52 protein-coding genes (2 of these 52 running past the window's edge) are annotated in these 55,793 nt (G+C 66.7%); 20 read left to right on the forward strand and 32 right to left on the reverse strand.

The annotated features are described in order from the left end of the window. Positions 1–21, forward strand: the 3' portion of a protein-coding gene (locus ACSX1D_RS20155) for a class I SAM-dependent rRNA methyltransferase (RefSeq protein WP_439860148.1). 1,176 nt of this gene lie to the left of the window's left edge; only the last 21 of its 1,197 coding nucleotides appear in the window; the start codon falls outside the window, past its left edge; its stop codon occupies positions 19–21. Between the two features lie 55 nt (positions 22–76). Here ACSX1D_RS20155 and amaA read toward each other — a convergent pair whose 3' ends face one another. The 7 genes from amaA to ACSX1D_RS20190 form a co-directional block, all read right to left on the reverse strand. Beyond that, positions 77–1,363 (reverse strand): L-pipecolate oxidase, encoded by a 1,287-nt coding sequence (gene amaA / locus ACSX1D_RS20160; protein WP_439860149.1) that lies wholly within the window; start codon positions 1,361–1,363, stop codon positions 77–79. Positions 1,364–1,387: 24 nt separating this feature from the next. Then, complete coding sequence (locus ACSX1D_RS20165; protein WP_439862373.1) at positions 1,388–2,095, reverse strand: amino acid ABC transporter ATP-binding protein; 708 nt, start codon at positions 2,093–2,095, stop codon at positions 1,388–1,390. A 183-nt stretch (positions 2,096–2,278) separates the two neighbouring features. Beyond that, positions 2,279–3,514 (reverse strand): NAD(P)/FAD-dependent oxidoreductase, encoded by a 1,236-nt coding sequence (locus ACSX1D_RS20170; protein ID WP_439860150.1) that lies wholly within the window; start codon positions 3,512–3,514, stop codon positions 2,279–2,281. A 58-nt stretch (positions 3,515–3,572) separates the two neighbouring features. Beyond that, on the reverse strand, positions 3,573–4,286 hold the full coding sequence (locus ACSX1D_RS20175) for an ABC transporter permease (RefSeq protein WP_439860151.1): 714 nt from the start codon (positions 4,284–4,286) through the stop codon (positions 3,573–3,575). Then, positions 4,283–5,002, reverse strand: coding sequence for an ABC transporter permease (locus ACSX1D_RS20180; protein WP_439860152.1), 720 nt, complete (start codon positions 5,000–5,002; stop codon positions 4,283–4,285). The genes ACSX1D_RS20175 and ACSX1D_RS20180 overlap by 4 nt, the downstream gene beginning before the upstream one ends. Before the next feature lie 133 nt (positions 5,003–5,135). Then, positions 5,136–5,894, reverse strand: coding sequence for an ABC transporter substrate-binding protein (locus ACSX1D_RS20185; protein ID WP_439860153.1), 759 nt, complete (start codon positions 5,892–5,894; stop codon positions 5,136–5,138). Between the two features lie 9 nt (positions 5,895–5,903). Further along, the gene (locus tag ACSX1D_RS20190; RefSeq protein ID WP_439860154.1) at positions 5,904–6,797 is read right to left on the reverse strand and encodes a MurR/RpiR family transcriptional regulator; all 894 of its coding nucleotides are present in this window, start codon (positions 6,795–6,797) and stop codon (positions 5,904–5,906) included. Between the two features lie 160 nt (positions 6,798–6,957). Here ACSX1D_RS20190 and ACSX1D_RS20195 point away from each other — a divergent pair, with 160 nt between their 5' ends. The 6 genes from ACSX1D_RS20195 to ilvD all read left to right on the forward strand — a co-directional run bounded on the left by ACSX1D_RS20195 (position 6,958) and on the right by ilvD (position 14,833). After that, the gene (locus tag ACSX1D_RS20195; protein WP_439860155.1) at positions 6,958–7,986 is read left to right on the forward strand and encodes an Ldh family oxidoreductase; all 1,029 of its coding nucleotides are present in this window, start codon (positions 6,958–6,960) and stop codon (positions 7,984–7,986) included. A 373-nt stretch (positions 7,987–8,359) separates the two neighbouring features. Continuing rightward, on the forward strand, positions 8,360–9,478 hold the full coding sequence (locus ACSX1D_RS20200; RefSeq protein WP_439860156.1) for an ABC transporter ATP-binding protein: 1,119 nt from the start codon (positions 8,360–8,362) through the stop codon (positions 9,476–9,478). 30 nt (positions 9,479–9,508) lie between these two features. Continuing rightward, entirely contained in the window at positions 9,509–10,582 is a 1,074-nt protein-coding gene (locus tag ACSX1D_RS20205; protein WP_439860157.1) for an ABC transporter substrate-binding protein, read from the forward strand. A gap of 66 nt (positions 10,583–10,648) precedes the next feature. Next, positions 10,649–11,881: an ABC transporter permease gene (locus tag ACSX1D_RS20210; protein ID WP_439860158.1), complete on the forward strand. Its 1,233-nt coding sequence runs from the start codon at positions 10,649–10,651 to the stop codon at positions 11,879–11,881. A 13-nt stretch (positions 11,882–11,894) separates the two neighbouring features. After that, positions 11,895–12,752 carry an ABC transporter permease gene (locus ACSX1D_RS20215; RefSeq protein WP_208707362.1) on the forward strand — a complete coding sequence of 286 codons (858 nt, stop codon included), beginning with the start codon at positions 11,895–11,897 and terminating at the stop codon, positions 12,750–12,752. Positions 12,753–12,994: 242 nt separating this feature from the next. After that, the gene (gene ilvD / locus ACSX1D_RS20220; protein ID WP_439860159.1) at positions 12,995–14,833 is read left to right on the forward strand and encodes a dihydroxy-acid dehydratase; all 1,839 of its coding nucleotides are present in this window, start codon (positions 12,995–12,997) and stop codon (positions 14,831–14,833) included. A gap of 61 nt (positions 14,834–14,894) precedes the next feature. On the opposite strand, the gene ACSX1D_RS20225 is transcribed toward ilvD, so the two are convergent. Further along, positions 14,895–15,419 (reverse strand): dihydrofolate reductase, encoded by a 525-nt coding sequence (locus ACSX1D_RS20225; protein ID WP_439862374.1) that lies wholly within the window; start codon positions 15,417–15,419, stop codon positions 14,895–14,897. Between the two features lie 36 nt (positions 15,420–15,455). After that, positions 15,456–16,625: a diguanylate cyclase gene (locus ACSX1D_RS20230; RefSeq protein WP_439860160.1), complete on the reverse strand. Its 1,170-nt coding sequence runs from the start codon at positions 16,623–16,625 to the stop codon at positions 15,456–15,458. Positions 16,626–16,779: 154 nt separating this feature from the next. On the opposite strand from ACSX1D_RS20230, the gene ACSX1D_RS20235 reads away from it, so the two are divergent. Further along, the gene (locus tag ACSX1D_RS20235; RefSeq protein WP_439860161.1) at positions 16,780–18,174 is read left to right on the forward strand and encodes a DUF2868 domain-containing protein; all 1,395 of its coding nucleotides are present in this window, start codon (positions 16,780–16,782) and stop codon (positions 18,172–18,174) included. Further along, positions 18,167–19,567: a GTPase/DUF3482 domain-containing protein gene (locus tag ACSX1D_RS20240; RefSeq protein WP_439860162.1), complete on the forward strand. Its 1,401-nt coding sequence runs from the start codon at positions 18,167–18,169 to the stop codon at positions 19,565–19,567. The genes ACSX1D_RS20235 and ACSX1D_RS20240 overlap by 8 nt, the downstream gene beginning before the upstream one ends. Here the strand turns inward: ACSX1D_RS20240 and ACSX1D_RS20245 are convergent. From ACSX1D_RS20245 to ACSX1D_RS20260, 4 genes are all read right to left on the reverse strand, one after another. Then, positions 19,549–20,616 (reverse strand): transporter substrate-binding domain-containing protein, encoded by a 1,068-nt coding sequence (locus ACSX1D_RS20245; protein WP_439860163.1) that lies wholly within the window; start codon positions 20,614–20,616, stop codon positions 19,549–19,551. The genes ACSX1D_RS20240 and ACSX1D_RS20245 overlap by 19 nt on opposite strands. Positions 20,617–20,805: 189 nt before the next feature. After that, complete coding sequence (locus ACSX1D_RS20250; protein ID WP_439860164.1) at positions 20,806–21,600, reverse strand: thymidylate synthase; 795 nt, start codon at positions 21,598–21,600, stop codon at positions 20,806–20,808. Further along, the gene (gene lgt, locus ACSX1D_RS20255; protein ID WP_439860165.1) at positions 21,597–22,391 is read right to left on the reverse strand and encodes a prolipoprotein diacylglyceryl transferase; all 795 of its coding nucleotides are present in this window, start codon (positions 22,389–22,391) and stop codon (positions 21,597–21,599) included. The genes ACSX1D_RS20250 and lgt overlap by 4 nt, the downstream gene beginning before the upstream one ends. A 10-nt stretch (positions 22,392–22,401) precedes the next feature. After that, positions 22,402–23,184: a sulfite exporter TauE/SafE family protein gene (locus ACSX1D_RS20260; RefSeq protein ID WP_439860166.1), complete on the reverse strand. Its 783-nt coding sequence runs from the start codon at positions 23,182–23,184 to the stop codon at positions 22,402–22,404. A gap of 339 nt (positions 23,185–23,523) precedes the next feature. Between ACSX1D_RS20260 and ACSX1D_RS20265 the strand changes: the two genes are divergently transcribed. Then, positions 23,524–24,270 (forward strand): NRDE family protein, encoded by a 747-nt coding sequence (locus tag ACSX1D_RS20265; RefSeq protein WP_439860167.1) that lies wholly within the window; start codon positions 23,524–23,526, stop codon positions 24,268–24,270. A 33-nt stretch (positions 24,271–24,303) separates the two neighbouring features. On the opposite strand, the gene ptsP is transcribed toward ACSX1D_RS20265, so the two are convergent. Then, entirely contained in the window at positions 24,304–26,583 is a 2,280-nt protein-coding gene (ptsP, locus tag ACSX1D_RS20270; RefSeq protein ID WP_208707373.1) for a phosphoenolpyruvate--protein phosphotransferase, read from the reverse strand. Positions 26,584–26,602: 19 nt separating this feature from the next. Next, a complete protein-coding gene (locus tag ACSX1D_RS20275) occupies positions 26,603–27,082 on the reverse strand; it encodes an RNA pyrophosphohydrolase (RefSeq protein ID WP_208707374.1) in 480 nt (159 codons plus the stop codon). 143 nt (positions 27,083–27,225) lie between these two features. Between ACSX1D_RS20275 and ACSX1D_RS20280 the strand changes: the two genes are divergently transcribed. Then, complete coding sequence (locus ACSX1D_RS20280) at positions 27,226–27,879, forward strand: HAD family hydrolase (protein ID WP_439860168.1); 654 nt, start codon at positions 27,226–27,228, stop codon at positions 27,877–27,879. Positions 27,880–27,942: 63 nt separating this feature from the next. On the opposite strand, the gene ACSX1D_RS20285 is transcribed toward ACSX1D_RS20280, so the two are convergent. Further along, positions 27,943–28,383: a DUF2269 family protein gene (locus ACSX1D_RS20285; RefSeq protein ID WP_439860169.1), complete on the reverse strand. Its 441-nt coding sequence runs from the start codon at positions 28,381–28,383 to the stop codon at positions 27,943–27,945. Positions 28,384–28,408: 25 nt separating this feature from the next. Beyond that, positions 28,409–29,923: a threonine ammonia-lyase, biosynthetic gene (gene ilvA, locus ACSX1D_RS20290; protein WP_208707377.1), complete on the reverse strand. Its 1,515-nt coding sequence runs from the start codon at positions 29,921–29,923 to the stop codon at positions 28,409–28,411. Positions 29,924–30,065: 142 nt separating this feature from the next. On the opposite strand from ilvA, the gene rpiA reads away from it, so the two are divergent. Further along, positions 30,066–30,737, forward strand: a complete 672-nt coding sequence (rpiA, locus tag ACSX1D_RS20295) for a ribose-5-phosphate isomerase RpiA (protein WP_439860170.1) — start codon at positions 30,066–30,068, stop codon at positions 30,735–30,737. A gap of 32 nt (positions 30,738–30,769) precedes the next feature. On the opposite strand, the gene ACSX1D_RS20300 is transcribed toward rpiA, so the two are convergent. The 3 genes from ACSX1D_RS20300 to ACSX1D_RS20310 form a co-directional block, all read right to left on the reverse strand. Further along, the gene (locus ACSX1D_RS20300; protein ID WP_439860171.1) at positions 30,770–31,681 is read right to left on the reverse strand and encodes an SdiA-regulated domain-containing protein; all 912 of its coding nucleotides are present in this window, start codon (positions 31,679–31,681) and stop codon (positions 30,770–30,772) included. 106 nt (positions 31,682–31,787) lie between these two features. Further along, a complete protein-coding gene (locus ACSX1D_RS20305; RefSeq protein WP_439860172.1) occupies positions 31,788–32,453 on the reverse strand; it encodes a fumarylacetoacetate hydrolase family protein in 666 nt (221 codons plus the stop codon). Positions 32,454–32,590: 137 nt separating this feature from the next. Beyond that, on the reverse strand, positions 32,591–33,985 hold the full coding sequence (locus ACSX1D_RS20310; protein ID WP_439860173.1) for an FAD-binding oxidoreductase: 1,395 nt from the start codon (positions 33,983–33,985) through the stop codon (positions 32,591–32,593). A 183-nt stretch (positions 33,986–34,168) separates the two neighbouring features. Here ACSX1D_RS20310 and serA point away from each other — a divergent pair, with 183 nt between their 5' ends. After that, positions 34,169–35,398 carry a phosphoglycerate dehydrogenase gene (gene serA, locus ACSX1D_RS20315; RefSeq protein ID WP_208707382.1) on the forward strand — a complete coding sequence of 410 codons (1,230 nt, stop codon included), beginning with the start codon at positions 34,169–34,171 and terminating at the stop codon, positions 35,396–35,398. 44 nt (positions 35,399–35,442) lie between these two features. Here serA and ACSX1D_RS20320 read toward each other — a convergent pair whose 3' ends face one another. Further along, positions 35,443–35,955 carry a DUF523 domain-containing protein gene (locus ACSX1D_RS20320; protein WP_439860174.1) on the reverse strand — a complete coding sequence of 171 codons (513 nt, stop codon included), beginning with the start codon at positions 35,953–35,955 and terminating at the stop codon, positions 35,443–35,445. A gap of 32 nt (positions 35,956–35,987) precedes the next feature. Next, a complete protein-coding gene (locus ACSX1D_RS20325) occupies positions 35,988–36,611 on the reverse strand; it encodes a 2OG-Fe(II) oxygenase (protein WP_439860175.1) in 624 nt (207 codons plus the stop codon). 89 nt (positions 36,612–36,700) lie between these two features. Between ACSX1D_RS20325 and ACSX1D_RS20330 the strand changes: the two genes are divergently transcribed. After that, positions 36,701–37,468 carry a hypothetical protein gene (locus tag ACSX1D_RS20330; RefSeq protein ID WP_439860176.1) on the forward strand — a complete coding sequence of 256 codons (768 nt, stop codon included), beginning with the start codon at positions 36,701–36,703 and terminating at the stop codon, positions 37,466–37,468. A gap of 3 nt (positions 37,469–37,471) precedes the next feature. On the opposite strand, the gene ACSX1D_RS20335 is transcribed toward ACSX1D_RS20330, so the two are convergent. Further along, positions 37,472–38,413 (reverse strand): alpha/beta hydrolase, encoded by a 942-nt coding sequence (locus ACSX1D_RS20335; RefSeq protein WP_208707386.1) that lies wholly within the window; start codon positions 38,411–38,413, stop codon positions 37,472–37,474. A 121-nt stretch (positions 38,414–38,534) separates the two neighbouring features. Between ACSX1D_RS20335 and ACSX1D_RS20340 the strand changes: the two genes are divergently transcribed. Further along, complete coding sequence (locus ACSX1D_RS20340) at positions 38,535–39,116, forward strand: DUF6436 domain-containing protein (RefSeq protein ID WP_439860177.1); 582 nt, start codon at positions 38,535–38,537, stop codon at positions 39,114–39,116. A gap of 96 nt (positions 39,117–39,212) precedes the next feature. Here the strand turns inward: ACSX1D_RS20340 and ACSX1D_RS20345 are convergent, their stop codons facing one another. The 8 genes from ACSX1D_RS20345 to ACSX1D_RS20380 all read right to left on the reverse strand — a co-directional run bounded on the left by ACSX1D_RS20345 (position 39,213) and on the right by ACSX1D_RS20380 (position 48,420). Continuing rightward, positions 39,213–40,112: an ABC transporter permease subunit gene (locus ACSX1D_RS20345; protein WP_439860178.1), complete on the reverse strand. Its 900-nt coding sequence runs from the start codon at positions 40,110–40,112 to the stop codon at positions 39,213–39,215. Next, positions 40,109–40,990 carry an ABC transporter permease subunit gene (locus ACSX1D_RS20350; RefSeq protein WP_439862375.1) on the reverse strand — a complete coding sequence of 294 codons (882 nt, stop codon included), beginning with the start codon at positions 40,988–40,990 and terminating at the stop codon, positions 40,109–40,111. The genes ACSX1D_RS20345 and ACSX1D_RS20350 overlap by 4 nt, the downstream gene beginning before the upstream one ends. Positions 40,991–41,016: 26 nt before the next feature. After that, entirely contained in the window at positions 41,017–42,159 is a 1,143-nt protein-coding gene (gene potA / locus ACSX1D_RS20355; protein ID WP_208707389.1) for a polyamine ABC transporter ATP-binding protein, read from the reverse strand. Positions 42,160–42,211: 52 nt separating this feature from the next. Continuing rightward, positions 42,212–43,306, reverse strand: coding sequence for a polyamine ABC transporter substrate-binding protein (locus ACSX1D_RS20360; RefSeq protein ID WP_439860179.1), 1,095 nt, complete (start codon positions 43,304–43,306; stop codon positions 42,212–42,214). Between the two features lie 267 nt (positions 43,307–43,573). Further along, positions 43,574–44,668 carry a polyamine ABC transporter substrate-binding protein gene (locus ACSX1D_RS20365; RefSeq protein ID WP_439860180.1) on the reverse strand — a complete coding sequence of 365 codons (1,095 nt, stop codon included), beginning with the start codon at positions 44,666–44,668 and terminating at the stop codon, positions 43,574–43,576. Positions 44,669–44,830: 162 nt separating this feature from the next. Next, positions 44,831–46,204, reverse strand: coding sequence for an aspartate aminotransferase family protein (locus tag ACSX1D_RS20370; protein ID WP_439860181.1), 1,374 nt, complete (start codon positions 46,202–46,204; stop codon positions 44,831–44,833). A 61-nt stretch (positions 46,205–46,265) separates the two neighbouring features. Further along, positions 46,266–47,624: a glutamine synthetase family protein gene (locus tag ACSX1D_RS20375; protein ID WP_439860182.1), complete on the reverse strand. Its 1,359-nt coding sequence runs from the start codon at positions 47,622–47,624 to the stop codon at positions 46,266–46,268. Between the two features lie 43 nt (positions 47,625–47,667). Further along, complete coding sequence (locus tag ACSX1D_RS20380; protein ID WP_439860183.1) at positions 47,668–48,420, reverse strand: gamma-glutamyl-gamma-aminobutyrate hydrolase family protein; 753 nt, start codon at positions 48,418–48,420, stop codon at positions 47,668–47,670. 276 nt (positions 48,421–48,696) lie between these two features. On the opposite strand from ACSX1D_RS20380, the gene ACSX1D_RS20385 reads away from it, so the two are divergent. The 5 genes from ACSX1D_RS20385 to aguA all read left to right on the forward strand — a co-directional run bounded on the left by ACSX1D_RS20385 (position 48,697) and on the right by aguA (position 54,336). Beyond that, complete coding sequence (locus tag ACSX1D_RS20385; RefSeq protein WP_439860184.1) at positions 48,697–50,076, forward strand: glutamine synthetase family protein; 1,380 nt, start codon at positions 48,697–48,699, stop codon at positions 50,074–50,076. A gap of 138 nt (positions 50,077–50,214) precedes the next feature. Further along, positions 50,215–51,273, forward strand: coding sequence for an extracellular solute-binding protein (locus tag ACSX1D_RS20390; protein WP_439860185.1), 1,059 nt, complete (start codon positions 50,215–50,217; stop codon positions 51,271–51,273). A gap of 81 nt (positions 51,274–51,354) precedes the next feature. Continuing rightward, a complete protein-coding gene (locus ACSX1D_RS20395; RefSeq protein ID WP_439860186.1) occupies positions 51,355–52,002 on the forward strand; it encodes a TetR/AcrR family transcriptional regulator in 648 nt (215 codons plus the stop codon). 248 nt (positions 52,003–52,250) lie between these two features. Further along, positions 52,251–53,129, forward strand: coding sequence for an N-carbamoylputrescine amidase (gene aguB / locus ACSX1D_RS20400; protein WP_439860187.1), 879 nt, complete (start codon positions 52,251–52,253; stop codon positions 53,127–53,129). 100 nt (positions 53,130–53,229) lie between these two features. Beyond that, positions 53,230–54,336 (forward strand): agmatine deiminase, encoded by a 1,107-nt coding sequence (gene aguA, locus ACSX1D_RS20405; protein WP_439860188.1) that lies wholly within the window; start codon positions 53,230–53,232, stop codon positions 54,334–54,336. 26 nt (positions 54,337–54,362) lie between these two features. Here the strand turns inward: aguA and ACSX1D_RS20410 are convergent, their stop codons facing one another. Next, positions 54,363–55,793, reverse strand: the 3' portion of a protein-coding gene (locus ACSX1D_RS20410; RefSeq protein ID WP_439860189.1) for a SulP family inorganic anion transporter. 294 nt of this gene lie beyond the right edge of the window; only the last 1,431 of its 1,725 coding nucleotides appear in the window; its start codon lies beyond the right edge, outside the window; its stop codon occupies positions 54,363–54,365.

Genomic DNA, 55,793 nt, shown 5'->3' on the forward strand with positions numbered 1-55,793 from the left:
CGCCTGCTGCCCAACAGCTGAGCCCGCCACGAGCAGCCGCCCGCCGCCGCGGGCCCTGCTCGTCCCTCGCGCCCCGCTACAGGATCACCCGCAGACACTGGCCGGCGTGGTACAGCGAGAAGCCCGCCTCGTAGCACGCACTCCTCAGGCCCGCCGAAACCAGCCGCCGCATGGGCGAGAACGGCAGCGGCAGACGGGCGGGGTCATCGTGCAGGAGGAACTCGGCCAGGGCCTTGCCGATGGCCGTGCCCGTGGTGTTGCCCCGGCCGTTGTAGCCGGTCACCGCGACCAGTCCCGGGGCCGGCTCGAACAGGCGCATCAGGTGGTCCGGGGTGAAGTCGATGCACCCGGTCCAGTGCAGCTGCCACTGCACCCGGCCCAGTTCGGGGAAGTAATGCCCTTGGATGCGGTCGGCCCAGCGGCTGATCAACCAGGCCGGCTTGTTGTCTGCCCGGCCCAGGCTGCCAAGCAGCAGGCGGCCTTCGCCATCGCGGCGGATGCTGCTCAGCACCGTGCGGGTATCCCAGGCACCCTGGCCATGCTCGAGGATGCGGGCCGCCGCCGCGCCGCTGAGCGGCTGCGAGGCCACCTGATAGTAATAACCACGGAAATGATTGCGCCTGACTTGGTCCCACTCCCCTTCCGTGTAGGCCCCCGTGGCGAGGATGACTCTGTCCGCCAGAACCGCGCCGCCCGGCGTGCTCACCTCCCACGCGCCGCCCTGGCGGCGCAGACCGCTGACCGGGGAATGCTGATACAGCGTGCCGCCCAGACCCTGTACCGCCGTGGCCAGCCCCAGGGTATAGGCCATGGGATTGATGGTACCGGCACGGTGGTCGAGCAGGGCGGCGCTGATCTTCGCGGTGCCGCAATAGGCGGCGCAGGCCGCGCCGGTCAGCAGTTCGACATCGGCCCCGCGCCGGCACCATTGCTCGCGACGAGCCTCCAGGTCCGCCACGCCCGCGGCGTTGTGGGCCATGTGCAGGGTACCGGTGCGACGCGCCTGGCAGTCGATGCCGTAGCGCTCGATCAGCGCGAACACCTGGGTCGGCGCCTGGCCCAGGAGCTGGTTCAGGCGGCGGCCCGCCTGCTCGCCGAGGGCCGCCTCGACATCGTCGGGCCTGATCCAGGTGCCGGCATTGACCAGCCCCACGTTGCGCCCGGAGCCGCCGTGACCGACCCCATGAGCCTCCAGCACGCAGACCCGCTTGCCCTGCTCCAGCAGGTGCAGCGCCGCCGCCAGGCCGGTGATGCCGCCGCCGATAATGCAGACATCGGCGCTGCGCCGCTCCGCCAGTACCACTGTTTCGCTCCGCCTGGGCGTGACCTGCTCCCAGAGGCAACCTTGCTGCAATTGCGCCATGTGCGCCACTCCTCGAGCCCCGGCTCAGTGCAGTATCTGGGTCAGGAACGCCTGCGCCCGCGGGCTCTTGGGCGCCGTGAAAAAGGTCTCCGGCGGACTGTCCTCGACTATCCGTCCAGCATCGAGAAACAGCACGCGTTGCGCCACCTGACGGGCGAAGCCCATCTCGTGGGTGACGCAGAGCATGGTCATGCCGCTGTCGGCCAGCTTGACCATGACGTCCAGCACCTCGCTGACCATCTCCGGGTCGAGGGCCGAGGTTGGCTCGTCGAACAGCATGATCCGCGGCTCCATGCACAACGCCCGGGCGATGGCCACGCGCTGCTGCTGGCCCCCGGAGAGCTGGCAGGGGTACTTGTCCGCCTGGTTTTCGATGCCGACCTTGGCCAGGTAGTGCCGGGCCCGCTCCACCGCCACCGAGCGGCTGAGGCCATGCACGCTGATCGGCGCCAGGGTGCAGTTGTCCAGCACGCTCATATGCGGGAACAGGTTGAAATGCTGGAACACCATGCCGATCTCCCGACGCACCTTGGTCGCCTGGGCCGAGGCTTGGGCGAGGTCGCTGCCCTCCACCAGAATCCGCCCCTCTTCGGCGACTTCCAGCCGGTTGATGCAGCGGATCAGCGTCGACTTGCCCGACCCCGAGGGCCCGCAGAGCACGATGCGTTCGCCCGGCTGCACCCTGAGGTCGATATCGTGCAGCACCTGAAAACTGCCGTACCACTTGCTCATGCCCTGAATCTCAACGGCCGGCCGGCTACACGCCGCCTCGATCACGCCCGGGGTTGGCGCCAAGGCGCCGGTCTGGCTGCTAGTCGCAAGCATCTGAGTCCTCTCCCATCGCAGCCCGCCGGGCGCCGGCCTCCCGAGGAGAGAGCGGCGCTGGAGCGGCGCTTGTTGTTGTGGTGTTCGGGTTTAAGAGAAGCGTTCGGCGCTGTACGGCGCCGGGTCGGTCAAGGGTGGTTCGCCGGTCATCATCTCGGCCAGCAGGCGACCGCTGACCGGCCCCAGGGTCAGGCCGTGGTGGGCATGACCGAAGTTCAGCCAAAGCCCCCGATGCCGGGGCGCAGGCCCTATGACCGGGAGCATGTCCGGCAGGCAGGGGCGCTTGCCCAGCCAGGGTTGCGGGTCGAGCCGCTCACCGAGGGGAAAGACCTGGCGGGCCAGCGCCTCGGCGCGGCGCAACTGGGTCTCGTTGATCGGCGCATCGGCGGCGGCGAACTCGATCCCGGTGGTCAGGCGTATTCCTTGGGTCATCGGCGCCAGTACGTAGCCGCCCTGGGTGTCGCAGACCGAATGCTTGAGTTCCTGGGTGGCGGCGTAGTGCATGTGATAACCGCGCTTGACCGCCAGTGGCAGCCGATAGCCCAAGGGTGAGAGCAGCTCGTTGGATTCCGGCCCCAGGGCCACCACCGCCTCTTTCGCACTCAGCGGTCCTTGCTCGGTGCGCACTCGCCACCCTTCGGCCTGCGGCTCCAGGGAGCGGGCATCGCCCTTGAGCAACTGCCCACCGCGCTGCACGAACAGCGCCGCGTAGCCTTTGGTCAGGCTACCCGGATCGCTGACCGTCTTCGGGTCCAGCCAGTGCACCCCGCCACACACCTCAGACGACAGATTGGCTTCGCGGGCATGCAACTGCGCGGCATCCAGCAGTTCGAAATGCAGGCCATAGGCGCTCATGGCCTGCGCCTGCTGCTGGGCGCGGCGCAGGGCGCGCGGGCAGCGGTAGATCTCGATCCAGCCATTGGCGCGAATCAGGTGCTGCAGTCCGGCCTGCTCGACCAGCGCGTCATGCTCCACCACGCAGCGCTCGATCAATGGGCGCATGGCCCGGGTCGCCTGCGCCAGGGGCGCGGGCGCCGAATGCCGCCAGAAGCTCAGCAACCAGGGTGCGAGCTTGGGCAGATAGCAGGGGCTGTAGCGCACGTCCGGCTCACGGTTCAGCCCGTAGCGCAGCAGGCGCAGGAACTCACGGGGAAAGGCATAGGGCACCACGCTGGAGCGCTCGATCAAACCGGCATTGCCATGACTGGTGCCCTCGCCTGGGTCCTTGAGGTCGACCAGCGCCACCTGGCGACCGCGCGCCTGCAGATGCAGGGCGGTACACACGCCGACGATGCCGGCGCCGAGAACAATAGTGTCGCAACTCATTGGTCTTTCCTTAAGCCGCACCCGACCTGGGCGCGACGGTTAGCGAAAACAGTCCGGTTCAGTTGTCCTGGTGCCGGCCCAGGCGCGCCTCGACACGCCGCAGCAGGCGGCGGATGACCTCGACGATCAGCAGGTAGAGCACTGCGGCCCACAGATAGAGCTGGAAGTCGAAGGTGCGCGAGAAGGCCAGCTTGGTGATGCCCATCAGGTCATAGATGGTGACCAGGGAGGCGATCGCGCTGGCCTTGACCATCAGGATCAACTCATTGCCCAGGGGGCCGACGGCCAGCAGCAGCGATTGCGGCAGGATCACCTTGAAGAAGGTGGTACGCCGGCTCAGCCCCAACGCCGCGGCGGCTTCGTGCTGCCCGCGGGCCACCGCCTGCAGGCTGCCCCGCAGGATCTCCGCCTGGTAGGCCGCCGTATTCAGGGTGAACGCCAGCAGCGCGCAATACCAGGCGTCGCGGAAGAACCACCACAGACCCAGGTCCTGCCACAACTCGCGAAACGAGCCCAGGCCGTAATAGAGCATGAACAGCTGCGCCAGCAACGGCGAGCCGCGGAAGAAGTAGATATAGGCGCCGGTCGCCCCGCGCAGCACGGCGTTGCGCGACAGGCGCCCGAGCGCCAGCAGCAGCCCGAGCGCCAGCCCCAGACTGAAGGAGATGGCCACCAGCTTGGCGGTCACCAGCAAACCGTCGAGCATCCGTGCGCCGTAACGCTCGAACAGCTCCGGGTCGAAGAACAGCTGCAAGATTTCCGTGGCACTCATGCCTGCGCGCTCCTGTGACCGAGGCTGTAGCGCTTCTCGGCAAAGCTGAACACCCGGCCGGACAGCGCCGAGAAGAACAGGTACAGCAGACAGGCGGCGAAGTAGAACAGCATCGGCTCCTTGGTGGCACTGACTGCCAGGTTGGTCTGGCGCATCAGGTCGACCAGGGAGATGGTCGAGACCAGCGAGGTGTCCTTGAGCAGGGTCAGCCAGTTGTTCGACAGCCCCGGCAGGGCGACCCGCACCAACTGCGGCAGTATCACCTTGCGAAAGGTCTGCCAGCGCGACAGGCCCAGCACGCTCGCCGCCTCGTACTGGCCCTTGCCCAGGGTCTTGAAGGCAGCCAGCCAGACCTGGCTGGAAAACGCGGCGAACACCAGGCCGAAGGCGATCATCGCGGCGACGAAGGCATTGATGCTGACCTCTGTGCTGTAGCCCCAATAGGCCAGCAGTTTTTGCACGGCGATCTGACAGCCGTAGTAGACGATCAGCAGGGTGAGCAGCTCCGGCAGACCGCGGAACACCGTGGCGAACAGCGTGGACAGCGCCCGCGGCAGGCGCTTCTTCGAACGCGCCGCCACCGCCACCGCCAGACCCAGCGGCAGGCCCAGCGGCAGGCAGCACAGCGCCAGGGAGATGGTCACCAGGGCGCCGGCCAGCAGGGCCAGGCCCCAGCCACCGTCGCCGAATAGTAGTAGGGAGAAGGATTCCGGCATCTTGGTAACCTCTGAATGTCCTGCCTAGGCAGGCAGGTCACGAAACCGCGGGGCGCGCTCGCCCGCGACCGCCAAGGGTCACGAACGGACGAGCCACGCTGGGTTCATACGAGCGCCTGACGGCAACGCTCTTTCAATAGATGTCGAAGGGGAAATACTGGCTGACGATCCGCGCATAGGTGCCGTTGGCGCGAATCTCCGCCAGGGCCTTGTTCAGCTGCTCGCGCAGCGCCCGATCGTCCTTGCGCACGGCGATGGCCACATCATCGTCACTGCCCTGGATGTCGCCGAGCAGCTTGCAACAGTCCTTGCCGCTCTTGCCCAACCAGTCGAGCAGCGGAAACTTGTCGTTGACCACCGCATCCAGGCGGCCGTTGGCCAGGTCGTTGTTGGCGTCGTCCTGGGTCGGATAGAGCTTGACCTCGGCGCCCGCAGCGCCATAGACGTCCTCGGCGTAGATGCTCTGGGTCGAGGACGACTGGGCGCCGACTATCTTGCCGTCCAGCGAAGCCGGCGTGGTATCGGCCAGCGCGGAGTCCTCGGGCACCGCCACAGCCAGGCGGGTGCGGTAATAGCGATCGGTAAAGCTGATCTGCTTCTGCCGCTCCTCGGTCACCACCATGGACGCCACCACAGCGTCGTACTTCTTGGCCATCAGCGCCGGGATGATGCCGTCCCAGTCCTGCGCCACCAGGGTGCATTCCACCTTCATCTGGCTGCACAGCGCCTTGGCGATATCCACATCGAAGCCATGCAGCTCATTGTTCGAGTCGACATAGTTGAAGGGCGGATAGGCACCTTCGGTGGCGATACGCAACGGCTCTGCCTGGGCGGCTCCCAGGGCGCCGAAGGTCAGTGCACATGCGGCTGCTAAACCCATGACTCGATTCATGCTTCACCTCTACTTGTTGTTATGGCTTTTCTTGCTGAATCCCGGCGACGTGGTGTAGCCGACAAACTCGTTATGCAGTGCGGCGGTGGCCTCCAAGCGTGCCTCGACGCCAGGGCCCAGATTGCGGAACACCTCGTTGACCAGCAGATGGACCAGCGACAGCATCGCCGCCGTCGACTCCCAGAACAGGTTCATTTCGGTGGGCACGCGAAACACCTCGTCGGCATGCGCGTCCGCCCACTCGCAATAGGGGTCGGTCACCAGGGTCACCTTGATGCCCGCCTCGCGCGCCTTGCGGCAAAGCAACTGGGCGTGCTGCGAATAGCGGCGGGCCTCGAACACCAGCAGCGCGGTCTGCCCCGGCTGGCTGAGCAACACTTCGCCGAAGTGCCCGGATGCGCCATCGACCAGCTGCACCCCGTCGCGCAGGTACTGCAACAGGTGCACGGCCGACACGGCGATACCGCGCTCGGTCTGGAAGCCGGCGACAAATACCCGCGAGGCGCCCGCCAGGCGCTGCGCCACGGCCTGCCACTGGGGGCTGCGGCTGTGCTCGTAGACCTGCACCAACGACGCGATTTCCAGCTCGAGACTGCGCGAGGCGTTCTGCGCATCCTGGCCGCTGTGCTGCTGGAATTCCTTGAGCCGATCACCGATCAACCAGGGGCTATCGCCCAGGTCCTCCTTGAGGTCGTTCTTCAACGCCTTGAAGTGGCTGTAGCCAAGGGCCCGGCAGAAGCGCCCGACCGTGGACTCGCTCACCCCGAGCCGGTCGGCGATGGCCGCGGATGTCTGGAATGGCAGCTCGTTGAGATTGGCCAGCATGTAGTTGGCAATCGTCCGCCCCGAGGCGGTCGACTGCTCCAGGCTGCTCTCGAGACGTTGTTTGACCGATTGCTTCATGAATGACCCTCCGTTGCCATCTAACCTGAATGTTTTCTGTCATTCAGTCAAGCATTGACAGCAAACTTGCACGAACGGATAGTGAGCCGCCGCTGTGCGCTCACGCCAGGCCACTGCGCCGGCACAACCCACCTCTTCCCAACGCTCCAGGAGTAGCCCCATGCCCCCCGCCGTCCAGCTGGAAACCATCGGCTTCGCCGAGCTGAGCACCCTGCTCGCCGCCATCTTCGAGCGTCACGGCACCTCGCCCCACGTCGCTCGCTGCCTGGCAGACAACTGCGCCAGCGCGCAACGCGACGGCTCCGACAGCCACGGCATCTTCCGCATCCCCGGCTACCTGTCGAGCCTGGCCAGCGGCTGGGTCGACGGCCGGGCCGAGCCAGTGGTGGAAGACCTGGCGCCGGCCTTCGTCAGCGTCGACGCCGCTGGCGGCTTCGCCCAACCGGCCCTGGCCGCCGCTCGCCCGTTGCTGGAAGAAAAAGCCAGAGCGGCGGGTATCGCCCTGCTGGCCATCCGCAACTCGCACCACTTCGCCGCGCTCTGGCCGGACGTCGAACCCTTCGCCCAGCAGGGCCTGGTCGCCCTGTCCTTCGTCAACAGCTTCGCCTGCGTGGTGCCCCACGGCGGCCATAGCGCACTGTTCGGCACCAACCCGATTGCCTTCGCCGCCCCCCGCGCGCAGGGCCAACCGCTGGTCTTCGACCTGGCCACCAGCGCCATCGCCAATGGCGACGTGCAGATCGCCGCCCGCGCCGGTCACCGGCTGCCCGAGGGTTATGGCGTCGACCACCACGGCCAGCCCACCCGCGAGCCCCAGGCGATTCTCGACGGTGGCGCCCTGCTGCCGTTCGGCGGCTACAAGGGTTCGGCCCTGTCGATGATGGTCGAACTGCTGGCCGCCGCCCTGACCGGCGGGCACTTCTCCTTCGAGTTCGACTGGTCGGGCCATCCCGGCGCGCAGACGCCCTGGACCGGACAGCTGCTGATCGTCATCGACCCCAGCCACGGCGCCGGCAACAACTTCGCCGCCCGCTGCGAACAGCTGATCGCCCGCATGCACGGGGCCGGACAGCAGCGCCAACCTGGTGATCGCCGCTATCAACAACGCCTCCGGAGCGAACGGCATGGCATCAACCTGCCTGCGGACGAAGTGAACAGGTTGCGCCGGCTGGCCTTCGGTGACGCCTGAGCCACTCGCGCTCCATCCGCCCGGGGCGCGGCCATGGCACTACACCGCGCCCCTTCTGCGCACCTGTCCCCCCCAACAGCGCCCGGTTCCGCTCACAAGGTGCCCGGCACCGCTGCGGTGCGTGTCGTCGGGTGCCTTGCCCAAGATTGATTGTTACCGCCCTGCACATCGCCCTCACGCTCGCGCCAAGCTGAACTAGGCTTAGCAACAGCGGCAGCGCCGTCGCACGCCGCCGGGTGGGACTGGCGTACTTATTGCTTTTGGTTATGTCCATCACGACTGTTCGTAACAATCGAGAGCGGTTGGTCGAATCATTGAGTCGGGCCAAGGCCAAGAGCCGGAAGCCTGTTTTGATCGGAGGCTAGGGAGGGATATGGCGGACCAGGCTGGGCAAAAAGCGTTCCTGCAATTCACCAATGTGAAGAAGACCTACGACCACAAGACCCTGGTGGTCAAGGACTTCAACCTGGACGTGGCCAAGGGCGAGTTCATCACCCTGCTCGGCCCTTCCGGCTCGGGCAAGACCACCTGCCTGATGATGCTCGCCGGCTTCGAAGACGTGACCAGCGGCGAAATCCTGATCAACGGCCGTTCGGTCACCAGCATCGCCCCCTATCAGCGCAACATCGGCATGGTGTTCCAGCAGTACGCGCTGTTCCCGCACATGACCCTGCGCGAGAACCTCGCCTACCCGCTGAAGATCCGCAAACGGCCCAAGGAGGAGATCCGCGCCAAGGTCGACGAATACCTGGCCCTGGTCGAACTGCAGGACTTCGGCGGGCGCTACCCCGGCCAGCTGTCCGGCGGCCAGCGCCAGCGCGTGGCCCTGGCCCGGGCGCTGATCTTCGCCCCGGACATCGTGCTGATGGACGAACCCCTCGGCGCCCTGGACAAGAAACTGCGCGAGCAGATGCAGTTCGAGATCAAGCGCCTGCACGAGCAACTCGGCTTCACGGTGATCTACGTCACCCACGACCAGACCGAAGCCCTGACCATGAGTGACCGCATCGCCGTGTTCAACAACGGCATCGTTCAGCAATGCGCCGCGCCCGACGTGCTCTACGAGCGCCCGGCCAACCTGTTCGTGGCCGACTTCATCGGCGAGAGCAACAAGCTCAAGGGCACCATCGAAGCGGTCGGCGACGAGACCGTCAGCGTGCGCCTGGAAGACGGTGCCCAGGTCAACACCCTGAAGGCCAACTGCACCGAAGTCGGCCTGCCGACCATGGTGTCGGTGCGTCCGGAGAAACTCACCTTCACCGACCGCCTCGGCAGCGCCGGCAATCAGGTCAAGGCACGCTTCGTCACCCGCCACTACGTCGGCGAATACATCCGCTACCACTTCGAGACCGCCGACGGCACCGAGCTGGTGGTAAAGAACCTGAACGACAGTTCAGCCCCGCAACTCAGCGCCCAGGACGAGGTTGCCCTGGCCTGGCTGCCGCAGGACAGCCAGGCCCTGGACCGCCCCGCCGTTCCGACGGCGTCGTGATAACACAACAACAGGCAATGGAGCACAGCAATGGCTAGATCACTGACTACCAGCTTTTCCGCATTCGCCCTGGCTGCGGCGTTGGGCACGGCGTCCTTCGCCGCCAGCGCCGAGGAAAGCCTGACCGTGGTGTCCTGGGGCGGCGCCTACGGCGCGGCGCAGAAGAACCACATGATCGACCCGTTCCAGAAGGACACCGGGATCAAGGTGCTGTTCGAGGACTATTCCGGCGGCGTGGCGGAAATGAAGGCCCAGGTCGAGTCCGGCAACATCCAGTGGGACGTGGTCGACGTCGAGGTGATCGACCTCGAGCGGGCCTGCTCCGAGGGCCTGCTGGAAACCATTCCGCGCGACATCCTGCCGGCCGGCGCCGATGGCACCCCGGCTGAGAAGGACTTCATCCCCGAAGCCCTGGCCAGTGAGTGCGCCATCGGCAACATCGTCTGGTCGGTGGTCTTCGCTTACAACAAGGACACCATCGGTGGCACCCCCGCCGCCTCCATCGAGGACTTCTTCGACACCAAGAAGATTCCCGGCAAGCGCGCCATGCGCAAGCGCCCGCAGGTCAACATGGAATGGGCCCTGCTGGCCGATGGCGTAGCGCCTGAAGAGGTCTACGAGGTGCTGGCCACCCCGGAAGGCCAGCAACGCGCCCTCGACAAGCTGGCCACCATCAAGAACGACATCGTCTGGTTCGACTCCTGGTCGCAGGCTCCGCAACTGCTCAACGACGGCGGCGCGGTGCTGGTGCAGTCGGCCAACGGACGTTTCTATGACGCCATCCGCCAGGAAGGCAAACCCTTCGAGATCGTCTGGGATGGCCACGTCTATGACCTCGACGCCTGGTCGGTGCTCAAGGGCTCGCCGAAGAAGGACCTGGCCTTCAAGTTCATCGCCTACGCGACCCAGTCCAAGCCGCTGGCCGGCATGTCGGACGTGGCCTACGGCCCGACCCGCAAGTCCTCCGCGCCGATGATGGACCCAGCCGCCGCCCCGCACCTGCCGACCGCTCACCTGGATGTCGGCCTCCAGGCCGGCTCGGAGTTCTGGGCCGACTACGGCGAGTCCCTCGGCGAGAAGTTCAACGAGTGGCTGCTCAAGTAACACTCCCAGGCCCTCATCCCCGCCCCGGGGATGAGGGCCGCCACCGCGTCGTTTAGGAGTCGCCGCTTGTCTTCCCTGACCACCACCGAAGCCGGCCAGGCCGCCAGCGCCCGACGCAAGAAGCGCATCACCGCCTTCCTGTTCGTCGTACCACTGCTCGCCTTCATCCTGCTGACCTTCGTCGCCCCGATCGGCACCATGCTCTGGCGCAGCGTGCACCACCCGACCGTGGCCGAACTGATCCCCCAGACCCTGGCCGAACTCGAGCGCTGGGACGGCAAGACCACCCCCGACCCGCAGACCTTCACCGTGTTCGCCACGGAACTGCAGGGCCTGGCCGAACAACGCCTGTCCGGCAAGCTGGCCGAAGAGTTCAACCGCGCCTATGCCGGCATGTCCAGCGTGGTCAAGTCCACCGCGCGCAAGGTGCGCCGGCTCGATGCCGAGCAACTGGCCAGCCAGGGCGCCGAGACCGTGCTCGAGGCCCATCGCAACTGGCAGAAACCGGCGCTGTGGTTCGCCATCCAACGCGCCGGCCAGGCCTACACCTACGACTACTACCTCACCGCCCTCGACCTGGAACTGCACCCCGAGCAGGGCATCCAGATGCGTGAGGACACGCAGATCTATGTCCAGCTGTACACCAAGACCCTGAACATGGCGCTGGTCATCACCCTGCTCTGCGCCCTGCTCGGTTATCCGCTGGCCTACTACCTTGCCGGCCTGCCGGAGAACCGCGCCAACCTGTTGCTGGTGCTGGTATTGCTGCCCTTCTGGACCTCGCTGCTGGTGCGCACCACGGCCTGGATCGCCCTGTTGCAGACCAACGGTGTGATCAACTCCTTCCTGCTCGGCACCGGCCTGATCGGCGCACCCTTCGAGATGCTCTACACCTCGTTCGCCACCGTGGTGGCGATGACCCACATCCTCCTGCCGTTCATGATCCTGCCGCTGTACAGCGTCATGCGCGGCATCGACCCGAGCTACCTGCGCGCCGCCATGTCGCTCGGTGCCCGGCCGATTCCGGCCTTCGTCCGCATCTACTTCCCGATGACCCTGCCGGGGCTCAGCGCCGGGGCGCTGCTGGTGTTCATCATCTCGGTCGGCTACTACATCACCCCGGCGCTGGTCGGTGGTACCGATGGCCAGATGATCAGCAACATCATCGCCTTCCACATGCAGCGCTCGAACAACTGGGAACTGGCCGCCGCCCTCGGCTCGCTGCTGCTGGGACTGATCCTGGTGCTGTACTGGCTGTACGACCGTTTCGTCGGCGCCAGCAATATCAAGCTGGGCTAGGAGCAGACAAACGATGAGCAAGATTCCCGCCTACTTCGGCTTCTGGCACCGCTTCGGTGCCTGGCTGCTGCAGACCAGTTCCTGGCTGGTGCTGCTGTTCCTGATCCTGCCGATCCTGGTGATAGTGCCGCTGTCGTTCAACGTCGAGCCGTTCTTCAGCTTCACCGAGGGCATGCTGCGCCTGCAGCCCGAGGCCTACTCGCTGCGCTGGTACGAGCAGATCTTCAAGGACCCGAAATGGATCCTGGCGATCCAGAACAGCTTCTTCATCGGCTTCTTCGCCACCCTGATCGCCACCGCCCTAGGCACCTGCGCCGCGGTCGGCCTGTCGCGCGACGACATGCCCCAACGCCGGCTGATCACCGCCCTGCTGCTGTCACCGATGATCGTGCCGCTGATCATCACCGCCGCCGGCATGTTCTTCTTCTATGCCGACCTGGGCCTGGCCGGCAGCTACCTGGGGGTGATCCTGGCGCACGCGGCGCTGGGCACGCCCTTCGTGATCATCACCGTCACCGCCACCCTGACCGGCTTCGACTACTCCCTGGTGCGCGCGGCGATCAACCTGGGCGCCACCCCGCTGCGGGTGTTCTTCGACATCATCATGCCGCTGATCCGGCCCGGGGTGATCTCCGGCGCGCTGTTCGCCTTCATCACCTCCTTCGACGAGGTGGTGGTGATCCTGTTCATGGCCGGCCCCCAGCAGCGCACCATCCCGCGGCAGATGTTCTCGGGCCTGCGCGAGCAGATCAACCCGAGCATCCTGGCCATCGCCACGTTGCTGATCCTGGTGTCCATTGCCCTGCTGGTGACCATCGAGTTGCTGCGTCGGCGCGCCGAGCGCCTGCGCGGCATCGAGCTGATCGAGTAGCCCCGACGTCGGACCACGCTTTCACCCGCGCGCCGCCTGGGATTAGAATCCCTCTACCCTGCCCCAACCCAGGCGGACTCCTGAGCCCAGGCCGAGCGAGCGGTGATCCCGTCCAGCCATTCGGCCCCGCCCCCTCGCAGACGCTCACTGGTGTTTGCCAGCGGCGCGCATCGCGCTCAACATACGTACTACCAGCGGGACTCGAACCCGTGACCTGAACAGCCTCCCCAGGATTGACCGCCATGCCCGATTACCGCTCGAAAACCTCCACCCACGGCCGCAACATGGCCGGCGCCCGCGCCCTCTGGCGCGCCACCGGGATGAAGGACGAGGACTTCAAGAAGCCCATCATCGCCGTCGCCAACTCCTTCACCCAGTTCGTCCCCGGCCACGTGCACCTGAAGGACATGGGCCAGCTGGTCGCCCGCGAGATCGAGAAGGCCGGCGGCGTGGCCAAGGAATTCAATACCATCGCCGTCGACGACGGCATCGCCATGGGCCATGACGGCATGCTCTATTCCCTGCCGAGCCGCGAGATCATCGCCGACTCCGTGGAATACATGGTCAACGCCCACTGCGCCGACGCCATCGTCTGCATCAGTAACTGCGACAAGATCACCCCCGGCATGCTGATGGCCGCCCTGCGTCTGAACATCCCGGTGGTGTTCGTCTCCGGCGGGCCGATGGAAGCCGGCAAGACCAAGCTGGCCAGCCACGGCCTGGACCTGGTCGACGCCATGGTGGTGGCGGCCGACGACACCGCCAGCGACGAGAAGGTCGCCGAGTACGAGCGCAGCGCCTGCCCGACCTGCGGCAGCTGCTCCGGCATGTTCACCGCCAACTCGATGAACTGCCTGACCGAGGCCCTGGGCCTTTCCCTGCCGGGCAACGGTTCGACCCTGGCCACCCACAGCGACCGCGAGCAGCTGTTCCTGCGCGCCGGCCGCCTGGTGGTCGAACTGTGCCAGCGCTACTACGGCGAAGGCGACGAGGGCGTGTTGCCGCGCAATATCGCCAACTTCAAGGCCTTCGAGAACGCCATGATGCTGGACATCGCCATGGGCGGTTCGACCAACACCATCCTGCACCTGCTGGCCGCCGCCCAGGAAGGCGAGGTGGACTTCGACCTGAAGGACATCGACCGCCTGTCGCGCCAGGTGCCGCAGCTGTGCAAGGTGGCGCCGAACATCCAGAAGTACCATATGGAAGACGTCCATCGCGCCGGCGGCGTGTTCGGCATCCTCGGCGAACTGGCCCGCGGCGGCCTGCTGCACACCGACGTGGCTACCGTGCACAGCCCCAGCATGGCCGACGCCATCGCCGACTGGGACATCACCCAGACCCAGGACGAGGCCGTGCACACCTTCTTCAAGGCGGGCCCGGCCGGCATCCCGACCCAGACCGCGTTCAGCCAGAGCACCCGCTGGGACAGCCTGGACGACGACCGCGAGAACGGCTGTATCCGCAGCGTCGAGCACGCCTATTCGCAGGAAGGCGGCCTGGCCGTGCTCTACGGCAACATCGCCCTGGACGGCTGCGTGGTGAAGACCGCCGGGGTCGACGAATCGATCCTCGAGTTCGAGGGCACGGCGAAGATCTACGAGAGCCAGGACAGCGCCGTGCGCGGCATCCTCGCCGACGAGGTCAAAGCCGGCGACATCGTGATCATCCGCTACGAAGGGCCGAAAGGCGGCCCGGGCATGCAGGAGATGCTCTACCCCACCAGCTACCTGAAGTCCAAGGGCCTGGGCAAGGCCTGCGCCCTGCTCACCGACGGCCGCTTCTCCGGCGGCACCTCGGGCCTGTCCATCGGCCATGCCTCGCCGGAGGCCGCCGCCGGCGGCGCCATCGGCCTGGTACAGGAAGGCGACAAGGTGAAGATCGACATCCACAACCGCAGCATCAACCTGCTGGTCAGCGATGAAGAACTGTCCCACCGCCGCCACGCCCAGGACAAGAAGGGCTGGAAGCCGGTCGAGGCCCGCCCGCGCAAGGTCACCACCGCGCTCAAGGCCTATGCCCTGCTCGCCACCAGCGCCGACAAGGGCGCGGTTCGCGACAAGAGCCTGCTGGACGGCTAAATGCCGAGTCCATGAAAAAGCCCGGCCAATGGCCGGGCTTTTTTCTGCCTGGGCGCGAAGTCTAGCGTCTGCTCCAGGTCTCGAAGGCGTGGGCCGGCGCGGCGTCCTGCGCCACCTGTTCGCTGCTCGAGTCCAGCTGCCAGTCGCGCTCGCTGAACTCGGGGAAGAAGGCGTCGCCCTCGGGGCTGAGGCGCACGCGGGTCAGATACAGGCGATCGGCGCGTTCCAGGCCCTGGGCATAGAGCTGCGCGCCGCCGATCAGCATCAGCTCCTCGGCGCCGGTTTCGCGGGCCCAGGCCTCGGCCCGCTGCAACGCCCCATCGAGGCAGGCGAACACCTCGGCACCCTGCAGCTGCAACCCCGGCTGGCGGCTGACCACCAGATTGAGGCGGCCCGGCAGCGGCCTGCCGAGGGAGTCCCAGGTCTTGCGACCCATGATGATCGGCTTGCCCAGGGTCAGCGCCTTGAAGTGCTTGAGGTCGGCCGGCAGGTGCCAGGGCAGTTGATTGTCGCGGCCGATCACCCGGTTATCGGCGAGGGCGGCGATCAGACAGAGAGGCAGGGAAGTTTTCATGGCCGCGAGGATACCCACTCGGCGCCGATGATTGAAGCCTCGGCGCCGTCAGGGCTTCTTGCACACCACCCGGTTGCGCCCCTGTTCCTTGGCCAGGTACAGGGCCTCGTCGGCCACGCGCAGAGCGTCCTCCAGGCTCTGGCGTGGCTGCGGGATCAGGTAGGCCAGGCCGATGCTGAGGGTGACCACGGCGGCCGCATCCGACTGCCCATGGGGCAGGCCCAGGGCCTCGGTGGTGCTGCGGATCTTCTCCAGAATCAGCAGCATCTGCTCTTCGCCCAGGTCGTACCAGCAGCCGACGAACTCTTCGCCACCGTAGCGGGCGGTGCAGTCCAGCGGACGCCTGACGTGCTCGCCTATCACCCTGGCGACCTGGCGCAGCGCCTCGTCACCGGCGGCATGGCCGTAGTGGTCGTTGTAGCGTTTGAAGAAATCCACATCCATCATCACCAGCCCCAAGGCGCGCCCCTCGCGCTGGGCCTGCCGCCAGCTGCGCTCGGCGCGCTCGGTGAAGGCGCGGCGATTGAACAGGCCGGTGAGAAAGTCCTTGTCCGCCAGGTCCTGGAGCAAGCCAAGGGCGAGAAAATTCAGCCGTGTGGCGTACTCCAGGAAATAACAGCCGACCGAGCCGATGACGTTGGCCAACGCAAGGAACAATAAATTGTTGAGCAGCACTTCCGTCACTGTATCGAAGGTCAGTTCCACCGCCAGGTAAGCAAAAAATATCAACCAGCCGCACAACACCGCGGTGGTGAATCGCAGACCGATTAGAAAATAGAAGAAGACGGTGACCAGGATGATGCCCTCATAGGGCAAGGAGAAAGCATGGTGGCGAGCGACGCCGATAATGCCCACCCCCGCCAACCCGCACAGCAAGGCCACGGTGCCGCCGATTATCTGCAGATAATCACGCAGCTCACGGCGGTAGGTGGCCAACCAGGCGAGCGTCAGCATTGGCTGAATCACCCCCAGGCGCAGACTGAGGAGCCGGTCGTTCAGCTGCTCCGGCAGAGTTATGAAATCCAGCACGGCAAACAGCAGTGCCAGCACCATGGCCACCAACAGCGCCCAGCGCATCCGCACCAGAAAGGCATTGGCGTGATAACGCCGGAACGCCGGCTCCAGCTCGTCCGTAAAGCTTAGGGTACGGAAGCCCTGATGATGCTGACGCAGGTAGGGGGAGTCCTGATTGACCCAATCCAGATGCGGTAACTTCACGGCGGCACTCGCATTATTGTTCGGTTGGACAGTCGGCACCGGGCGACCCGCCGCCTGGCCAAGCGGCCTGGCTGGGGAAGTATAGCGGCGTGGCCGTGCCATGGCTGCGACCGTGCGGTTATGCTCTGTTTTCCACCCGCCACTGGAACGTCGCGTGAGCCCAACCGAGAAGCCGAGCCTCAATCTACTGCAACGCCTGTGGCTGAGCGAAGCGATTCGCCTGCGCGAGGAGCAGGCCGGCCCGCTGGAGGATGGCGAAGCCAACCGCCGAGCCCGTGCCGCGGGGGGCAACCTGGCCGCACGCATCCAGGCCCGCGCGCTGCTGCTCGCCGAACGTGACGGCCTGTTGCTGGCGCTGCGGCACTGGCAGCAGGGTGCCCGCCTCGCCCTGGCCACCCTGCTGCTGCTGGCTCTGCTCAGTGGCGGCGGACTGGCCGTGGCCGCCCTGGGCGACGGCCAGCGCCCGGTCAACGTGTTCTGGGCCCTGGGCAGCCTGCTGGGCCTCGACTTGCTGCTGCTACTCGGCTGGGGCCTCGGTCTGCTGCTGGGCGGCGACAACGCCAGCGCCCTCGGCCGCCTGTGGCTGTGGCTCAGCGACAAGCTCGCCCGCGATGCCCGCTCCGCGCAGCTGGCCCCGGCGCTGCTCCTGCTGCTGCAACGCGCCCGCCTGGGCCGCTGGGGACTCGGCGTGCTGGTGCACGGCCTGTGGCTGCTGGCCTTGCTCGCCGCCCTGCTGAGCCTGCTGGCCCTGCTCGCCACCCGCCGCTATGGCTTCATCTGGGAGAGCACGATTCTCGGCGGCGACACCTTCATCGCCCTGACCCAGGCCCTGGGCGCTCTGCCGGGGCTGCTCGGCTTCGCCCTGCCGGACGCCGAGCTGATCCGCGCCAGCGGCGCCGGTGCCCTGACCAGCGAGGCGGCGCGCCACGGCTGGGCGGCCTGGCTGCTCGGCGTGCTGCTGGTCTATGGCCTGCTGCCGCGCCTGCTGCTGATGCTGCTGTGCCTGTGGCGCTGGCGCCGCGGCGGTGCGCGCCTGGTCCTGGACACAAGGCTGCCCGGTTACGACCTGCTGCGCGAGCGCCTGCTGCCGGGCAGCGAGCGCCTCGGCGTGTGCGACGCGGCGCCCGCTGCCACAACCCAGGAGCCGGCAGCGGCGGGCCCGCAGGGCAGCGAGGGGGCATTGCTGGTGGCCGTCGAGCTGGACGAGCGCCGCCTCTGGCCGCCGAGCCTGCCCGCGGGCGTCGGCGACGCCGGGGTGATCGACAGCCGCGAACAGCGCCAGCGCCTGCTCGAACAGCTCAGCCGCTTTCCGCCGGCGCGCCTGCTGGTGGCCTGCGACCCACGCCGCTCGCCGGACCGCGGCAGCCTGGCGCTGCTTGGCGAGCTGGCGCGCAGCGCCGGCGCCACGCGCATCTGGCTGCTGCCGGCGCCGCCCGGGGAAGCCCTGGACGCCGCGCGCCTGGCCGACTGGCACGACGCCCTGGCGCTGCTGCAATTGCCCCACGGCGACGCGGCGCCCCTGACCTGGCTGGAGACGGGCCATGACTAGCCCCCTGAGACTGGCCGTGGTCGGCCACACCAATGTCGGCAAGACCTCGCTGCTGCGCACCCTGACCCGCGACGTCGGTTTCGGCGAGGTGTCGCCCAGGGCCAGCACCACCCGTCACGTCGAGGGCGCACGGCTGTCGGTGGACGGCGAGGCGCTGCTGGAGCTGTACGACACCCCCGGCCTGGAAGACGCCATCGCCCTGCTCGACTACCTGGAGCGCCAGGACCGACCCGGCGAACGCCTCGACGGGCCGGCGCGCCTGGCCCGCTTCCTCGACGGCAGCGAAGCGCGCCAGCGTTTCGAGCAGGAGGCCAAGGTGCTACGCCAGCTGCTGGCTTCCGACGCCGGGCTCTACGTGATCGACGCCCGCGAGCCGGTGCTGGCCAAGTACCGCGACGAACTGGCGGTGTTGAGCATGACCGGCCGCCCGCTGCTGCCGGTCCTCAACTTCGTCGCCAGCGGCGCGCATCGCGAAGCGGACTGGGCCACGGTCCTGGCCCGCCTGGGCCTGCATGCCCGGGTCGCCTTCGACACGGTGGCGCCACCCGAAGACGGCGAGCGACGCCTGTACCAGAGCCTGGCGCTGCTGCTGGACAAGGCCCAGGCGCCACTGCAGCGCTTGATCGACGATCACCAGGCGCAACGCACAAGCCGCCGACACGCCGGCGCCCGGCTGATCGCCGAACTGCTGATCGACTGCGCCGCCTGCCGCCGCAGCGTCGCCGCGCAGGCCGAGCCGGAGCGCCAGGCGATCGAACAGCTACGCGAGGCCATCCGTGAGCGCGAACAGCGCTGTGTCGAGGCCCTGCTGCGGCTCTACGCCTTCCGCCCGGAAGATGCCCGGGCCGGCGAGCTGCCGCTGCTCGACGGCCGCTGGGGCGATGACCTGTTCAACCCGGAAACCCTTCGGCAGCTCGGCCTCAAGGTCGGCGGCGGCATGGCCGCCGGCGCGGCAACCGGCGCCGGCATCGACCTGCTGGTCGGCGGCATCACCCTCGGCGCCGCCGCGCTGATCGGCGCCCTGGCCGGCGGCGGACTGCAGACCGCGCGCAACTACGGCACCCGCCTGCTCGGCAAGTTTCGCGGCGAGCATGAACTGACGGTGGACGATGCGGTGCTGCGTCTGCTGGCCCTGCGCCAGTGCCAGCTGCTGGACGCCCTGGCGGCCCGCGGCCACGCGGCCACCACGACCCTGCGCCTGGAATCGCCGGCCGACGTGGATTGGCGCGACGAGCCGCTGCCCGAGCCGCTGCGCAGAGCCCGCGCCCACCCGCGCTGGTCGAGTCTGCAGCCACGCCACTGGCGCGACTCCGAGGAACGGCGCGAAGCGGTCGAGCAGCTCGCTCATCAGCTGCTCACCGGCGTTGCCCAGACTCAGGGCCGACCCAGGTAGAGCTCCTTGGTCTTGCGCCAGTCATCGCTGCCGGTGACTCGCAGGATCGCCTGGCTGAGCTGCTCGCGGTAGGGGCTGCCGCTGGCCAGGGCGAAGGCGTAGGACTGGTTCTCGAAGGTACCGGGCAGCACCCGCAGCCCCCCCTGGCCCAGCTCACCATTGCGGTACTGCAGGATCGGCAGGTCGTAGACCACCGCGTCGGCCTCGCCCTGTTGCACCGCGCGCATGGCGCTCAGCAGGTTCGGGTAGTCGCTGTGGCGGATACGCTGATTCTCCAGGTAGCGTGCGCTGACCGTCTTGTCGATGGTCGCGACATGGGCCCGGCGCAGGTCATCGGTGCCCTGGATGCCGCCCTGCAGGTTGCCCACCGTCAGGGTGCTGGTCACCGCCGCGGTGAAGGTCGACACCATGATCAGGCCGGCGAACATCCACACCAGGCCGATCAGGCGCCCGCCGAGGGTCACCGGGGCCTTGTCGCCATAGCCGACCGTGGTCATGGTCACCGCCGCCCACCAGAAGCTGGAGCCCAGGCCCTGGGCCGGGCTGCCGCCGAACTGCTCCTGATTGCGCCGCCGCTCGAACAGCCAGACCAGGGCGCCGACCAGCAGCAACAGGGCCGCCAGCCCCAGCACCAGGCTGAGGAACTGCCAGGACAACAGCGCCCTCAGGGCATGCCAGCCGCCGCCCTCGCCCTCGCGCGGCACCGCGATGGCCAGGCCGGTCTGGTAGAAGGGGTGGGTGAAGTCGAAGCGCGCCTCGCGCTCGGCGGTCATGGTCAGGGCGCCGACCACCACGTCGAGTTTGTCGGCCTCGAGGCTCGGCAGCAGCTCCTGGAACGCCATCGGCTGCAACTCGAAGCGATAACCGGCCTGGGCGGCGATTTCCTGCCACAGGTCGATGCTGATACCGCGCCACTGGCCGTTCTCCTCCTGGATGACGAAAGGCGGCACTTCGCTGATACCCACGCGCAATAGCGGCCCGGACGGCTCGGCCGCCCAGCTCGGCAGAACCAGCCAGAACAGCAGCACGGCGCTCAGAATCCTCGGCATAAACAGCTTCCTCCCCAACACACAAAGCCGTCAGGGTAACAAATGCTTCGCCGCCGCCCACCCGCCAATGACCGAAGCGGGGCCTGGTCGGAGGCCGAACCGCCATGCCCAGGTGATACCGCCCAGTCCCGCGCCCCGACAAAAAGCCTGCGGGGCTCGGCGCTGAGCATCAGGCCGCCCGGAAGGCGGTCATACCGCGACCGGCGCCTTGATATGCGGATGGGACTGGTAACCGACCAGCTCGAAGTCCTCGTAGCGGAAGGCGAACAGGTCCTGCACCGCCGGATTGAGCTTCATCGTCGGCAGCGGCAGCGGCTCGCGGCTCAGCTGCAGGTCGGCCTGTTCGAGGTGGTTGGCGTACAGGTGGCAGTCGCCGCCGGTCCAGACGAACTCGCCGGGCTGCAGGTCGCAGACCTGGGCGACCATCAGGGTCAGCAGTGCGTAGCTGGCAATGTTGAAGGGTACGCCGAGGAAGATGTCCGCCGAACGCTGGTACAGCTGGCAGCTCAGCCGGCCCTCGGCGACGTAGAACTGGAACAGCGCGTGGCACGGTGGCAAGGCCATCTGCTCGATCAGCGCCGGGTTCCAGGCCGAGACGATCAGCCGCCGCGAATCCGGGTTGCGCTTGATCATCTCGATCAGCTGGCTGATCTGGTCGATCGACTCGCCGTTCGGCGCCGGCCAGTTGCGCCACTGGTACCCGTACACCGGCCCGAGGTCGCCGTTCTCGTCGGCCCACTCGTCCCAGATGCTGACGCCGTGGTCCTTCAGGTACTTGATGTTGGTGTCGCCCTTCAGGAACCACAGCAGCTCGTGGATGATGGACTTGACGTGGCACTTCTTGGTGGTGACCAGGGGAAAGCCCTCGGCCAGGTCGAAGCGCATCTGCTGGGCGAACAGGCTGTAGGTGCCGGTGCCGGTGCGGTCGCTCTTGAAGGTGCCGGTCTCGCGCACCCGGCGCATCAGGTCGAGATACTGTTTCATCGGGTGGCTCCCTGACGGTGGTAGGCGAAGGCGATCAGACCGAGGCCGCCGAGGATCATCGGCAGGCTCAGCACCTGGCCCATGGTCAACCAGCCCCAGGCCAGGTAGCCGAGCTGGGCGTCCGGCACCCGGACGAACTCGACGATGAAGCGGAAGATGCCGTAGCACAGGGCGAACATGCCCGAGACCGCCATGGTCGGCCGGGGCTTGCGCGAGTAGAACCAGAGGATGGCGAACAGCGCCACGCCCTCCAGGGCGAACTGGTACAGCTGCGAGGGATGACGGGCCAGCTGCTGCGGATCTGTGGGGAAGACCATGGCCCAGGGCAGGTCGGTGGCCTTGCCCCACAACTCGGCATTGATGAAGTTGCCGATCCTGCCCGCGCCCAAGCCGATGGGGACGAGCGGTGCCATAAAGTCCATCAGCTGGAAGAAGCCCTTGTCGTTGCGGCTGCCGAACCACCAGGTGGCCAGCAGCACGCCGATAAAGCCGCCGTGGAACGACATGCCACCCTTCCACACCTGGAGGATCAGGCTCGGTTGCTCGAGGTAGGCGGCCAGGTCGTAGAACAGCACATAGCCCAGGCGGCCGCCGAGGATCACGCCCATGGCTACCCAGAACACCAGGTCGGAAAGCTTCTCCTTGTTCCAGCGCGGTTCGAAGGCTTGCAGCCGGCGCGAAGCCAGCCACCAGGCGCCGCCGATGCCGATCAGGTACATCAGGCCGTACCAATGGATCTTCAGCGGTCCCAGGGCTATGGCCACCGGGTCAATCTGCGGGTAAGGCAGCATGCAACACTCCTCAAATCAGGAAATTCAGGCCCACGCCGAACAGCAGCAGGGCGAACAGACGCTTGAGCACGCGCGGCGACAAGCGGTGCGCCAGGCGCGCACCGAAGCGCGCGAAGAACATGCTGGTACAGGCCACCCCAGCCAGTGCCGGCAAATACACGTAGCCCAGACTCCAGGCCGGCAGCTCGGCATTGTCCCAGCCCAGCCACATGAAACTCAGCGCTCCGACCGCGGCGATCGGCAGACCGCAGGCAGCCGAGGTGGCCACCGCCTGCTGCATCGACAGGCTGCGCCAGACCAGAAAAGGCACGCTGAGCGAGCCACCGCCGATGCCGAAGATCGCCGAGGCCCAGCCGATCAGGCCGCCGGCGGCGCCCAGGCCGACCTTGCCCGGCACCGTGCTGCCGGCCTTGGGGCGCAGGTCCAGGGCCATCTGAATCGACACGCAGATCGCGAACATGCCGATGATCCGCTGCAGCATCGGTCCCTGGATAGCGGCGGCGGTGAGCGAGCCCAGGCCGGCGCCGAGGACAATGCCGAGGGTCATCCAGGCGAACACCGGCCAACGCACCGCGCCCTTGCGGTGGTGTTCGACGACCGAGTTGATCGAGGTGAAGACGATGGTCGCCAGGGAGGTGCCGACCGCCAGGTGGGTCAGCACCAGCGGATCGAAACCCTGGGCGCTGAAACTCAGCACCAGCACCGGCACGATGATCATCCCGCCGCCGACCCCGAACAGGCCCGCCAGCACCCCCGCGGCCGCTCCCAGCAGCAAATACAGCAACAGCTCCATCGAGGCCCCCGCAAGCAAAGCGGCATGGTAACGGAAGCGGGCATCCGCACTCCACCGCCGCAGACCGCAGGCGGGTCGCCTGCCGCCGCGCCCGGCCGCAACATCGCGCCTTCAGCCACGAGAGGGGGACCGTTCGACCTCGCAAATTGGCCCGTTACCCCTTCCCCTAGCCGGCCGTCAGCCCTAAGCTGTCGGGCGAATGTTGGGCGCTTCAGGAGCGAACTGTCACAACAGGAAAACGCATCTGCTGGAACTGGACTCTGGCCCGCCTGGGCCGCAGTGAGGTCACGGTCGGCTACCGAGACACACCTTCAGAGTCCCGTCACTCAAGGAGTTTCTATGTGCCTGATCGTATTCGCTTGGCGCCCCTCGCACCCCTTGCCACTGGTGCTGGCCGCCAACCGCGACGAATTCTATGACCGGCCGAGCCAGCCACTGGCCCCCTGGGAAGACGCCCCGGGCATCTACGGCGGACGGGACCTGCAAGCCGGCGGGACCTGGCTGGCGGTGGGCCCCCAGGGCCGCTACGCCGCCCTGACCAATATTCGCGACCCGCGGCAGCCGCCGTTCGGCCGCTCGCGCGGCGAGCTGCCGGTGCAATTCCTGCGCGGCGAGCTTGGCCCCGAGGCGTTCCTGGCCGAGCTGGCCGAGCGCGCCGGGGACTATTCGGCATTCAACCTGCTGGTCGGCGACGCCCGGCAACTGTGGCTGCTGAACTCCCGCGAGGGCACCCCGCAGCAGCTTTCCGAAGGCATCTACGGCCTGTCCAACGCCGCCCTGGACACGCCCTGGCCAAAGGTCGAGAAGGGCAAGGCGCTGCTCAGCGAGTGCCTGATCGAACCCCAGGCACCATCACTCCTGGACCTGCTGCACGACCCTCAGCAACCGCCGGATTCCGCGCTGCCCGACACCGGTGTCGGCCTGAATACCGAGCGCCTGCTCTCAGGTATCTTCATCGCCACGCGCAGCTACGGCACCCTCGCCAGCACGGCGCTGATGGTGCGCGCCGACGGTTCGCGGCAACTGGTCGAGCGGCGCTACGGCCCCTATGGCAAGCCGTTGGGCGAGATCGAGTTCGAATGCTGAGGAGGTCCGGCGGACCGGACGCCAAGCACGCTATCAGGCCTGAATATCCGACGCCGGATTGATCATGCGTCCCAGGCCCAGATTTCTCAGGGCCAGCTGCAGGGTACTGTGGATCAGGTGCGGGTTGTCGATGCTCATCACCTGGGCCAGCAGCTCCTTGGCCTTGCCCAGGCTGATCTGGCGCAGCAGCCACTTGACCTTGGGCAGGTTGGTGGCGTTCATCGACAGGCTGTCGAAGCCCATAGCCATCAGCAGCACCGCCGCCGCCGGGTCCCCGGCCATCTCGCCGCAGATGCTCACCGGCTTGCCTTCGGCATGGGCGTCGCTGATCACCTTGCCCAGCGCCTGCAGCACGGCCGGGTGGAAGAAATCGTAGAGGTCGGCGACCCGCGGATTGTTGCGATCCACCGCCAGCAGGTACTGGGTCAGGTCGTTGGAGCCGACCGAGAGGAAGTCCACCTGGCGCGCCAGCTCGCGGGTCTGGTAGACCGCCGCGGGAATCTCGATCATCACCCCGACCGGCGGCAGCGGCACGTCGGTGCCCTCGTCGCGCACCTCGCCCCAGGCGCGGTGAATCAGGTGCAGGGCCTCCTCCAGCTCCTGGATGCCGGAGATCATCGGCAGCAGGATGCGCAGGTTGTTCAGGCCCTCGCTGGCCTTGAGCATGGCACGGGTCTGCACCAGGAAGATCTCCGGGTGGTCGAGGGTCACGCGGATACCGCGCCAGCCGAGAAAGGGGTTTTCTTCCTTGATTGGGAAATAGCTCAGCGCCTTGTCGCCACCGATGTCCAGGCTGCGCATGGTCACCGGCAGCGGATGGAAGGCGGCCAACTGCTCGCGGTAGATGGCCAGCTGCTCCTTCTCGCTGGGAAAGCGCTCCTTGATCATAAACGGCACTTCGGTGCGGTACAGGCCGACGCCCTCAGCGCCGCGCTCCTGGGCCCGTTTCACATCGGCGAGCAGGCCGGTGTTGACCCACAGCGGCATGCGGTGGCCGTCCAGGGTCTCGCAGGGCAGGGCGCGCAGGGCATCCAGGCCCTGGGTCAGCTGGCGCTCTTCCTCGACCACATCGGCGTACTGCTTGCGCAGCAGCTCGCTGGGGTTGGTGAATACCTCGCCGTGGTAACCATCGACGATCAGCTGGATGCCGTCGATCTTCGAATAGGGCAGATCGACCGCGCCCATCACCGTGGGAATGCCCATGGCGCGGGCGAAGATCGCCACATGGGAGTTGCCCGAGCCGAGCACCGAGACCAGGCCGACCAGCTTGCCCTCGGGCACCTCGCCGAGCATGGTCGGCGACAGTTCCTCGCTGACCAGGATGCAGTTGTCCGGGTACTCCAGGGTCTGCTGGCGCGCCTGCTGCAGGTAGGCGAGCAGGCGGCGGCCGAGGTCCTTGACGTCGGAGGCGCGCTCGCGCAGGTAGGCGTCGTCCATCAGCTCGAAGCGGTTGACGTGCTCGCCGACCACCTGACGCAGAGCGCCCTGGGCCCACTGACCGGTGCGGATGACGTTGACCACCTCGTTACCCAGGGCGGCGTCTTCGAGCATCATCAGGTACACGTCGAACAGCGCGCGCTCTTCCGGGCGCAACTGGCTGGCCATCTTGCTCGAGAGGTTGCGCATGTCCGCGCGCACCCCTTCCAGGGCGGTATTGAACAGCGCCAGTTCGGCGTCTATGTCATCGATGGCCTTGTCCGGCACCACCTCCAGGTCAGCCGGCGGCAGCACCACCACCGCGGTGCCGACCGCGGCGCCGGGCGACCCGGGCACGCCGATGAACTTGGCTTCCTGGATGCCCTTGCCCTGGCGACCCAGGCCGCGAATCGAGCCGGTCGCCTCGGCATGGGCGATGACCCCAGCGAGCTGCGCGCTCATGGTCACCAGGAAGGCCTCTTCGCCCTCGTCGAACTGGCGACGCTCCTTCTGCTGGATCACCAGCACGCCCATCACCCGCCGGTGGTGGATGATCGGGGCACCGAGGAAGGAGGCGAAACGCTCCTCGCCGGTCTCGGCGAAGTAGCGGTAGCGCGGATGGGCGGCGGCGTCCTCGAGGTTCAGCGGCTCCTCGCGGGTGCCGACCAGGCCGACCAGGCCCTCGCTGGGCGACATGCTGACCTTGCCGATGGAACGCTTGTTGAGGCCTTCGGTGGCCATCAGGACGAAGCGGTTGGTTTCCGGGTCGAGCAGGTAGACCGAGCAGACCTGGCTGCCCATGGCCTCCCTGACGCGCTGCACGATGATGCCCAACGCCGCCTTGAGGTCCTTGGCGGCATTAACTTCCTGGACGATCTTGCGCAGCGTATTGAGCATGGCTCGGCTCTAGTCAGTGTCAGTCCCGCGCCAACAGGCGCGGAGCGAGTTCCTTGAGGGCGCGACGGTAGACTTCGCGCTTGAATGTGACCACCTGGCCCAATGGATACCAGTAACTGACCCAGCGCCAGCCATCGAACTCCGGCTTGCCGGTCAGGTCCATGCGCACCTTGTTCTCGTCCGACTGCAGGCGCAGCAGGAACCATTTCTGTTTCTGGCCGATACACAGCGGCTGGCTGTGGGTGCGGACCAGACGTTGAGGCAGACGATACCGCAACCAGCCACGGGTGCAGGCGAGAATTTTCACATCCTCCTGCTCCAGGCCGACTTCCTCATTCAATTCACGAAACAGCGCTTCTTCCGGCGACTCATGGTCGTTGATCCCGCCTTGCGGGAACTGCCAGGCGTCCTGGTTTATCCGACGCGCCCAGAGCACCTGGCCGACATCATTGGTCAAGATGATGCCGACATTAGGGCGAAAACCATCAGGGTCGATCACGGCGCACAACCTCGTAAACGCATGTTTCGGCATTGTTCCACAAAGCCCGCGGCAGCGGCAACGCGGCCGTCCGCTAAGTAGGAATGGCCCGGAAAAGCCGCTATTCTGGCGCCCCTCGGCTTCTGCAATAAAAGGTGATCCGCGTGCGCTTGGCCCTCTTCGACCTCGATAACACCCTGCTCGGCGGCGACAGCGACCACGCCTGGGGCGACTACCTGTGCGAGCGCGGCATCCTCGACGGCGTGGCCTACAAGGCGCGCAACGACGCCTTCTACGAGGATTACCTGGCCGGTCGCCTGGACATTCGCGACTACCTGAACTTCAGCCTGGAGATACTCGGGCGCAGCGAAATGGCCCAGCTCGAACAGTGGCACCGCGAGTTCATGCGCGACTGCATCGAGCCGATCATCCTGGCCAAGGGCGAAGCCCTGCTGGAAGAGCACCGCGCCGCCGGCGACAAGCTGCTGATCATCACCGCCACCAACCGCTTCGTCACCGCGCCGATCGCCGCACGCCTGGGCGTCGACACCCTGCTGGCCACCGAGTGCGAAATGGCCGACGGCCGCTACACCGGCCGCACCACCGACGTGCCCTGCTTCAAGGAGGGCAAGGTCACCCGCCTCAACCGCTGGCTCGCCGAAACCGGCATGAGCCTGGACGACAGCTGCTTCTACAGCGACTCGATGAACGACCTGCCGCTGCTCGAGCGGGTGACCCGGCCGGTGGCGGTCGACCCCGATGCCAAGCTGCGCGCCGAAGCGCAGAGCCGCGGCTGGCCGATCATCTCGCTACGCTAGACGCCGCCCCGCGCCAACCAAAACGCCGGCCGGATGGGCGGCGTTCTGGTTTCTCCACGGCCCTCAGGCCGGCTTGGCGCCCATCAGCCCGAGAATCAGCAACAGCACCAGCAGGATCAGTCCGGCATAGCCGGCGGCGAAGCGCAGCAACCGGGCGGGCGCCGGCGTCTCGCCCAGGGCCTGCCAGGCACTCAGCTGCCCGTTCAGCAACAGGCCGCCGATCACTAGCAAGGCGAACAGCAGGCTACTGGCCAGCAACCAGGTCTGCCCCAGCGGCCAGCTCGCCAGATCGACCAGCCACCAGCCGCTGACCGGCAGGCTCAGGGCCAGCAGCCCGAGCAGCGGCAGGCTGATCGAGCGGGTACGCGCGAGCTTGCGCTGCAGCACCTGGGCATCGCCGTCGCGCGCCGCCTTCCACAGCATCAGCACGTGGGCCAGCACCCCGAGCAGCAGCAGGATGCCAGGCAGGCTGTGGGCCAGTTTCAGCAGTTGATAGTGTTCCATTCAGCCTTCCTGCCGGCGCGCCGGCTCATCCGAGAAACAGCTTGTAGGCCGGATTGTCGCTCTCGTCCCAGTAGGGGTAGCCGATCTCGTCCAGCGCCGCCGGCACCAGGTGGCGCTCGGCCTGGGGGACCTGCAGGCCGGCGACCACCCGGCCGTCGGCCGCGCCGTGGTTGCGGTAGTGGAACATCGAGATGTTCCAGCGCCCGCCGAGGCGCTGCAGGAAGTTGAACAGCGCCCCGGGCCGCTCGGGAAACTCGAAACGCAGCACCACCTCGTCGCTGACCCGCGCGGCATGGCCGCCGACCATGTGGCGGATGTGCAGCTTGGCCAGTTCGTTGTCGGTCAGGTCGACCACCGGGAAGCCCTGCTCGCGCAGGCTCGCCACCAGCGCCGCGCGCGGGTCGGTCTCCGGGTGAGTCTGCACGCCGACGAAGATGTGCGCCTCCCTGTCGGTGTGGTAGCGGTAGTTGAACTCAGTGATCTGGCGCTTGCCGATCGCCTCACAGAATGCCTTGAAGCTGCCCGGCTGCTCGGGAATGGTCACAGCAATGATCGCCTCGCGCTTCTCGCCCAGCTCGGCGCGCTCGGCGACATGGCGCAGGCGGTCGAAGTTGACGTTGGCCCCCGAGTCGATGCCCACCAGCACCTGGTCGCGGCAGCCCTCGCGCTCGACATAGCGCTTGATCCCGGCCACGGCCAGGGCGCCGGCCGGCTCGGTGATCGAGCGGGTGTCGTCGTAGATGTCCTTGATCGCCGCGCAGATCTCGTCGGTGCTGACGGTGATCACCTCGTCGACGTGGTCCTTGCAGATGGCGAAGGTGTGCTCGCCGATCTGCGCCACCGCCACGCCGTCGGCGAACAGCCCGACCTGCGGCAGCACCACGCGCTCGCCGGCGGCCATGGCGGCCTGCAGGCAATTGGAATCGTCCGGCTCGACGCCGATGATCCTGACCTCGGGGCGCAGGTATTTGACGTAGGCGGCGATGCCGGCGATCAGCCCGCCGCCGCCCACCGGGACGAAGATGGCATCCAGCTGGCCCGGGTGCTGGCGGAGGATCTCCATGGCCACCGTGCCCTGGCCGGCGATGGTGTGCGGATCGTCGTAGGGGTGGATATAGATGTAGCCCTTCTCCTCCACCAGCTTGAGCGAATAGGCCAGCGCCTCGGGGAAGCTGTCCCCGTGCAGCACCACCTTGCCGCCACGCGAGCGCACGCCGTTGACCTTGATTTCCGGGGTGGTCTTGGGCATCACGATGGTCGCCTTGACCCCCAGCACCTTGGCCGCCAGGGCCAGGCCCTGGGCGTGGTTGCCGGCCGAGGCGGTGACCACGCCGCGGGCCTGTTCCTCGGCCGACAGCTGGGCCAACTTGTTGTAGGCGCCGCGAATCTTGAAGGAGAACACCGGCTGCAGGTCTTCGCGCTTGAGCAGAATCTGGTTGCCCAGACGCTCGGAGAGCTGGTTGGCGGCTTGCAGGGGGGTTTCCACCGCGACGTCGTAGACGCGCGAGGTGAGGATCTTCTTGACGTACTGTTCGAGCATGGCGATATCGCAGGCGGTTGCGCTAGGGGACCCCGGAGTCTACCCCAGGCCCGCGCCGAGCGACCATACGAATGGCGGGGTTTTGCCGGCGCAAACGGCTATAATTCGCGCCTCCCGACTTCAATCAGGCGCAGAAACCGCGATGACCCAGGATCAACTGAAACAGGCAGTCGCCCAGGCCGCCGTCGACTTCATCCTCCCCAAGCTCGACGCCAAGAGCGTCGTCGGGGTCGGCACCGGCTCCACCGCCAACTGCTTCATCGACGCCCTGGCCAAGCACCGGATGGAGTTTGATGGCGCCGTGGCCAGCTCGGAAGCCACCGCCGCGCGCCTCAAGGGCCACGGCATCCCGGTGTACGAGCTGAACGCGGTCAGTGACCTGGAGTTCTACGTCGACGGCGCCGACGAGAGCGACGAGCACCTCAACCTGATCAAGGGCGGCGGCGCCGCGCTGACCCGCGAGAAGATCGTCGCCGCGGTGGCCAAGACCTTCATCTGCATCGCCGATGCCAGCAAGCTGGTAGCGGTGCTCGGCGCCTTCCCGCTGCCGGTCGAGGTAATCCCCATGGCGCGCAGCCACGTCGCCCGCCAACTGGTCAAGCTGGGCGGCGACCCGGTGTACCGCGAAGGGGTGGTGACCGACAACGGCAACCAGATCCTCGACGTGCACAACCTGTCGATCGTCAACCCGAGCGAGCTGGAAGCGCAGATCAACAACATCGTCGGCGTGGTCACCAACGGCCTGTTCGCCGCACGCCCGGCCGACCTGCTGCTGCTGGGCACCGTCGAAGGGGTCAGGCGCCTCACCCGCTGAGCGCCGTCGCCGAGCACTGACTGAGCGGCGAGCTAGGCTCCGGCCCGGCGCTTGAACACGTACAGCAGGTTCGGCTCGCCGACTATGTAGATATTGCCGTCCGCGTCCATGGTCACGCCTTCGGCCTGCTCGATACCCTCGAGCAAGCCGTTGCGCCCGCCGGCCAGGCTGATGAAGCTGACCGGCTCGCCGTCCTCATCCAACTCCAGCAACAGGCGCGACTCGTCGGAGAGCACCAGGGAGTGGCCGGTGCGCACGTCGTGGGTCAGGGAGGAGATGTCGCGCACGAAGAGGTTGCCCATCGGCAGGGGCTGAAGGGTGCCCGGCGCGCCATCCTCGCCGGGAAACGGCAGGCTGAACAGGCCCATCGGACCGCGCTCCTTGCCGAGCAGCACGCGCTGCCGGCGCGAGTCCCAGGCGATGCCCTCAAAGCCCTTGTTGCCGGCGTCGGCGAAGCCCAGGTCGAAGGCCGGGTAATTGCGCGCATCGATGCTCTGCGCATCGTCGGCCAGGTGGAAGCTGGTCAGGGTGTGGCGGCGCTCGTCGATGATCGCCAGGCGTCCGTCCGCCACCAGTTCGACGCCCTCTGGATCGGCGAAGCCCTCGAGACGGATGCGCCGCAGCACCTCGCCATCCAACGATAGCTCGACCAGCTGCGGGTGCTTGCCGGTGACGGTGAACAGGGTGTCGCGGCCCGGGTGGTAGGTCAGTCCGGAGGTCTCGTCATCCTCCAGGCCGGCCAGCGGTTTGCCGCGCAGTACCGCTCGATAGTCGGGCAGCCAGATGCTTGCCTGGCGCTCGACGAGGCTGAAGCCCTGCTCCTTGATCCAGAAATAGGCGCGTTTGTGCCATTGCAGGTAGTCGAGCGCCAGCGCCAGCAGCAGGAGCAGGGACAACAGCGCCAACCGACGCGGACGCAGCAGGGGGGACGGCAATACAGGCATCGGGTACTACTCGGGAAAAGGACTCCCGTCAGACTAACGTCCTGGCGTTAAGGTTCGATTGCCGCGACGAAAGGCGCCCCGGGGCGCCCCGACCAGGCCCGGCGCCTTACAGCGCGCGACTGGCGAAGCGCGAGTGGCCGACCAGTTCCAGCGCCAGCTCGTCACCCTTGTGCAAGGGACCGACACCAACCGGCGTGCCGGTGAGGATGACATCGCCCGGCTGCAGACTGAAGTGACCGCAGATGTGCTGGATCAGCGGCAGTATGGGGTTGAGCATGTCGCGGCTGTTGCCGTCCTGGCGGATCTCGCCATTGATGCTCAGGCGGATGCCGATGTCCTCCAGCGCCTCGATGGCATCGCCCGGCACGAACGGCGCCAGCACGCAGGCGCCATCGAAGGACTTGGCGATTTCCCAGGGATAACCCTTTTCCTTCAGCTGGGCCTGCACGTCGCGCAGGGTCAGGTCCAGGCCCGGGGCAAAACCGGAAATCGCGTCGCGCACCTCTTCCGCATCGGGGCAACGCGACAGCGGCTTGCCGATCAGCACGGCGATCTCCGCCTCGTAATGCACCGCGCCACGGTCCTCGGGAATGCTGAAGCCGTCGTCCAGCGGCACCACGCAGCTGCCGGGCTTGATGAACAACAGCGGCTCGGTGGGCACCGGGTTGTTCAGTTCCCGCGCATGCTCGGCATAGTTGCGGCCGATGCACACCACCTTGCCCATGGGAAAGTGGATATGGGTGCCGTCGACATACTGGTGCTGGTAGCTCATGGGGACTCCTTGCGGCTAATGGTGGAAACGCTGCGCGGTTTTCCACCCTACAAAGCTGGGTCTGTTCAATGCTCAATCGCCCATGCTGGCCTGGCCGACATGGGCTGTCACTGCTACCAAAGGCGCAGGCGCGCCGGTCAGAGCGGGAAGATCTTGCCCGGGTTCATGATGCCGTTCGGGTCGAACACCGCCTTGATCGCCTTCATGTAGCCGATCTCCGCCGCGGAACGGCTGTAGCCCAGGTAGTCACGCTTGGTCATGCCGACGCCGTGCTCGGCGCTGATCGAGCCGCTGTACTTCTGCACCACCTCGAACACCCACTTGTTCACTGTCGCGCACTTGGCGAAGAACTCGTCCTTGCTCAGCGCGTCCGGCTTGAGGATGTTCAGGTGCAGGTTGCCGTCGCCGATATGGCCATACCAGAGCACTTCGAAGTCCGGGTAGTTGCTGTTGACCAGGTTGTCGATGTCGGCGAGGAAGGCCGGCACCTTCGACACGGTGACCGAGATGTCGTTCTTGTACGGGGTGAAGTGCGAGATGGTCTCGGAGATGTATTCGCGCAACTTCCACAGGTTCTGCAGCTGCTGATCGCTCTGGCTCATCACCCCGTCGAGCACCCAGCCCTGCTCGACGCAGTGCTCGAAGGTGGCCAGGGCCGCCTCGGCCACCTGCTCGGTGGTCGCCTCGAACTCCAGCAGGGCATAGAAGGGCGTGCGGGTCTCGAAGGGCGCCGGCACGTCGCCGCGATCGAGGATCTTGTCCAGGCAGCGGTCGGAGAAGAACTCGAAGGCGGTCAGGTCGAGCTTGCCCTGGAAGGCATGCAGCACCGGCATGATCGAGTCGAAGTCCGGGGTGCCGAGGACCATGGCGGTAAGGTTCTGCGGCGCACGATCCAGGCGCATGGTGGCTTCGACGACGAAACCGAGTGTGCCCTCCGCACCGATGAACAGCTGACGCAGGTCGTAGCCGGTGGCGTTCTTGATCAGGTCCTTGTTCAGCTCCAGCAGCTCGCCGGTGCCGGTGACGACCTTCAGACCGGCCACCCAGTTGCGGGTCATGCCGTAGCGAATCACCTTGATACCGCCGGCATTGGTGCCGATATTGCCGCCAATCTGACTGGAGCCTGCGGAGGCGAAGTCCACCGGATAGTACAGCCCCTTGTCTTCGGCGAAGTCCTGCAGCTGCTGGGTAATCACCCCCGGCTGGCAGACCACGGTGCGATCGAATTCGTTGAACTCGAGAATCTGGTTCATATAGTCGAAGGCCACCACCACCTCACCGTTGGCCGCCACCGCCGCCGCGGACAGCCCGGTGCGACCGCCGGACGGCACCAGGGCGACCTTGTGCTGGTTGGCCCAGCGCACGATGGCCTGGACCTGCTCGACGCTCTTGGGGAAGACGATGGCAGTGGGGTTGGGTGCGAAGTGCTTGGTCCAGTCCTTGCCGTAGGTGGCGAGGGAATCGGCATCGGTGAGCACCTTGCCGGGCTCGACCAGGGTCTTAAGTTCTTCGATCAGGGCAGCTGTGGTCATCAAGTGAACTCTCAAACGATTCATGGTCGCCCCGAGAACCATTCAGGTCGCAACCAAGCATGGAAAAAGGAGATCATGCTAGCATACGCACCCCGTGAATCGCGCCCCCGGCCCTTCCGCGGGCGCGATCAGCAACACAGCTGACGCTTCCCTGACACTATTTGTGGGACAACAGGTACTCCGATGAGCAAGACCTCTCTCGACAAGAGCAAGATCAAGTTCCTTCTCCTCGAAGGCGTCCACCAGAATGCCGTGGACACCTTGAAGGCCGCCGGCTACACCAACATCGAGTACCTCAAGGGCGCCCTGTCAGGCGACGAGCTGAAAGAGAAGATCGCCGAAGCCCACTTCATCGGCATCCGCTCGCGCACCCAGCTGACCGCTGAGGTGTTCGACTGCGCGAAGAAGCTGGTCGCCGTCGGCTGCTTCTGCATCGGCACCAACCAGGTCGACCTGGACGCCGCCCGCGAGCGCGGCATCGCGGTGTTCAACGCGCCCTACTCGAACACCCGCTCGGTGGCCGAACTGGTGCTGGCGCAGGCCATCCTGCTGCTGCGCGGCATTCCCGAGAAGAACGCCTCCTGCCACCGTGGCGGCTGGATCAAGAGTGCGGCCAACTCCTTCGAGATCCGCGGCAAGAAGCTCGGCATCATCGGCTACGGCTCGATCGGCACCCAGCTCTCGGTACTGGCCGAGGCCATGGGCATGCAGGTGTTCTTCTATGACGTGGTGACCAAGCTGCCACTGGGCAACGCCACGCAGATCGGCAACCTCTACGAACTGCTGGGCATGTGCGACATCGTCTCGCTGCACGTACCGGAACTGGCCTCCACCCAGTGGATGATCGGCGAGAAGGAAATCCGCGCCATGAAGAAGGGCGGCATCCTGATCAACGCCGCCCGTGGCACCGTGGTCGAGCTGGACAAGCTGGCCGAGGCGATCAAGGACGAGCACCTGATCGGCGCGGCCATCGACGTCTTCCCGGTCGAGCCCAAGTCCAACGACGAGGAATTCGAGAGCCCGCTGCGCGGCCTGGACCGGGTGATCCTGACCCCGCACATCGGCGGTTCCACCGCCGAGGCGCAGGCCAACATCGGCCTGGAAGTGGCGGAGAAGCTGGTCAAGTACAGCGACAACGGCACCTCGGTGTCCTCGGTCAACTTCCCCGAGGTGGCCCTGCCATCGCACCCGGGCAAGCACCGCCTGCTGCACATCCACGCCAACGTGCCGGGGGTGATGAGCGAGATCAACAAGGTGTTCGCCGACAACGGCATCAACATCTCCGGCCAGTTCCTGCAGACCAACGACAAGGTCGGCTACGTGGTGATCGACGTCGACGCCGAGTACTCCGACCTGGCCCTGGAGAAGCTCCAGCACGTGCACGGCACCATCCGCAGCCGCGTGCTGTTCTAAGCCCCGCCGGGCAACGAAGAAGGGAGGCCGTCGGCCTCCCTTCTTCATTCCACCGCGAATCCCGGCTCAGCGCTTTCCAGCCGGCGCAGCGCCGCTTCTGCTTCGGCCAGCTCCTCCTCGCTGAACACCTGCACCCCGGCCCGCCGCAACAGCGCCGCCGTGACCCCTTCGCCGGCGACCTTGCGGCCGCTGAAGCTGCCGTCGTAGTTCTCGCGGTTGCCACAAGAGGGGCTGCGTGCCTTGAGCACCGCCAGGCGGATCTGCTGGCGCTCGACCAGTGCCAGCGCCTGCTGCGCGCCGGCGAGAAAGGCGGCACTGAAGTCCTCGCCGTCCGCACTGCGCACCGGCAGCAGGCCGTCGAGCACCTGGGCGCCCTGGCCACCGGGGATTTCCGCCGGCGGCCGCGGCGTCGGCAAGCCACCGGCCACCTCGGGGCACAGGGCCACCACGCGCCCCTCGGCCTGCCAGCGCTCGAGCAGCCCGATGGGGCCGTGGGCGCCGCCGTCGTAGCGCACCGGATGGCCGAGCAGGCAACGGCTGACCAGCACCTTCTGCATATCCCCTCCCCTGCCGCGCTTCGGCGCAGCGCTCATGGCTGCAACGGGTCGGCGCCGCGACGGCGGAACCAACCGGTCAGCGACAGTCGCTCGCGGCTGGTCGGCAGCACCTCATGGAGCATCTCCGCCGACAGAAATGCCACTAGGCTGCCGGCCTGGGGGGCGATGTCGCGCGTCGAGCCATCGGCCAGATACAGGCGCAAGGCGCCGCCATGCTCGGGCTGCCAGTCCGGGTTGAGGTAGAGCACCACCGACACCGCACGGCGGTCGTCGTCGCGAAAGCGGTCCAGGTGCTTCTGGTAGAAGGCGCCCGGCGGGTACAACGCGAAGTGGCTCTCGTAGTCCTCGAGGCCGAGGAAGAGGCCGCGGTTGAGCGTCAGGCGCAGCTCGTCGAGCAGCGCCAGGTAGCGATCGCAGGCCGCCGACTGGCCGGGGTCCAGCCACTCGATGCGGTCGCCGCGAATGCCTTCGCGGACCTCCTGGGCCTTGCCGACGCCGGCGGGGGTCAAGGCGCCCCGGGCCGCGCGCCTGCGGCACTCTTCGGCCAACTCGAGGGTCAGAGCATTAGGCGCGAACAGCGGCTGCAACGACCAGCCCTGTTCGGCTAGGTCGTCGACGATGTTCGATAGGGGCAGGTCTTTGGCGTCGGTCGGCATGCCGGCGATTCTACAGCGTGGCAAGGCCGCGCGCCTCGACAAGCTTCGACTGGCCATTGAAAATAGCCGCCCGCTACACAGGAGTCTGTATGCGCGCCCTTTGCGTTGTCTTGTTGTTGATCTTCAGCCTGCCCAGCCTGGCCGACGTGCACCTGCAGCTGTACCAGGCCGCCGGCTGGCCACAGCAGCGCGCGCACTTCAACGACGCCCTGCGTGCCGCCCAGGAGCGCTACCGCCGCAGCCTGCCGCCGGCGGTCTACCAGGCCCTGGTGGAGAACAGCAACCGCCGCTTCGACCCGCGGGCCATCGACCAGCGTGCGCAATTCAGCCTGCGCCAGCAGCTGGCCGATCCGCTGCCGGCACTGCAGTTCTTCCAGTCGCCGCTGGGCCGCAAGATAGTCGCCGCCGAACTGCTCGCCACCAGCCGCGAGCAGCTGGCGCTGCACGCCGACGGCCTGCCGCGCAGCGAGGCCAGCGCCACCCGGCGCCTGCTGATCCGCCACCTGGCCCAGGCCCTGCCAGCCGAAGAGGCGGGTGCCGAGATCAGCCTGGCCCTGGCCGGCGTCGCCGCCGACAGCCTCAGCCAGATGCTGCCCGGCCTGCTCGGCGGCGGCGCGGCCCAGACCCTGCTCGATACCCAGCGTCAGCACCTTATCGAGCAGATTGGTGCCGACCTGGACAACACCCTGCTGCACGTCTACCGCGAGCTGTCCGATCCGGAGCTGGAGGAGTTCGTCAGTTTCGCCCAGTCGCCCGCGGGCCAGGCCTACTACCGCGCCGCCCTGACGGCGATCCGCTCCGGCCTGGCCGTGGGCCAGAGCAGCGCCGAGCTGGAGCCGGCGCCCCAGGGCATCTGAGCCTCAGGCCAGGCGCTCGCGGAGAAAGTCGAAATAGCGCTGGCGCAGCGCCGGCACCTCATTGGCCAGGTGATGGCGCGCCTCGGGCAGGCGCAGAATCTGCGGCGTGGCGAACTTGTCCTGCAGCACCTCGAGGTTGTGCTGCCAGTCCACCGTCATGTCCGCCTCGCCCTGGATGATCAGCGGGCTGTGGGCGCTGCGCGGCGCCGCCTCGATGCGCGGCACCCAGTCGCGCAGGGCAGCGAACCAGGCCGTCGGCAGGTTGCGCGGCTGCAGGGGGTCACGGTTCTGCACGAAGTCGATGAACGCGGGATCGCTGGAGTTCTCGCTGAAGCGCCGGGGTATCGCCTTGACGAAGGGGCTGAGCAGGCGATAGCTGAGCTGCGACCAGGTCCAGGCCCGCGGCCGCACCAGCGGCGCCAGGAGGATGCTCTGGCCGATCTCCGGCCGTGGCGCGCCGTTTAGCAGGTAGTCCAGCAGGATCGCGCCACCGGTGCTCTGCCCGCACAGGTGCCAGGGCTGCGGCAGGTCCAGCAGCGCCGCCTCCTCGAGCAAGCCGTGCAACACCTGCTGGTACTCGGCGAAGTCGTCGATGCTGGCCCGGGCGCCGCTGGACAGGCCGTGCCCCGGCAGGTCGCAGGCGAGCACCGCGAAGTTCATCTGCAGCGCCCAGTCGACCACATGGCGGTACAGCCCCATATGGTCGTAGTAGCCGTGCACCAGCAGCAGGGTCGCCTGCGGCTCGGGGGGCGCCCAGAGGTGCGCAGCGATCTGGTAGCCGGCGACGGAGAAGCCGCCCAGGCGACAGTCCAGACGCGCGTGGCGCTGCGCCAGATCGATGCCATAGAAGCTCCGATAGGCCTGCACCGCCGGCAACTCCAGCGTCGCCGCGGCCAGGGGGCGCAGCAAGGGACGCAGGTGCTCGGGATCGAAACGCTCTGGCATAAGGCTTTCCGTGGACTGGGTGGACATTGCGCTGGGCGCCATTGTGCCGCAGGCGCGCGCAGATGTTCAGCTGCAACGCGCGACATGGCAAGCTAGGCGCCCCTTCCGCGACCGCCATGCCATGTCCCGCCCCAGCCGCAAGACCCTGCTCGCCTGCCTGCTCACGCTGCTGCTGGTCGCCGCCCTGGCGCTGGCCCTTCGCTGGTTCGAGGAGCGCTACCTGCGCCCCTTCGACGAGCGCGCGGCGCTGTTCTCCGGCGCCGAACTGCGCCTGCCGGACCGCCTGGCCGGCCCCGGGCCGATTCGCCTGGTGCACTTCTGGGACCCCGCCTGCCCCTGCAATGTCGGCAACCAGCAGCACCTGAGCGAACTGATCGCCGAGTTCGCCCCGCGCGGCGTGGCCTTCTACGCGGTGCAGAAGCCCGGCAGCCAGGGCCGCCTGGCGGCCGGCCTGGACGACCTGCAGGCACTGACGACCCTGCCCGGCGCCGCTGGGATACCCGCCAGCCCGGCCGTGGCCATCTGGGACACCCACGGCCAGCTGGCCTATTTCGGCCCCTACAGCGAAGGCCTCACCTGCAACTCGAGCAACAGCTTCATCGAGCCGATCCTCGAAGCCCTGGCGGCAGGCCGGACGGTCGACGCCAGCAACACCCTGGCGCTGGGTTGCTTCTGCGACTGGGCGGAAACCGCCGCGCCGTGATCGCGGCAGAACAGCCGCCGCCACCCGGCAATAATCCACAGCACAAAAAAGGGGCCACCTGAGTGACCCCTTATCGTTGTGCCCAACCCCGCGCGATCAGACCACCGCAGGCTGCTGCGACGGGTCGCGGCGGCTGTCCGGACCGCGCTGCTGGCTGGCGCCGGTGGTTTCGTCCATGGCCTGCTGGATGGCGCGCTTGCGCCGCTCCTCGGCCCGGCGGGAGAGGAACCAGACCAGGAAGGTGACCAGCGACACCGCCAGCAGGATCAGGCTGGCCACGGCGTTGATCTCCGGCTTCACGCCCAGGCGCACGGCGGAGAAGATCTCCATCGGCAGGGTGGTGGAGCCGGGACCGGAGACGAAGCTGGCCAGCACCAGGTCGTCCAGCGACAGGGCGAAGGACATCATGCCGCCGGCCGCCAGGGACGGCGCGATCATCGGGATGGTGATCAGGAAGAACACCTTCCACGGCCGCGCCCCCAGGTCCATGGCCGCCTCCTCGATGGACAGGTCCAGCTCGCGCAGGCGCGAGGACACCACCACCGAGACGTAGGCGGTGCAGAAGGTGGTGTGGGCGATCCAGATGGTCAGCAGGCCGCGCTCGGCGGGCCAGCCGATCAGCTGGGCCATGGCCACGAACAGCAGCAGCAGCGACAGACCGGTGATCACCTCTGGCATCACCAGCGGCGCGGTGACCAGGCCGCCGAACATGGTGCGCCCCTTGAAGCGGGTCACCCGGGTCAGCACGAAGGCCGCCAGGGTGCCCAGGGCCACCGCGGCGATCGCCGTGTACAGGGCGATCTCCAGGGAACGCAGCACCGCGCTCATCAGCTGGGTGTTGTCGAGCAGGCCGACGTACCACTTCACCGACCAGCCGCCCCACACCGTGACCAGGCGCGAACCGTTGAACGAGTAGATCACCAGAATGACCATCGGCAGGTAGATGAACACCAGCCCGGCCCACAGCATCAGGGTGGAGAAACTTACGCGCTTCATGCCCTGCCCTCCATTTCCTTCGCCTGGTTACGGTTGAACAGGATGATCGGGATGATCAGGATCAGCAGCATCACCACCGCCAGGGCGGAGGCCACCGGCCAGTCGCGGTTGTTGAAGAACTCCTGCCACAGCACCTTGCCGATCATCAGGGTCTCCGGGCCGCCAAGCAGCTCGGGGATGACAAACTCGCCGACCACCGGGATGAACACCAGCATGCAGCCGGCGATGATGCCGTTCTTCGACAGCGGCACGGTGATCTTCCAGAAGCTGTTGAAGTTGCTCGAACCCAGGTCTGCCGCCGCCTCCAGCAGGCTCTGGTCGTGCTTGACCAGGTTGGCGTAGAGCGGCAGGACCATGAACGGCAGGTAGGAATAGACGATGCCGATGTACACCGCGACGTTGGTGTTGAGGATGCGCAGCGGCTCGTCGACCAGGCCCAGGTTCAGCAGCAGGCTGTTGAGCAGGCCGTTGCTGCTGAGGATGCCCATCCAGGCGTAGACGCGGATCAGGATCGCCGTCCAGGTCGGCATCATGATCAGCAGCAGGAACACCGTCTGCATCTCCCTCGGCGCGCGGGCGATGGCATAGGCCATCGGGTAGCCGATCAGCAGGCACAGCAGGGTGCTGATCAGGGCGATCTGCAGCGAGCCGAGGTAGGCCGACACGTACAGGTCGTCCTCGCTGAGGAAGATGTAGTTGCCCAGGTTGATCACCAGCGATAGCTGGTTGTCGGCCCAGGTGTAGATATCGGTATAGGGCGGGATGGCCAGTTCGGCTTCGGCAAAGCTGATCTTCAGCACGATGATGAAGGGCAGCAGGAAGAACAGGAACAGCCAGACGAACGGCACACCGATGACGAAGTGGCGACCCTTGGGCAGCCGGCGGCTAATGCTTCGGGAAATGTTCATGAGCGCAGCGCCACCCCGCTGTCGTCCTCCCACCAGACGAAGACCTCGTCGTCCCAGGTCGGCCGCGCATTACGCCGTTCGGCGTTGGCGACGAAGGACTGGACGATCTTGCCGCTCGGCAGCTCGACGTGGAACACCGAATGACCGCCCAGGTAGGCGATGTCGTGCACCTTGCCGCGCGACCAGTTGTGCTCGCCGCTCGGCTGCTCGGTGGTGACCAGCAGCTTCTCCGGGCGGATCGCGTAGGTGATGCTCTTGTCCTGCACCGAGGTGCTGACGCCGTGGCCGACGAAGATGTTGCGCTCCAGGTCCGGGCTGTCGATCAGCGCGTGGCCTTCCATGTCCTCGACCACCTGGCCGTCGAACAGGTTGACGTTGCCGATGAACTCGCAGACCAGGCGACTGGTCGGGGTCTCATAGATGTCCACCGGGCTGCCGATCTGGGCGATCCAGCCCAGGTGCATGATGGCGATGCGCTGGGCCATGGTCATGGCCTCTTCCTGGTCGTGGGTGACCATCACGCAGGTCACCCCGACCCGCTCGATGATCTCCACCAGCTCCAGCTGCATCTGCGAGCGCAGCTTCTTGTCCAACGCGCCCATGGGTTCGTCGAGCAGCAGCAGCTTGGGCCGCTTGGCCAGGGAACGGGCCAGGGCCACGCGCTGACGCTGGCCGCCGGAGAGCTGGTGCGGCTTGCGCTTGGCGTACTGGGTCATCTGCACCAGCTTGAGCATTTCCTCGACCCGGGCGTCGATCTCGGCCTTGGGAATGCGGTCCTGCTTGAGGCCGAAGGCGATGTTCTCGGCCACGCTCATGTGCGGGAACAGGGCGTAGGACTGGAACATCATGTTGATCGGCCGCTCGTAGGGCGGCATGTCGGTGATGTCCTCGCCATCGAGGAAGATGCGCCCGTCGGTGGGCCGCTCGAAGCCGGCGAGCATGCGCAGCAGGGTCGACTTGCCCGAACCGGAGCCGCCGAGCAGGGCGAAGATCTCGCCCTTGTGGATGGTCAGCGAGACGTCGTCGACGGCGACCGTCTCGTCGAACTTCTTGGTGACCCGCTCGATCTTGACCAGCACCTCTTTGGGCTCTTGATCGCCCTCGAGGATCTTCTTGTAGGCACTCGAAGCAACTGCCATTACCAAAACTCCCGGAAAATAGCGCCCAACCCCTGCGGCCGGACGAGCGAATTTACTGGCCTGACTTGACCCTGTTCCAGCTGCGGGTCATCAGCCTTTGCACCTTGCTCGGCAACTCCGCCGAGATAAACAACCTGTCCAAAACCGCTTGCGGCGGGTACACCCGCTCGTCGTCACGCACCGCTGGATCCATCAGCTCGGAGGCCTTGGGATTGGGGTTGGCGTAGCCGACGTAGTCGCTGACCCCGGCGATCACCGCCGGCTCCAGCAGGAAATTGATAAAGGCATGGGCCTCCTGCACATTGCTCGCATCGGCGGGGATGGCCAGCATGTCGAACCACAGGTTCGCCCCCTCCTGGGGGATCGCGTAGCGGATCTCCACGCCCTGGCCGGCCTCTTCGGCACGGGCGGCCGCCTGCAGCATGTCGCCGGAGTAGCCGGCGGCCACGCAGATGTTGCCGTTGGCCAGGTCGCCGATGTACTTGGATGAGTGGAAATAGGTGACGTAGGGGCGCACCTCGAGCAGCTTGGCCTCGGCCTTGGCGTAGTCCGCGGGGCGGGTGCTGTTGGGGTCCAGTCCCAGGTAGTTGAGCACCGCCGGGATCATCTCGTCGGCCGAGTCGAGGAAGCTCACCCCGCAACTGGCCAGCTTCTGCATGTTCTGCGGCTCGAACAGCACCGCCCAGGAGTCGATGCGCTCGACGCCGAGGGCCGCCTTGACCTTCTCGGCGTTGTAGCCGATGCCGTTGGTGCCCCACAGGTAGGGCACGGCGTACTGGTTGCCCGGATCGTTCTTCTGCAGCTGTTTGAGCAGCGCAGGATCGAGGTTGTCCCAGTTGGGCAGCAGACTGCGGTCGAGCTTCTGGAAGGCGCCGGCCTTGATCTGCTTGCCGAGGAAATGGTTGGAAGGCACCACCAGGTCATAGCCGGAACGGCCGGCCAGCAGCTTGCCTTCGAGGGTTTCGTTGGAGTCGAAGACGTCGTAGACCGGCGTGATCCCGCTGGCCCGCGCGAAGTCGGCGAGCGTGGTTTCGCCGATGTAGTCGCTCCAGTTGTAGATGTGCAGGGTCCCGGCCGCCTGAACCAGGCTCGCCGCGACGAGGCCCAGGGCGCTGACGAGCAGGGCCTTGGCGAAGCAGATGCGCATGCGTGTGTCCTCTTTCTTCATCGGCCCGCCCGCGAAAAGGCCGGCACTTTATCGGAAAAGACCGTTGCTGTTGAGCCACCTAACGCCAGGCGATGGCGATGACCCGGCGACGCCAGGCAACAGACAGCCGGGCGCAGCAAAACGCACCGCCGACAGCCCCGGCAAGCAGGCCGGGCAGAAGAGTGGAATCACGCATACAAGCTTCCTTTTTTGTTGTTAGCGCTTCTGGCGGGTCGCCCCGCCAGAAGCCGGTTGGCTTGGTGTCGCTTAGCGGCCGGACTTGACCTTGGTCCAGCTGCGGGTCATGGCACGCTGCACCTTCGGGCTCAGCTCGGTGAAGGTGTAGAGCTTCTTCGAGGCTTCCTCGGTCGGGTAGATGCCCGGGTTGTTGCGGATTTCCTCGGAGACCAGCGGCGTGGCGGCGGCGTTGCCGTTCGGGTAGGCCACATAGTCGGAGATCGGCGCGATCACTTCCGGGGTGAGGATGTAGTTGAGGAAGGTGTAGGCCGCCTCGGTGTTCTTGGCGTCGGCCGGGATGGCCATCATGTCGAAGAAGGTGGCGGCGCCTTCCTTGGGAATGGCATAGGCCACCGGTACGTTGTTCTTCGCTTCCTCGGCGCGGGCCTGAGCCTGGAACACGTCGCCGGACCAGCCGACCGCTACGCAGATGTTGCCGTTGGCCAGGTCGGAGATGTACTTGGAGGAGTGGAAGTAGGTGACATGCGGACGTACCTGCAGCAGCAGCTCTTCGGCCGCCTTCACGTCAGCCGGGCTCTGGGCGATCGGGTTCTTGCCCAGGTAGTGCAGCGCCGCGGCGTAGATCTCTTCCGGCGCATCGAGCATGGCGACACCGCAGGACTTGAGCTTCTCCATGTTCTCCGGCTTGAACACCGCAGCCCAGGAGTCGATCTTGTCCACGCCCAGGGCGGCCTTGACCTTCTCCGGGTTGTAGCCGATGCCGGTGGTGCCCCACAGGTAGGGGAAGGCGTACTGGTTGCCCGGGTCGGCGGCTTCCAGGGCCTTCATCAGGTCGGCGTTGAGGTTCTTCCAGTTCGGCAGCTTGGACTTGTCCAGCGGCTGGAACACGCCGGCCTTGATCTGCTTGGCGAGGAACTGGTTGGACGGCACCACCACGTCGTAGCCCGAACCGCCGGAGAGCAGCTTGGCTTCCAGGGTCTCGTTGCTGTCGAAGACGTCGTAGACCACGTTGATGCCGGTTTCCTTCTGGAAGTTGTCCAGGGTGTCTTCGGCGATGTAATCCGACCAGTTGTAGACGTGCAGTACTTTTTCCTCGGCCTGGGCGGCACCGGCTACGGCGCCGGCCAGGGACAGCGCGAGAAGGGTTTTGCCGAATTTGTTCATGCGTACAGCTCCTGTTGTCGTAGAAGTATTCCGGAGGGCGGCGCAGCCTCACTGCGACACCTTCCGGTGAGCCTGGCCAACGCGCGGATGCAGTCTGGCAAGGTCCTGGCACTTTTTACAACTTTCAGGCCTAAGGGTCCGAAAGCACTTACATCACTCACTTCAGTTAAGTACTGCCTTGGCCGTCAGGTCGAGGCACAGGCGGGCCTTGTCCACCAGCTCGTCGATCTCCGCCTTGCTGATCACCAGCGGCGGCGAAATGATCATGGTGTCGCCCACGGCGCGCATGACCAGGCCGTTGTCGAAGCAGTGACCGCGGCAGATCATGCCCACGCCCACCTCGCCCGGGAAGCGCGCGCGGGTCGCCTTGTCCTGCACCAGCTCGATGGCACCGAGCAGGCCGACGCCGCGCACCTCGCCCACCAGCGGGTGGTCGGCCAGTTCACGCAGGCGTTTCTGCAAATAGGGTGCCGTCTCTTCCCTGACCCGCTCGACGATTTTCTCCTCGCGCAGGATGCGGATGTTCGCCAGGGCCACGGCGGCGCCCACCGGGTGCCCGGAGTAGGTGAAGCCGTGGTTGAAGTCGCCGCCCTGGTTGAGCACTTCGACGATCTCGTCGCGCACGATCAGGCCGCCCATCGGCACGTAGCCGGAGGTCAGGCCCTTGGCGATGGTCATCATGTCCGGTGCATTGCCGTAGTAGTCGCTGCCGAACCACTCGCCGGTGCGGCCGAAGCCACAGATGACCTCGTCGGCGACGAACAGGATGTCGTACTTGGCGAGGATCTCGCGGACCTTCGGCCAGTAGCTGTCCGGCGGCACGATGACCCCACCGGCGCCCTGGATCGGCTCGGCGATGAAGGCGGCGACGTTGTCTTCGCCGACTTCGAGAATCTTCTTCTCCAGCTGCTCGGCGGCCCAGACGCCGAACTCGTCGGGGCTCATCTCGCCGCCTTCGCCGAACCAGTAGGGCTGCGGGATGTGCACGATGCCGGGAATCGGCAGGTCGCCCTGCTCATGCATGTACTTCATGCCGCCGAGGCTGGCGCCGGCCACGGTGGAGCCGTGGTAACCGTTCTCCCGGGCGATGATCACCTTCTTGTTCGGCCGGCCCTTGATCGCCCAGTAGTGGCGGACCATGCGCAGCATGGTGTCGTTGCCTTCGGAACCGGAACCGGTGAAGAACACATGGTTCATCCCCGCCGGGGCGATCTCGGCGATGGTCTTGGCCAGCTCCAGCACCGGCGGGTGGGCGGTCATGAAGAAGGTGTTGTAGAACGGCAGCTCGCGCATCTGCGCCGCGGCCGCCTCGACCAGCTCTTCGCGGCCGTAGCCCAGCGCCACGCACCACAGGCCGGCCATGCCGTCGAGGATCTTGTTGCCCTCGCTGTCCCACAGGTACACGCCTTCGGCCTTGGTGATGATGCGCGGGCCGACCTCCGCCAGCTGCTTGAAGTCGCTGAACGGGGCCAGGTGATGCTCGCGGCTCATGGCCTGCCATTCGCGGGTTTTCGGGTTGCTCACGGGTTTGCTCATATCCACCTCAAATTCATGCATTGATCGGGGCCGGATGCATTCGAGGCCGGCCCCCACTCACTCAGACCGACAGCAGCAGGAACTCGCGCTCCCAGGAGCTGATCACCCGCTTGAAGTTCTCGTGTTCGGCGCGCTTGACCGCGACGTAGCCGCTGACGAACTTGCTGCCCAGGTACTGTTCCACGGTCTTGCAGGTCTCCATGCGCTCCAGCGCCGCCTCCAGGGTCAGCGGCAGGCGCAGGTTGCGCCGCTCGTAGCCACGCCCGACCACCGGGGCGCTCGGCTCGATGCCCTCGACCATGCCGATGTAGCCGCACAGCAGGCTGGCGGCCAACGCCAGGTAGGGGTTGGCGTCGGCGCCGGCCAGGCGGTTCTCCACCCGCCGGTTCTGCGGGCTGGAATCCGGCACGCGCAGGCCCACCGTGCGGTTCTCCTCGCCCCACTCGACGTTCACCGGCGCCGAGGTATCGGGCAGGAAGCGGCGGAACGAATTGACGTTCGGCGCGAACAGCGGCAGCAGCTCGGGGATGAATTTCTGCAGGCCGCCGATGTGATGGAGGAACAGCTCGCTCATCGAACCGTCTTCGTTGGAGAAGACGTTACGCCCGGTTTCCCGGTCGACGATGCTCTGGTGCAGGTGCATGGCGCTGCCCGGCTCGTCGGTGATCGGCTTGGCCATGAAGGTGGCCGCCACGTCATGCTTGAGCGCCGCCTCGCGCATGGTGCGCTTGAACACCAGGATCTGGTCGGCCAGGGCCAGGGCGTCGCCGTGACGGAAGTTGATCTCCATCTGCGCCGGGCCTTCCTCGTGGATCAGGGTGTCGAGGTCCAGGCCCTGCAGTTCACACCAGTCGTACATGTCCTCGAACAGCGGGTCGAATTCGTTGGCGGCGTCGATGGAGAACGACTGGCGGCCGGTTTCCGGACGGCCGGAGCGGCCCAGCGGCGCCTGCAGCGGGAAGTCCGGGTCCTCGCAGCGCTTGGTCAGGTAGAACTCCATTTCCGGCGCGACTATCGGCCGCCAGCCCTTGTCGGCATAGAGTTTCAGCACCTTCTTCAGCAGGTTGCGCGGCGACAGCTCGATCGGGTTGCCCTGCTTGTCATAGGTGTCGTGGATCACCTGGGCGGTCGGCTCGATGGCCCAGGGCACCAGGAATACCGCATTCTCGTCCGGGCGGCAGACCATGTCGATGTCGGCCGGATCGAGCAGCTCGTAATAGACATCGTCCTCGACGTAGTCACCGGTGACGGTCTGCAGCAGCACACTCTCGGGGAGGCGCATGCCCTTCTCGTCGAGGAACTTGTTGGTCGGCGAGATCTTGCCGCGGGCAATGCCGGTAAGATCGCTGACAAGGCATTCAACTTCGGTGATTTTGCGTTCTTTCAGCCAGCTCGAAAGCTGGTCCAATTTGGTGCTCATAGAGACCTCAGGGTTGGAAAGAGCCGAATCCTTTATAGCCGGCTCAGCGTTGCCCCGCCCTCTTCCTGCAAGCCTCACCAAAGGCCTGGAAGATGGCGAGATAATTCGGGTTGGATACTACCTGCCACTCGGGGTGCCATTGCACCCCGAGGGCGAAGCTCGGCGCCCCCTCGACGGAGAAGGCTTCGATCAACCCGTCTGGCGCCAGTGCCTCTACGCGAAGGCCGGGCGCCAGACGCTCAACGCCCTGGCCATGAATGGAATTGACTTCGATCTCCCCCGGCAAGCCGAGGCCGGCGAGCACCCCGCCCGGCTGCACCTGCAGGGCATGGCTCGGCGCATACTGCACCTCGAGCGGCTGCTCCTGCGGCTCGCGGTGGTCGAGCATGCCGGCGACCTCGTGCACCTTCTGGTGCAGGGTGCCGCCGAAGGCCACGTTCATCTCCTGGAAACCACGGCAGATGCCCAGCACGGGGATGCCGGCATCGACCGCCCGGCGGATCAACGGCAAGGTGGTCTGGTCCCGCGCCGGATCGTGCTGGGTGCCGGCGCTGCTCGGCGGGCCACTATAATGGTGGGGCTCGACGTTCGACGGCGAACCGGTGAACAGCAGGCCGTGCAGATTATCGAGCAGGCTCGGCTGGTCGATCAGCTCGCCCAGGGCCGGAATGATCAGTGGCAGACCACCGGCTCCGGCAACCACGGCGCGAACGTATTTATCGCCGGTTATATGGTAGGAATGCAGACCGATCTGCTTGGTACAGGCGGTAACACCGATCAACGGCAGGCGCGACATGGGACACCCGTCTTATTGCTGTTATGGGCTTGAGCGGAGCTTAGCGTTGTTCATTTTTTTACACAATAGCCATGTAAAAAATTGAACACACCCAACTGAGCAGCGCGCCAGGCCTGACCGCGCGCTGCTCATGACTGCCCTGAAACGCCCTATAAATGGCCACGAAGCTCTTTTTCAGGGCACCATTTGCCTCTCTTGACAGGCATTGACGTTTAGGATTGACTCACTGTCGTGCAGTCGCATGATTGATATTTTTAACAAATAAGGTGTTGCATCATGTCGGTACCCCCGCGTGCCGTTCAGCTTAATGAAGCGAACGCGTTCCTTAAGGAACATCCTGAGGTCCAGTTCGTCGACCTTCTCATTGCAGATATGAATGGCGTGGTGCGCGGCAAGCGCATCGAACGCGCCAGCCTCCACAAGGTGTACGAAAAAGGCATCAACCTGCCGGCTTCGCTGTTCGCCCTGGATATCAACGGTTCGACGGTGGAAAGCACCGGCCTGGGCCTGGATATCGGCGACGCCGACCGTATCTGCTTCCCCATCCCCAACACCCTGTGCAACGAGCCCTGGCAGAAGCGCCCCACCGCGCAACTGCTGATGACCATGCACGAACTGGACGGCACGCCCTTCTTCGCCGATCCACGGGAGGTGTTGCGCCAGGTGGTGCAGAAGTTCGACGAACTAGGCCTGACCATCTGCGCCGCCTTCGAACTGGAGTTCTACCTGATCGACCAGGAGAACGTGAACGGCCGTCCGCAGCCGCCACGCTCGCCGATCTCCGGCAAGCGCCCGCATTCCACCCAGGTCTACCTGATCGACGACCTCGACGAATACGTCGACTGCCTGCAGGACATGCTCGAGGCCGCCAAGGAGCAAGCCCTGCCGGCCGACGCCATCGTCAAGGAAAGTGCCCCGGCGCAGTTCGAGGTCAACCTGCATCACACCAACGATGCGCTCAAGGCCTGCGACTATGCGCTGCTGCTCAAGCGCCTGATCAAGAACATCGCCTACGACCACGAGATGGACTCGACCTTCATGGCCAAGCCCTACCCGGGCCAGGCCGGCAACGGTCTGCACGTGCACATCTCGCTGCTCGACAAGAAGACCGGCAAGAACATCTTCACCTCCGAGGACCCGCTGCAGAGCGACGTGCTGCGCCACGCCATCGGCGGCATCCTCGACACCATGCCGGCGTCGATGGCCTTCCTCTGCCCGAACGTCAACTCCTACCGCCGCTTCGGCGCGCAGTTCTACGTGCCGAACGCGCCGAGCTGGGGCCTGGACAACCGCACCGTGGCGGTGCGCGTGCCGACCGGCAGTGCCGACGCGGTGCGCATCGAGCACCGCGTCGCCGGCGCCGATGCCAACCCCTACCTGATGATGGCGGCGATCCTCGCCGGCATTCACCACGGCATGACCAACAAGATCGAGCCGGGCGAGCCGATCGAGGGCAACTCCTACGAGCAGCTGGAGCAGAGCCTGCCGAACAACCTGCGCGATGCCTTGCGCGAGCTGGACGACAGCGAAGTGCTCAACCAGTACATCAGCCCCGAGTACATCGACATCTTCGTCGCGTGCAAGGAAGCCGAGCTGGAGGAGTTCGAGACCACCATCTCCGACCTCGAGTACAACTGGTACCTGCACACCGTGTAAGCAACACCCCCGACGCCGGCCCCGAGCCGGCGTCGTTCTATTCAGCCGGCCCCGGGCAGCATTGCCCAGGCTTGCGCCTGCTGCACTCGACGGCCGCGCCGGATGGCGCGCACGCCCATGCCGACAGGGAGACACCCCATGCCCCGCTTGCTCGCTTCGCTGCTGCTCAGCCTGACGCCCCTGCTGGCCAGCGCCGAGGACGTCATCCGCGTGTACAACTGGAACGACTACATCGCCCCCCAGGTACTGCAGCGGTTCAGCGCCGACACCGGCATCCGCGTCGAGTACCGCACCTTCAGCACCGCCGGGGAAATGCACGCGGCGATCCGCGGCAACGAGGCCATCGACCTCATCGTGCCCTCGCACAACGACCTGCCGCGGCTGATCGACGAGGGCCTGCTGCAACCCCTGGACTTCCAGCGCCTGGCCAATCGCCGCCACCTGGACAAGGAACTGCTGAGCAAGCTGGCCGCGGTCGACCCCGGCAATCGCCATGCCGTGCCCTACCTGTGGGGCGCGGTCGGCCTGGCGATCAACACGCCGCAGGCCGAAGCGGCGTTCGGCGGCCCGCTGCCGGACAGCTGGAGCCTGCTGTTCGACGCCGCGCAGAGCGCGCGCCTGGCGAGCTGCGGCATCAGCGTGCTGGACGCGCCGGACGAGACCCTGTCGCTGCTGCTCAACTACCAGGGCCGCAGCCTGACCCGCAGCGCCCCGAGCCGCATCGAGCGCGCCGCCGACGTGCTCGCGGGCCTGCGCCCCAACCTGCGCTACGTCGACAGCGAACGCTATATCGACGACCTCAACCAGGGCCGCCTGTGCGTCGCCATGGCCTGGGTCGGCGACGCCCTGGCCGCCGCCGACGCCGGCCAGCCGGTGCGCTTCCTGGTGCCCGACGAAGGCTCGGTGCTGTTTATCGACAACCTGGTGATTCCACGCGGCGCCCGCCGCCCCGACCTGGCCCACCGCCTGATCGACCACCTGATGCGCCCGCAGGTCGCCGCGCTGATCACCGAGGAAGTCCTCTACCCCAATGGCAATGCCGACGCCCAGGCCTACCTCGACGAACACCTGCGCGACCACCCCGGGCTCTATCCCGATCGCGCCACCAAGCGCCCCCTGTATGCCCTGGACGCCATGCCGGAGAGGCACGCGCAGGTTCGCGACCGGGTCTGGCGCCAGTTCCGCGGCGGCGACTGACGCGCAGGCGGGCGCCCGCTCGGCTTGCGCCAGCAGCGACGGCTGACGTCCAATAGGCCGTCCCTTGCCGAGATCTCCGCCATGTCGCGTCCCAGTACCGCCCGCAAGCCCCGCGCCAGCAGCCAGGCACGCATCGCCGTGATCCTCGCCGCCGCCCGCGAACTGCTCGCCGAGCAGGGCGTGGCGAGCCTGTCGATCTACAGCGTGGCCGAGCGCGCGGCCATCCCGCCGTCCTCGGTGTACCACTTCTTCGCCAGCGTGCCGGCCCTGCTGGAAGCCCTGACCGCGGACATCCACGCCGCCTTCCGCGCCAGCCTGCAACAACCGGTGGCACACGCCGAGCTGCGCGACTGGCGCGACCTGGCGCGCACCGTCGAGCTGCGCATGCTGGCGATCTACGCCGGCGACGCCGCCGCCCGCCAGCTGATCCTCGCCCAGCACGGCCTGGCCGAGGTGACCCAGGCCGACCGCCAGCACGACATCGAACTGGGCCAGCTGATGCAGGCGCTGTTCGCCCGGCATTTCCTCCTGCCGCCATTGCCGACGGATATCGACGTGTTCGCCCTGGCCATGGAGCTGGGCGACCGGGTCTACGCCCGCTCGGTGCAACAGCATGGCCGTATCAGCCCGCGCCTGGCCGAAGAGGGCATGCGCGTGTTCGACGCCTACCTGGGCCTGTACCTGCCGCCCTGCCTGCCGAAACGGGACGCGCCGCTGCCGCCCGAGTGACGCCCGCACCCTGCCCATCCCGGATTTGCAGGTGCTGGCGTGGCAGCCCTCCGTCACAATAAACGGATAACTATCGATATTTTTATCGAAATTTATCTGAAAATAGAAAAAAATAGCTTCTAAAGCCGATTTTTATCGACTATAAAGTCAGCAGCCGCTCGGCCGTCCTAGACGCGCCGAGCCGCCACCGCATTCGGCCGTCCGCTCGCCTGTAACGGCCACCGCCTACTGCTCTGAAGAGGTGTTCCATGTCCCGCATCGTCACCGTCGCCGCCACCCAGATGGCCTGCTCCTGGGATCGCGCCGCCAATATCGCCAACGCCGAGAAGCTGGTGCGCCAGGCCGCCGCCCAGGGCGCGCAGATCATCCTGATCCAGGAACTGTTCGAGACCCCGTACTTCTGCCAGAAGCCCAACCCGGACTTCCTGCAGCTGGCCACCACGGTCGAGGCCAACGCGGCCATCGCGCACTTCCAGCAGGTCGCCAAGGAGCTGCAGGTGGTGCTGCCGATCAGCTTCTTCGAACTGGCCGGGCGGGCGCGCTACAACAGCATCGCGATCATCGACGCCGACGGCGAGAACCTCGGCATCTATCGCAAGAGCCATATCCCGGACGGTCCCGGCTACCACGAGAAGTACTACTTCAACCCGGGCGACACCGGCTTCAAGGTATGGAACACCCGCTACGCCAAGATCGGCGTGGGCATCTGCTGGGACCAGTGGTTCCCCGAGTGCGCGCGCAGCATGGCCCTGCTCGGCGCCGAGATCCTCTTCTATCCGACCGCCATCGGCAGCGAGCCCCACGACCCGAGCATCAGCTCCCGCGACCACTGGCAGCGCGTGCAGCAGGGCCACGCCGGCGCCAACCTGATGCCGCTGGTGGCCAGCAACCGCATCGGCCGCGAGGACCAGGACGGCTACCACATCACCTTCTACGGCAGCTCCTTCATCGCCGACCAGTTCGGGCAGAAGGTCGAGGAACTGAACGAGACCGAGGAAGGCGTGCTGGTGCACCGGTTCGACCTCGACCAGCTGGAGCACATCCGCAGCGCCTGGGGCAGCTTCCGCGATCGCCGGCCGAACCTATACGCGCCGATCAAGACCCTCGACGGCGTGCTGGAGTCCTGATCGCGCCTCGTCAAACGAACGTCCCGGCTGTCGCAGCGACGTCGGGACAGGTAGGCTTCCGTAACGCACTACCAGGCCGAATCTGAAAAAGGTAAACGCGATGACCACCCTGAACAGCACCCCACGCGCCGACGGTTTCCGCATGCCGGCCGAGTGGGAACCCCATAGCCAGACCTGGATGGTCTGGCCGCAGCGGCCGGACAACTGGCGTCTGGGCGGCAAGCCGGCCCAGGCCGCCTTCAGCGCGGTGGCCAAGGCCATCGCCGAATTCGAACCGGTGACCGTCTGCGTCAGCGCCGAGCAGTACGAGAACGCCCGCGCGCGCCTCGATCACCCGGCCATCCGCCTGGTCGAGATCAGCACCGACGACGCCTGGGTGCGCGACACCGGGCCGACCTTCGTCAGCAATGCCCTGGGCGAAGTGCGCGGCGTCGACTGGACCTTCAACGCCTGGGGCGGCTTCGATGGCGGCCTGTACTTCCCCTGGCTGCGCGATGACCAGGTGGCCAGCAAGATCCTCGAGATCGAGCGCTGCGCGCGCTACCGCACCGAGGGCTTCGTCCTCGAAGGCGGCTCGATCCATGTCGACGGCGAGGGCACCCTGATCACCACCGAGGAATGCCTGCTCAACCGCAACCGCAACCCGCAGCTGGGCCGCGCCGAGATCGAGCAGATGCTGCGCGACCACCTGGCCGTCGACACGGTGATCTGGCTGCCGGACGGCCTGTTCAACGACGAGACCGACGGCCACGTCGACAATTTCTGCTGCTACGTGCGCCCGGGCGAGGTGCTGCTGGCCTGGACCGACGACCCGCAGGATCCCAACTACGCCCGCTGCCAGGCGGCCATGCAGGTGCTGGCCGCTGCCCGCGACGCCCGGGGCCGCCAGCTGATCGTGCACAAGATGCCGATTCCCGGGCCGCTGCATGCCAGCGCCGAGGAATGCGCCGGGGTCGACCTGGTCGCCGGCAGCCAGGAACGCAGCCCCGAGGTACGCCTGGCCGGCTCCTACGTCAACTTCCTGATCGTCAACCGCGGCATCATCGCGCCGAGCTTCGACGACCCGCTGGACGAGCAGGCCCGCACTATCCTGCAGGCGCTGTTCCCCGAGCACCGGGTGGTGATGGTGCCGGGCCGGGAAATCCTCCTCGGCGGCGGCAATATCCACTGCATCACCCAGCAGCAGCCCGCGCCGCAACGGCGCTGAGCCCGGGCGGCGCCACGCCGCCCGCGCTAGGCCGTCTGTTGCAGGGCGCGGTCGGTGCTGTCCGGGTCCAGGGCGCAGAGCGCGTGGTACTGGCTGACGAACACCTGGCCGCCGAACTGCTGGAGAAAGGCCGAGCGCTGCAGCTGGTCCATCACCGGCCCCTTCACTTCCGACAGGTGCAGCTGCACCCCGGCGCTGCGCAGGCGCTCGGCGATGGCTTCCAGGCTCTCCAGGGCGCTGGCGTCGATCAGGTTGACCCCCGAACACATCAGCACCAGATGCCGTACCAGGGGCCGCGCGGCGATCAGCTCGCCGACGCGCTCCTCCAGAAAGCGCGCATTGGGGAAGTACAGGCTTTCATCGACCCGCAGCGACAACACGCTGGGGCTCTGCACCACGCTGTAGCGCAGGACGTTGCGAAAGTGCTCGCTGCCCGGCAGCTGGCCGACCACCGCCAGGTGTGGGCGACTGGTGCGCCAGAGGAACAGCAGCAGCGACAGGCCGACGCCGAGCAGGATGCCCACCTCGACGCCGAACAGCAGCACGCCGCCGAGGGTGGCCGCCTGGGCCGCGCCGTCCTGGCGCGAATAGCGCCAGGTGTGGCGCAGCGCGCCGAGGTCGACCAGGCCCAACACCGCGACGATGATCGCCGCCGCCAGCACCGCCTGGGGCAGGTCGTGCAGCCAGGGGGTCAGCAGCAGCGCGCTGAGGGCGATACCCACGGCGGTCAGGGCGCCGGCCATGGGCGTCTGCGCGCCCGCCTCGAAATTGACCACCGAACGGGCGAAGCCACCGGTCACCGGCATGCCGGCGCTGACCGCGGCCGCCAGGTTGGCCGCGCCGAGGCCGAGCAGTTCGCGGTCCGGGGCGATGCGCTGGCGGCGCTTGGCCGCCAGGGTCTGCGCCACCGAGACCGACTCGACGAAGCCGATCAGGCTGATCAGCGCCGCCGCCGGCAACAGCTGGCGCATCAACGCCAGGTCCAGCGACGGCAGGGTCAGCGGCGGCAGCCCCTGGGGAATCACCCCGACTACCGCGACGCCGGCCTGCTCCAGCTGCAGGGCGCCGACCACCAGCACCGACACCACGATGGCCAATACCGGTCCGGCCTTGGCCAGGTTCGCCGCCAGCGCCGGACTGACGCCAAGCGCCACCAGCAGTGCCTTCATGCGGGCCCGCGCCCACCAGAGAAACAACAGGCTGCTGGCACCGATCAGCAGGGTCGGCAGGTGCGTCGCCGGCAACCCCTCGAGCAGCGCCGGCAGCAGCTCGGGCAGGGCCTGGCCCGCCGCCTGGATGCCGAGAATATGCTTGAGCTGGCCCAGCGCGATGAGCAGGCCCGATGCGCTGATAAACCCGGAAATCACCGGATGGCTGAGGAAGTTGGCGAGAAAACCCAGGCGCAGCAGCGCCATACCGAACAGCAGCAGCGCCGACAACAGGGCCAGCAGCATGGC

Source organism: Pseudomonas sp. MBLB4136 (assembly GCF_051904765.1).
Classification (GTDB): Bacteria; Pseudomonadota; Gammaproteobacteria; order Pseudomonadales; family Pseudomonadaceae; genus Aquipseudomonas.

Coding starts and splice junctions, on each gene's coding strand:
- amaA (WP_439860149.1), bottom strand. CDS start 1,363: ATGGCGCAATTGCAGCAAGGTTGCCTCTGGGAGCAGGTCACGCCCAGG.
- ACSX1D_RS20165 (WP_439862373.1), bottom strand. CDS start 2,095: ATGAGCAAGTGGTACGGCAGTTTTCAGGTGCTGCACGATATCGACCTC.
- ACSX1D_RS20170 (WP_439860150.1), bottom strand. CDS start 3,514: ATGAGTTGCGACACTATTGTTCTCGGCGCCGGCATCGTCGGCGTGTGT.
- ACSX1D_RS20175 (WP_439860151.1), bottom strand. CDS start 4,286: ATGAGTGCCACGGAAATCTTGCAGCTGTTCTTCGACCCGGAGCTGTTC.
- ACSX1D_RS20180 (WP_439860152.1), bottom strand. CDS start 5,002: ATGCCGGAATCCTTCTCCCTACTACTATTCGGCGACGGTGGCTGGGGC.
- ACSX1D_RS20185 (WP_439860153.1), bottom strand. CDS start 5,894: ATGAATCGAGTCATGGGTTTAGCAGCCGCATGTGCACTGACCTTCGGC.
- ACSX1D_RS20190 (WP_439860154.1), bottom strand. CDS start 6,797: ATGAAGCAATCGGTCAAACAACGTCTCGAGAGCAGCCTGGAGCAGTCG.
- ACSX1D_RS20195 (WP_439860155.1), top strand. CDS start 6,958: ATGCCCCCCGCCGTCCAGCTGGAAACCATCGGCTTCGCCGAGCTGAGC.
- ACSX1D_RS20200 (WP_439860156.1), top strand. CDS start 8,360: ATGGCGGACCAGGCTGGGCAAAAAGCGTTCCTGCAATTCACCAATGTG.
- ACSX1D_RS20205 (WP_439860157.1), top strand. CDS start 9,509: ATGGCTAGATCACTGACTACCAGCTTTTCCGCATTCGCCCTGGCTGCG.
- ACSX1D_RS20215 (WP_208707362.1), top strand. CDS start 11,895: ATGAGCAAGATTCCCGCCTACTTCGGCTTCTGGCACCGCTTCGGTGCC.
- ilvD (WP_439860159.1), top strand. CDS start 12,995: ATGCCCGATTACCGCTCGAAAACCTCCACCCACGGCCGCAACATGGCC.
- ACSX1D_RS20240 (WP_439860162.1), top strand. CDS start 18,167: ATGACTAGCCCCCTGAGACTGGCCGTGGTCGGCCACACCAATGTCGGC.
- ACSX1D_RS20245 (WP_439860163.1), bottom strand. CDS start 20,616: ATGCCGAGGATTCTGAGCGCCGTGCTGCTGTTCTGGCTGGTTCTGCCG.
- ACSX1D_RS20250 (WP_439860164.1), bottom strand. CDS start 21,600: ATGAAACAGTATCTCGACCTGATGCGCCGGGTGCGCGAGACCGGCACC.
- lgt (WP_439860165.1), bottom strand. CDS start 22,391: ATGCTGCCTTACCCGCAGATTGACCCGGTGGCCATAGCCCTGGGACCG.
- ACSX1D_RS20260 (WP_439860166.1), bottom strand. CDS start 23,184: ATGGAGCTGTTGCTGTATTTGCTGCTGGGAGCGGCCGCGGGGGTGCTG.
- ACSX1D_RS20265 (WP_439860167.1), top strand. CDS start 23,524: ATGTGCCTGATCGTATTCGCTTGGCGCCCCTCGCACCCCTTGCCACTG.
- ptsP (WP_208707373.1), bottom strand. CDS start 26,583: ATGCTCAATACGCTGCGCAAGATCGTCCAGGAAGTTAATGCCGCCAAG.
- ACSX1D_RS20285 (WP_439860169.1), bottom strand. CDS start 28,383: ATGGAACACTATCAACTGCTGAAACTGGCCCACAGCCTGCCTGGCATC.
- ilvA (WP_208707377.1), bottom strand. CDS start 29,923: ATGCTCGAACAGTACGTCAAGAAGATCCTCACCTCGCGCGTCTACGAC.
- rpiA (WP_439860170.1), top strand. CDS start 30,066: ATGACCCAGGATCAACTGAAACAGGCAGTCGCCCAGGCCGCCGTCGAC.
- ACSX1D_RS20300 (WP_439860171.1), bottom strand. CDS start 31,681: ATGCCTGTATTGCCGTCCCCCCTGCTGCGTCCGCGTCGGTTGGCGCTG.
- ACSX1D_RS20305 (WP_439860172.1), bottom strand. CDS start 32,453: ATGAGCTACCAGCACCAGTATGTCGACGGCACCCATATCCACTTTCCC.
- ACSX1D_RS20310 (WP_439860173.1), bottom strand. CDS start 33,985: ATGACCACAGCTGCCCTGATCGAAGAACTTAAGACCCTGGTCGAGCCC.
- serA (WP_208707382.1), top strand. CDS start 34,169: ATGAGCAAGACCTCTCTCGACAAGAGCAAGATCAAGTTCCTTCTCCTC.
- ACSX1D_RS20320 (WP_439860174.1), bottom strand. CDS start 35,955: ATGCAGAAGGTGCTGGTCAGCCGTTGCCTGCTCGGCCATCCGGTGCGC.
- ACSX1D_RS20325 (WP_439860175.1), bottom strand. CDS start 36,611: ATGCCGACCGACGCCAAAGACCTGCCCCTATCGAACATCGTCGACGAC.
- ACSX1D_RS20330 (WP_439860176.1), top strand. CDS start 36,701: ATGCGCGCCCTTTGCGTTGTCTTGTTGTTGATCTTCAGCCTGCCCAGC.
- ACSX1D_RS20335 (WP_208707386.1), bottom strand. CDS start 38,413: ATGCCAGAGCGTTTCGATCCCGAGCACCTGCGTCCCTTGCTGCGCCCC.
- ACSX1D_RS20340 (WP_439860177.1), top strand. CDS start 38,535: ATGTCCCGCCCCAGCCGCAAGACCCTGCTCGCCTGCCTGCTCACGCTG.
- ACSX1D_RS20345 (WP_439860178.1), bottom strand. CDS start 40,112: ATGAAGCGCGTAAGTTTCTCCACCCTGATGCTGTGGGCCGGGCTGGTG.
- potA (WP_208707389.1), bottom strand. CDS start 42,159: ATGGCAGTTGCTTCGAGTGCCTACAAGAAGATCCTCGAGGGCGATCAA.
- ACSX1D_RS20360 (WP_439860179.1), bottom strand. CDS start 43,306: ATGCGCATCTGCTTCGCCAAGGCCCTGCTCGTCAGCGCCCTGGGCCTC.
- ACSX1D_RS20365 (WP_439860180.1), bottom strand. CDS start 44,668: ATGAACAAATTCGGCAAAACCCTTCTCGCGCTGTCCCTGGCCGGCGCC.
- ACSX1D_RS20370 (WP_439860181.1), bottom strand. CDS start 46,204: ATGAGCAAACCCGTGAGCAACCCGAAAACCCGCGAATGGCAGGCCATG.
- ACSX1D_RS20375 (WP_439860182.1), bottom strand. CDS start 47,624: ATGAGCACCAAATTGGACCAGCTTTCGAGCTGGCTGAAAGAACGCAAA.
- ACSX1D_RS20380 (WP_439860183.1), bottom strand. CDS start 48,420: ATGTCGCGCCTGCCGTTGATCGGTGTTACCGCCTGTACCAAGCAGATC.
- ACSX1D_RS20385 (WP_439860184.1), top strand. CDS start 48,697: ATGTCGGTACCCCCGCGTGCCGTTCAGCTTAATGAAGCGAACGCGTTC.
- ACSX1D_RS20390 (WP_439860185.1), top strand. CDS start 50,215: ATGCCCCGCTTGCTCGCTTCGCTGCTGCTCAGCCTGACGCCCCTGCTG.
- ACSX1D_RS20395 (WP_439860186.1), top strand. CDS start 51,355: ATGTCGCGTCCCAGTACCGCCCGCAAGCCCCGCGCCAGCAGCCAGGCA.
- aguB (WP_439860187.1), top strand. CDS start 52,251: ATGTCCCGCATCGTCACCGTCGCCGCCACCCAGATGGCCTGCTCCTGG.
- aguA (WP_439860188.1), top strand. CDS start 53,230: ATGACCACCCTGAACAGCACCCCACGCGCCGACGGTTTCCGCATGCCG.